At 43.3% G+C, this 57,671-nt stretch carries 56 protein-coding genes and 2 tRNA genes (2 of these 58 only partly in view); 33 read left to right on the top strand and 25 right to left on the bottom strand.

The features are described from left to right. The 3 genes in view from mobA to AC6R00_RS23325 are tightly spaced (at most 59 nt apart) and all read left to right on the top strand, a layout consistent with a single transcriptional unit that may run on beyond the window. Positions 1-32, top strand: partial view of a molybdenum cofactor guanylyltransferase MobA gene (gene mobA, locus AC6R00_RS23335; protein WP_500642141.1) — the 3' portion only. It extends 553 nt beyond the left edge of the window; 32 of the gene's 585 nt are visible here — the last part of the coding sequence; its start codon lies beyond the left edge, outside the window; the stop codon is at positions 30-32. Beyond that, positions 32-1,801, top strand: coding sequence for a bifunctional molybdopterin-guanine dinucleotide biosynthesis adaptor protein MobB/molybdopterin molybdotransferase MoeA (locus tag AC6R00_RS23330; protein WP_500642140.1), 1,770 nt, complete (start codon positions 32-34; stop codon positions 1,799-1,801). Before mobA ends, AC6R00_RS23330 begins: the two co-directional genes overlap by 1 nt. Before the next feature lie 59 nt (positions 1,802-1,860). Then, positions 1,861-2,127, top strand: a complete 267-nt coding sequence (locus tag AC6R00_RS23325) for a DUF2960 domain-containing protein (protein ID WP_171324412.1) — start codon at positions 1,861-1,863, stop codon at positions 2,125-2,127. A 62-nt stretch (positions 2,128-2,189) separates the two neighbouring features. On the opposite strand, the gene nagK is transcribed toward AC6R00_RS23325, so the two are convergent. Together nagK and AC6R00_RS23315 are read right to left on the bottom strand one after the other, a co-directional pair. Continuing rightward, positions 2,190-3,098: an N-acetylglucosamine kinase gene (gene nagK, locus AC6R00_RS23320; protein WP_171383020.1), complete on the bottom strand. Its 909-nt coding sequence runs from the start codon at positions 3,096-3,098 to the stop codon at positions 2,190-2,192. A gap of 144 nt (positions 3,099-3,242) precedes the next feature. Then, a complete protein-coding gene (locus tag AC6R00_RS23315) occupies positions 3,243-3,983 on the bottom strand; it encodes a tRNA-uridine aminocarboxypropyltransferase (protein ID WP_500642139.1) in 741 nt (246 codons plus the stop codon). 69 nt (positions 3,984-4,052) lie between these two features. Between AC6R00_RS23315 and AC6R00_RS23310 the strand changes: the two genes are divergently transcribed. Next, complete coding sequence (locus AC6R00_RS23310) at positions 4,053-4,841, top strand: sterol desaturase family protein (protein WP_500642138.1); 789 nt, start codon at positions 4,053-4,055, stop codon at positions 4,839-4,841. A 48-nt stretch (positions 4,842-4,889) separates the two neighbouring features. Here AC6R00_RS23310 and AC6R00_RS23305 read toward each other — a convergent pair whose 3' ends face one another. Then, positions 4,890-6,920 carry a methyl-accepting chemotaxis protein gene (locus AC6R00_RS23305; protein ID WP_500642137.1) on the bottom strand — a complete coding sequence of 677 codons (2,031 nt, stop codon included), beginning with the start codon at positions 6,918-6,920 and terminating at the stop codon, positions 4,890-4,892. Positions 6,921-7,005: 85 nt separating this feature from the next. Between AC6R00_RS23305 and AC6R00_RS23300 the strand changes: the two genes are divergently transcribed. Next, entirely contained in the window at positions 7,006-7,521 is a 516-nt protein-coding gene (locus AC6R00_RS23300; RefSeq protein WP_500642136.1) for an NlpC/P60 family protein, read from the top strand. A gap of 4 nt (positions 7,522-7,525) precedes the next feature. Here the strand turns inward: AC6R00_RS23300 and AC6R00_RS23295 are convergent, their stop codons facing one another. Then, positions 7,526-7,870 carry a DUF3802 family protein gene (locus AC6R00_RS23295; RefSeq protein WP_004744053.1) on the bottom strand — a complete coding sequence of 115 codons (345 nt, stop codon included), beginning with the start codon at positions 7,868-7,870 and terminating at the stop codon, positions 7,526-7,528. A gap of 341 nt (positions 7,871-8,211) precedes the next feature. Here AC6R00_RS23295 and AC6R00_RS23290 point away from each other — a divergent pair, with 341 nt between their 5' ends. Next, the gene (locus tag AC6R00_RS23290; RefSeq protein WP_500642135.1) at positions 8,212-9,078 is read left to right on the top strand and encodes a fructosamine kinase family protein; all 867 of its coding nucleotides are present in this window, start codon (positions 8,212-8,214) and stop codon (positions 9,076-9,078) included. A gap of 245 nt (positions 9,079-9,323) precedes the next feature. Then, the gene (locus tag AC6R00_RS23285) at positions 9,324-9,527 is read left to right on the top strand and encodes a CPXCG motif-containing cysteine-rich protein (RefSeq protein ID WP_004748960.1); all 204 of its coding nucleotides are present in this window, start codon (positions 9,324-9,326) and stop codon (positions 9,525-9,527) included. A 45-nt stretch (positions 9,528-9,572) separates the two neighbouring features. On the opposite strand, the gene AC6R00_RS23280 is transcribed toward AC6R00_RS23285, so the two are convergent. Continuing rightward, positions 9,573-10,181 carry a riboflavin synthase subunit alpha gene (locus AC6R00_RS23280; RefSeq protein WP_500642134.1) on the bottom strand — a complete coding sequence of 203 codons (609 nt, stop codon included), beginning with the start codon at positions 10,179-10,181 and terminating at the stop codon, positions 9,573-9,575. A 153-nt stretch (positions 10,182-10,334) separates the two neighbouring features. Between AC6R00_RS23280 and AC6R00_RS23275 the strand changes: the two genes are divergently transcribed. Further along, positions 10,335-11,705 (top strand): MATE family efflux transporter, encoded by a 1,371-nt coding sequence (locus AC6R00_RS23275; RefSeq protein ID WP_500642133.1) that lies wholly within the window; start codon positions 10,335-10,337, stop codon positions 11,703-11,705. Positions 11,706-11,768: 63 nt separating this feature from the next. On the opposite strand, the gene AC6R00_RS23270 is transcribed toward AC6R00_RS23275, so the two are convergent. After that, positions 11,769-12,620, bottom strand: a complete 852-nt coding sequence (locus AC6R00_RS23270; RefSeq protein ID WP_500642132.1) for a DNA ligase — start codon at positions 12,618-12,620, stop codon at positions 11,769-11,771. A gap of 304 nt (positions 12,621-12,924) precedes the next feature. Between AC6R00_RS23270 and AC6R00_RS23265 the strand changes: the two genes are divergently transcribed. From AC6R00_RS23265 to AC6R00_RS23165, 21 genes are all read left to right on the top strand, one after another. Then, positions 12,925-13,245: an STAS domain-containing protein gene (locus tag AC6R00_RS23265; RefSeq protein WP_004748956.1), complete on the top strand. Its 321-nt coding sequence runs from the start codon at positions 12,925-12,927 to the stop codon at positions 13,243-13,245. A gap of 33 nt (positions 13,246-13,278) precedes the next feature. Continuing rightward, on the top strand, positions 13,279-14,118 hold the full coding sequence (locus AC6R00_RS23260; protein WP_500642131.1) for an OmpA family protein: 840 nt from the start codon (positions 13,279-13,281) through the stop codon (positions 14,116-14,118). Beyond that, a complete protein-coding gene (locus AC6R00_RS23255) occupies positions 14,105-16,198 on the top strand; it encodes an SLBB domain-containing protein (RefSeq protein WP_500642130.1) in 2,094 nt (697 codons plus the stop codon). The genes AC6R00_RS23260 and AC6R00_RS23255 overlap by 14 nt, the downstream gene beginning before the upstream one ends. Further along, positions 16,198-16,893, top strand: a complete 696-nt coding sequence (locus AC6R00_RS23250) for a P-loop NTPase family protein (RefSeq protein ID WP_500642129.1) — start codon at positions 16,198-16,200, stop codon at positions 16,891-16,893. The genes AC6R00_RS23255 and AC6R00_RS23250 overlap by 1 nt, the downstream gene beginning before the upstream one ends. Positions 16,894-16,901: 8 nt before the next feature. Next, positions 16,902-17,702: a phosphate/phosphite/phosphonate ABC transporter substrate-binding protein gene (locus AC6R00_RS23245; protein WP_500642128.1), complete on the top strand. Its 801-nt coding sequence runs from the start codon at positions 16,902-16,904 to the stop codon at positions 17,700-17,702. 12 nt (positions 17,703-17,714) lie between these two features. Next, positions 17,715-20,027, top strand: a complete 2,313-nt coding sequence (locus AC6R00_RS23240) for an ATP-binding protein (protein WP_500642127.1) — start codon at positions 17,715-17,717, stop codon at positions 20,025-20,027. Between the two features lie 22 nt (positions 20,028-20,049). Beyond that, complete coding sequence (locus AC6R00_RS23235; protein ID WP_500642126.1) at positions 20,050-21,519, top strand: sigma-54-dependent transcriptional regulator; 1,470 nt, start codon at positions 20,050-20,052, stop codon at positions 21,517-21,519. Further along, positions 21,500-22,519: a glycosyltransferase family 4 protein gene (locus tag AC6R00_RS23230; RefSeq protein WP_500642125.1), complete on the top strand. Its 1,020-nt coding sequence runs from the start codon at positions 21,500-21,502 to the stop codon at positions 22,517-22,519. The genes AC6R00_RS23235 and AC6R00_RS23230 overlap by 20 nt, the downstream gene beginning before the upstream one ends. Positions 22,520-22,679: 160 nt before the next feature. Then, the gene (locus AC6R00_RS23225) at positions 22,680-23,885 is read left to right on the top strand and encodes a glycosyltransferase family 4 protein (RefSeq protein ID WP_500642124.1); all 1,206 of its coding nucleotides are present in this window, start codon (positions 22,680-22,682) and stop codon (positions 23,883-23,885) included. Next, complete coding sequence (locus AC6R00_RS23220; protein ID WP_500642123.1) at positions 23,878-25,056, top strand: glycosyltransferase family 4 protein; 1,179 nt, start codon at positions 23,878-23,880, stop codon at positions 25,054-25,056. Before AC6R00_RS23225 ends, AC6R00_RS23220 begins: the two co-directional genes overlap by 8 nt. A 42-nt stretch (positions 25,057-25,098) precedes the next feature. Next, entirely contained in the window at positions 25,099-26,526 is a 1,428-nt protein-coding gene (locus tag AC6R00_RS23215; protein ID WP_500642122.1) for a lipopolysaccharide biosynthesis protein, read from the top strand. A 47-nt stretch (positions 26,527-26,573) separates the two neighbouring features. Next, positions 26,574-27,920 carry an O-antigen ligase family protein gene (locus tag AC6R00_RS23210; protein ID WP_500642235.1) on the top strand — a complete coding sequence of 449 codons (1,347 nt, stop codon included), beginning with the start codon at positions 26,574-26,576 and terminating at the stop codon, positions 27,918-27,920. A 90-nt stretch (positions 27,921-28,010) separates the two neighbouring features. Continuing rightward, entirely contained in the window at positions 28,011-28,757 is a 747-nt protein-coding gene (locus AC6R00_RS23205) for an acyltransferase (RefSeq protein WP_500642121.1), read from the top strand. Then, positions 28,750-29,865 (top strand): glycosyltransferase, encoded by a 1,116-nt coding sequence (locus AC6R00_RS23200; protein WP_500642120.1) that lies wholly within the window; start codon positions 28,750-28,752, stop codon positions 29,863-29,865. The genes AC6R00_RS23205 and AC6R00_RS23200 overlap by 8 nt, the downstream gene beginning before the upstream one ends. Further along, complete coding sequence (locus AC6R00_RS23195) at positions 29,862-31,286, top strand: GumC family protein (protein ID WP_500642119.1); 1,425 nt, start codon at positions 29,862-29,864, stop codon at positions 31,284-31,286. Before AC6R00_RS23200 ends, AC6R00_RS23195 begins: the two co-directional genes overlap by 4 nt. A 159-nt stretch (positions 31,287-31,445) precedes the next feature. After that, positions 31,446-32,537 carry a glycosyltransferase gene (locus tag AC6R00_RS23190; protein WP_500642118.1) on the top strand — a complete coding sequence of 364 codons (1,092 nt, stop codon included), beginning with the start codon at positions 31,446-31,448 and terminating at the stop codon, positions 32,535-32,537. Next, a complete protein-coding gene (locus tag AC6R00_RS23185) occupies positions 32,534-33,721 on the top strand; it encodes a glycosyltransferase family 2 protein (protein ID WP_500642117.1) in 1,188 nt (395 codons plus the stop codon). Before AC6R00_RS23190 ends, AC6R00_RS23185 begins: the two co-directional genes overlap by 4 nt. A gap of 10 nt (positions 33,722-33,731) precedes the next feature. After that, positions 33,732-34,370, top strand: a complete 639-nt coding sequence (locus tag AC6R00_RS23180) for a sugar transferase (RefSeq protein WP_004745150.1) — start codon at positions 33,732-33,734, stop codon at positions 34,368-34,370. A gap of 167 nt (positions 34,371-34,537) precedes the next feature. Next, positions 34,538-34,614: transfer RNA gene (locus AC6R00_RS23175), tRNA-Val, on the top strand. A gap of 36 nt (positions 34,615-34,650) precedes the next feature. Further along, a tRNA-Val gene (locus tag AC6R00_RS23170) sits at positions 34,651-34,727 on the top strand. A 373-nt stretch (positions 34,728-35,100) separates the two neighbouring features. Then, positions 35,101-36,177, top strand: a complete 1,077-nt coding sequence (locus tag AC6R00_RS23165; protein ID WP_500642116.1) for a glycosyltransferase family 9 protein — start codon at positions 35,101-35,103, stop codon at positions 36,175-36,177. A gap of 58 nt (positions 36,178-36,235) precedes the next feature. On the opposite strand, the gene AC6R00_RS23160 is transcribed toward AC6R00_RS23165, so the two are convergent. The 3 genes from AC6R00_RS23160 to AC6R00_RS23150 are packed head-to-tail and all read right to left on the bottom strand — an operon-like array spanning position 36,236 to position 38,927. Beyond that, entirely contained in the window at positions 36,236-37,570 is a 1,335-nt protein-coding gene (locus AC6R00_RS23160) for a HAMP domain-containing sensor histidine kinase (RefSeq protein WP_500642115.1), read from the bottom strand. Further along, on the bottom strand, positions 37,567-38,253 hold the full coding sequence (locus AC6R00_RS23155; RefSeq protein ID WP_500642114.1) for a response regulator transcription factor: 687 nt from the start codon (positions 38,251-38,253) through the stop codon (positions 37,567-37,569). The genes AC6R00_RS23160 and AC6R00_RS23155 overlap by 4 nt, the downstream gene beginning before the upstream one ends. 38 nt (positions 38,254-38,291) lie before the next feature. Next, on the bottom strand, positions 38,292-38,927 hold the full coding sequence (locus AC6R00_RS23150) for a hypothetical protein (RefSeq protein WP_500642113.1): 636 nt from the start codon (positions 38,925-38,927) through the stop codon (positions 38,292-38,294). Positions 38,928-39,656: 729 nt separating this feature from the next. Between AC6R00_RS23150 and AC6R00_RS23145 the strand changes: the two genes are divergently transcribed. Both AC6R00_RS23145 and AC6R00_RS23140 read left to right on the top strand, forming a co-directional pair. Continuing rightward, positions 39,657-40,310 (top strand): winged helix-turn-helix domain-containing protein, encoded by a 654-nt coding sequence (locus AC6R00_RS23145; RefSeq protein WP_367939408.1) that lies wholly within the window; start codon positions 39,657-39,659, stop codon positions 40,308-40,310. After that, entirely contained in the window at positions 40,303-40,770 is a 468-nt protein-coding gene (locus AC6R00_RS23140; protein ID WP_500642112.1) for a hypothetical protein, read from the top strand. Before AC6R00_RS23145 ends, AC6R00_RS23140 begins: the two co-directional genes overlap by 8 nt. A 74-nt stretch (positions 40,771-40,844) precedes the next feature. On the opposite strand, the gene tnaA is transcribed toward AC6R00_RS23140, so the two are convergent. The 8 genes from tnaA to AC6R00_RS23100 form a co-directional block, all read right to left on the bottom strand. Then, entirely contained in the window at positions 40,845-42,254 is a 1,410-nt protein-coding gene (tnaA, locus tag AC6R00_RS23135; RefSeq protein WP_500642234.1) for a tryptophanase, read from the bottom strand. Positions 42,255-42,537: 283 nt separating this feature from the next. After that, on the bottom strand, positions 42,538-43,443 hold the full coding sequence (locus AC6R00_RS23130) for a VirK/YbjX family protein (RefSeq protein ID WP_239825761.1): 906 nt from the start codon (positions 43,441-43,443) through the stop codon (positions 42,538-42,540). A 151-nt stretch (positions 43,444-43,594) separates the two neighbouring features. Beyond that, positions 43,595-44,881, bottom strand: a complete 1,287-nt coding sequence (locus tag AC6R00_RS23125) for an ATP-binding protein (protein ID WP_500642111.1) — start codon at positions 44,879-44,881, stop codon at positions 43,595-43,597. A 30-nt stretch (positions 44,882-44,911) separates the two neighbouring features. After that, entirely contained in the window at positions 44,912-45,631 is a 720-nt protein-coding gene (locus tag AC6R00_RS23120) for a response regulator (RefSeq protein ID WP_004745169.1), read from the bottom strand. A 154-nt stretch (positions 45,632-45,785) separates the two neighbouring features. Beyond that, the gene (locus AC6R00_RS23115; protein WP_500642110.1) at positions 45,786-47,048 is read right to left on the bottom strand and encodes an aromatic amino acid transporter; all 1,263 of its coding nucleotides are present in this window, start codon (positions 47,046-47,048) and stop codon (positions 45,786-45,788) included. A 166-nt stretch (positions 47,049-47,214) separates the two neighbouring features. Beyond that, entirely contained in the window at positions 47,215-47,832 is a 618-nt protein-coding gene (locus AC6R00_RS23110) for an IbrB-like domain-containing protein (protein ID WP_500642109.1), read from the bottom strand. Beyond that, positions 47,822-49,069, bottom strand: a complete 1,248-nt coding sequence (locus tag AC6R00_RS23105) for a DUF3440 domain-containing protein (protein ID WP_500642108.1) — start codon at positions 49,067-49,069, stop codon at positions 47,822-47,824. Before AC6R00_RS23105 ends, AC6R00_RS23110 begins: the two co-directional genes overlap by 11 nt. Positions 49,070-49,452: 383 nt before the next feature. Then, positions 49,453-50,730 (bottom strand): hypothetical protein, encoded by a 1,278-nt coding sequence (locus tag AC6R00_RS23100; protein ID WP_500642107.1) that lies wholly within the window; start codon positions 50,728-50,730, stop codon positions 49,453-49,455. A gap of 273 nt (positions 50,731-51,003) precedes the next feature. On the opposite strand from AC6R00_RS23100, the gene AC6R00_RS23095 reads away from it, so the two are divergent. Continuing rightward, a complete protein-coding gene (locus tag AC6R00_RS23095) occupies positions 51,004-51,198 on the top strand; it encodes a DUF2986 domain-containing protein (protein WP_500642106.1) in 195 nt (64 codons plus the stop codon). Between the two features lie 79 nt (positions 51,199-51,277). Here AC6R00_RS23095 and AC6R00_RS23090 read toward each other — a convergent pair whose 3' ends face one another. The 4 genes from AC6R00_RS23090 to AC6R00_RS23075 all read right to left on the bottom strand — a co-directional run bounded on the left by AC6R00_RS23090 (position 51,278) and on the right by AC6R00_RS23075 (position 53,629). Next, a complete protein-coding gene (locus AC6R00_RS23090) occupies positions 51,278-51,460 on the bottom strand; it encodes a hypothetical protein (RefSeq protein ID WP_239853654.1) in 183 nt (60 codons plus the stop codon). Between the two features lie 293 nt (positions 51,461-51,753). Next, complete coding sequence (locus AC6R00_RS23085) at positions 51,754-52,653, bottom strand: hypothetical protein (RefSeq protein WP_500642105.1); 900 nt, start codon at positions 52,651-52,653, stop codon at positions 51,754-51,756. 93 nt (positions 52,654-52,746) lie between these two features. After that, the gene (locus AC6R00_RS23080; protein ID WP_500642104.1) at positions 52,747-53,223 is read right to left on the bottom strand and encodes a LabA-like NYN domain-containing protein; all 477 of its coding nucleotides are present in this window, start codon (positions 53,221-53,223) and stop codon (positions 52,747-52,749) included. A 34-nt stretch (positions 53,224-53,257) separates the two neighbouring features. Further along, positions 53,258-53,629 (bottom strand): DoxX family protein, encoded by a 372-nt coding sequence (locus AC6R00_RS23075; RefSeq protein WP_500642103.1) that lies wholly within the window; start codon positions 53,627-53,629, stop codon positions 53,258-53,260. A 112-nt stretch (positions 53,630-53,741) separates the two neighbouring features. Between AC6R00_RS23075 and AC6R00_RS23070 the strand changes: the two genes are divergently transcribed. Next, the gene (locus tag AC6R00_RS23070) at positions 53,742-54,626 is read left to right on the top strand and encodes a LysR substrate-binding domain-containing protein (RefSeq protein WP_500642102.1); all 885 of its coding nucleotides are present in this window, start codon (positions 53,742-53,744) and stop codon (positions 54,624-54,626) included. Positions 54,627-54,660: 34 nt separating this feature from the next. Here the strand turns inward: AC6R00_RS23070 and cobA are convergent, their stop codons facing one another. From cobA to nirB, 4 genes are all read right to left on the bottom strand, one after another. After that, positions 54,661-55,419 carry a uroporphyrinogen-III C-methyltransferase gene (cobA, locus tag AC6R00_RS23065; RefSeq protein ID WP_500642101.1) on the bottom strand — a complete coding sequence of 253 codons (759 nt, stop codon included), beginning with the start codon at positions 55,417-55,419 and terminating at the stop codon, positions 54,661-54,663. A 140-nt stretch (positions 55,420-55,559) separates the two neighbouring features. Beyond that, a complete protein-coding gene (locus AC6R00_RS23060; RefSeq protein WP_494504952.1) occupies positions 55,560-56,408 on the bottom strand; it encodes a formate/nitrite transporter family protein in 849 nt (282 codons plus the stop codon). A 126-nt stretch (positions 56,409-56,534) separates the two neighbouring features. Beyond that, a complete protein-coding gene (nirD, locus tag AC6R00_RS23055) occupies positions 56,535-56,858 on the bottom strand; it encodes a nitrite reductase small subunit NirD (RefSeq protein WP_005473845.1) in 324 nt (107 codons plus the stop codon). 14 nt (positions 56,859-56,872) lie between these two features. After that, positions 56,873-57,671: the 3' portion of a nitrite reductase large subunit NirB gene (gene nirB, locus AC6R00_RS23050; RefSeq protein WP_500642100.1), read on the bottom strand. It continues 1,760 nt past the right edge of the window; the window shows 799 of its 2,559 coding nt (coding positions 1,761-2,559); the start codon falls outside the window, past its right edge — the gene reads right to left on this strand; it ends in the stop codon at positions 56,873-56,875.

Raw genomic sequence — 57,671 nt, 5'->3', positions numbered from 1 at the left:
AAGAACTGACCCAATTCGGAACCATTAGCTGATGACTTTAAACCTTCCTATCCCTATTCTGGGTTTTGCCGCGTATTCAGGTACGGGGAAAACAACGTTGCTAGAAGCTCTTCTGCCAAAGTTAACTGAAGCCGGCCTTCGTATTGGTATGCTCAAACACGCACACCATAATTTTGACGTCGATAAAGAAGGTAAAGATAGTCACAGACTAAGAAAAGCTGGCGCATCGCAAATGTTGATCTCTTCGAGAAACCGTTTTGCGTTAATGACTGAAACGCCTGAGCAGGAATCTGAGTTTGCCTATCTGTTATCACGCTTCGACACAGATAAGCTTGATGTCATTTTAGTTGAAGGCTGTAAAAACATCGCTTTTCCCAAGATAGAACTTCATCGCGAAGCGGTAGGTAAACCTTGGCTATACAACAACGATGACAATATCATTGCCATTGCCGCAGATTCAGTCGTTGAAGACAGCGATCTACCGCAAATGAACATCAACGATTTGAATGCAATCGCACAATTTGTCACCGAATATGTACAAAGCCACACGGAGCCCAAGAAAAATGAAGCGGCTTGTTGTGACACCCTCTCCCCTGCTTTTCTATCCGTAGAGCAAGGACGTGACAAAATTCTTTCACTGGTTAACCCTGTTACAGAATCTGAAAAATGCCCTATCACACAAGCATCCGGCCGGGTGTTATTTGAAGATGTCATTTCTCCGGTCAACGTCCCACAATACACGAACTCAGCGATGGATGGCTTTGCTATTCGTGGTGAAGATGCCGATTTAGATAGCTTTGAAGTCGTCGCTGAAGTTTTTGCTGGTCATGCGTACGATCATCCGCTCGAAAAAGGTCAAGCGGTTAAGATAATGACAGGTGCTCCTACCCCTCAAGGTGGCGACACCGTTATTATGCGCGAACAAGCTCAACATAATGGTGACATTGTCACATTTTCTGCAAGCATCAAAGTCGGTCAGAATGTACGACAAGCCGGAGAAGACTTACCAATAGGCTCTTCCGTATTTACCACCGGTCAGCGAATCGCCTCACCAGAGATGGGAATGATCGCTTCACTGGGAATGGCTGATTGCAGCGTTTATCGCAAACTTAAGGTCGCCATTTTCTCTACTGGTGATGAAGTCCAAGCGCCAGGCAGCGAGCAAAAGCAAAACTCCATTTATGATTCGAACCGTTTCACCATCATGGGAATGCTAGAGACCTTAGGTTGTGAGATTCTCGACTTCGGTATTATCGAAGATGACGAAGCCTTGATGATAGAAGCATTAGAGAACGCAGCTTCACAAGCAGATGTCGTCATGACTTCTGGCGGGGTTTCAGTCGGTGACGCCGATTACATTAAACTTGCACTAAAAAAGCTTGGCCAAATCGATTTCTGGCGAATCAACATGAGACCAGGACGACCACTCGCCTTTGGTCAAATACAAAACAAGCCGTTTTTCGGTTTGCCGGGTAACCCTGTCGCGGTCATGGTGTCGTTCATCAATTTCGTTGAACCTGCTTTAAGAAAAATGCAGGGAGAGCAAGGCTGGCAACCTCTTAAAGTAAACGCGATAGCAACGGAAAATCTGCGCTCTCGTCAAGGCCGAACCGAGTTTAGTCGTGGCGTTTATGAACTCGATCATCACGGCCAGTTGACGGTTCGTACAACAGGCAAGCAAGGGTCAGGAATCCTACGCTCTATGAGTGAAGCAAACTGCTTGATTGAGGTTTCACCAGCGATAGATACAGTTAAAGTTGGTGAAAGCGTGACAATTATTCCGCTTCAAGGCAGAATCTAACCCATAGAGACGAGGTCAGCCATGCTGACCTCTTTAGTTTTATCGATTTGGAATTATTTATGGCTCGCACAATCCTGTATACCTACAAAGATGAAGAGAAAACGTTAACCTTCTCATACCAGCAACATCGCAACATTCATGAAGCGGTCGCTGAAGCTGAAGGCATCGATATCTCTGAATATTTGAAAATGGAGCAACAAATCGAAGCGATTTCTGATACCAAAGCAGTGCGCAATTACCGTGACAACCACTTTAAGAAGCTTGGCTTTGGGCGCATCACCCTGCAGCAAAAAGAAAACCTAGGGGTAGGCAAAAAGAACAAGTAATACCAATCGGGATAAATAAAAGGGCTGCAATCGCAGCCCTTTTCAATCCAATGTCAGTTACCTTACTTAATGTTAAGGAATGCTGCACCACGTACGCCACCTGAATCACCGTGCTTCGCTTTGATGATTTTAGGACACTTCGCTACAGAAAGAAGGTACTTAGGTACGCGCTTTGGCATTTCTTCGTAGATCAGTTCGAAGTTAGAAAGACCGCCACCTAGTGCAACAACATGAGGATCATTTGCTGTGAAGATGTTGGCAAAACAGATTGCAAGCAGCTCCATAAAGCGCTCTACATGCTCAGAAGCTTTCGCCTCTCCAGCTTCATAAGCTTTAATGATATCGATCGCTTTCTTTTCTTCACCAAAGTAGTGAGCGTAGATCAGTTCAAAACCACGGCCTGAAAGGTAACTATCTAAACAGCCTTTTTTACCACAACCACATCCTAATAGCGGTGCATTGTCACCAAGATGGAACCAAGCATCGATTGGCAATCGCATATGACCTAGCTCACCCGCAACGTGATTTCGGCCAGAGAATACCGCGCCATCATAAATCAAGCCACCGCCAAAGCCAGTACCAAGAATCAAACCCATCACTGACGGCTCATCTTTTAATTCTTCGTCCCAAGCTTCTGAAAGCGCAAAACAGTTCGCATCGTTTTCAATTTTAACGCTACGGCCAATCTTAGCTTCAAGATCCGCGCGCAAAGGCTTTCCTTTTGCCGCAGGCACATTGACTGTAAGAACTGTCGCGTCATCGGCATCTTCCATACCCGGAAGACCGAGACCTATCTTGCCTTCGCAACCAAATTCTTGATCGTATTTGTTTACCAGACTAGCAATGGTCTCAACCAAAAGTGCATAGTCATCCGTTGGCGTTGGTACTCGCTCAGTCGCAACTCGCTCTAGTTTTTCGTTAAATGCACCAAATTCAATCTTAGTGCCACCAACGTCAAAGCCGTAGTACATCTCTTCTCTCCCAGAAAAATAACTCAAAAATTGGTTTAATTGACTCATTATCCATATAGCTACGCCTACAAACTGTGATTTGGAACAGATTTAGCTCGGAGGCAAAGCCAACTGCGCAGCCCGTATACAACCAGATCGCAATAATTAGAGGGGTTTCTCGTTTCTCAGCTCGTCAATGAAACGATTCAAAGCTGGTTTTGCTTCATCTGGCCTGTTTCTCGTCTTACTGTTCATATAGCTTTCGCGAAATACGGCAAACCAACTCGACAAAGTTTGAGCCAGTTTTTCTTCACCAAACTGTTCAAACACTAAACTGGCTACTTCAGCGGTAGCAAGGTGCTGTTCGTTGTCTGAACGGCGCATCATGTATTGCGATACTGTATCCGGATTAATAGACATAACAGGTAACGCATCTAAATACGGTGATTTGTTGAAGATTCGCCTTGCCTCTCGCCAACTGCCATCTATAAAGATCAATAGAGGCGTTTTCTCCTCACAAAACCTTGATGCTTCTTGTTTGATCAATCGAGTAGGTTCATTAACATATTCATCGGGGAATACAACAATCGGTTGATACTTGGGGTTATTGAGTAGAGCAAGCATCTCTGACGAAGGCTCAGTGCGGCTCCATTGATAGGCATAACCGTCTTTGACCACATCTAGAATCAAGCGACCTGTATTGCTCGGCTTAAACACTTCGTTTTCTGACAGTAGCAACATCGCCGCAACGCCACTCTCTATATCGGGTTGATGGGCACACAAACAGTCCTTTTCCGCAACTTGGCAGTACTTGCATCGAACAACTTTACTCCCCCGCGCAACAAAAGGCTTGGTTGAACGGTCTAAACGTTGTTGATACAGGTGATGAAAGGCATGGATTCTCATAGCGTATCGTAGATAATGAACAGGGTGAGCCAGTTTACTCACCAAACCAGCAGTTGCAAGGAATACACAATGCAAAATCCTGAAATGATTCGCTTGAGCTTTTTTCTTTCCGTATTGGTTCTGTGCGGGTTATGGGAGTGGTTAACGCCACGCAAACAACTGACCCAAAATAAGCTCTACCGGTGGTTGAATAACCTAGGGTTAATCGCATTTAACTCAGTTTGCTTGAGCCTACTCATGCCTATTCTGGCGTTTGAATCGGCTATATACGCTGTAGACAACAGCTGGGGACTACTCAATCAATTCCAATTGCCTTTGTACTTTGAGATCATCATCTCAGTGGTTCTGCTAGATCTCGCTATTTACTTGCAGCACTTGGTGTTCCATCGCGTCCCAATTTTGTGGCGTTTACATCGAATGCATCATGCTGACCAAGATATTGATGTCACAACAGGCACGCGGTTCCACCCTATCGAAATCATCTTATCGATGTGGATTAAGATTGGAATCGTGTTAACGCTTGGCATCTCTCCTATTGCCGTTATCGTGTTTGAAATCATCCTTAATGCCAGCGCAATGTTCAATCACAGCAATGCCTATCTACCACTAAAGCTAGATAAGCTATTGAGGAGAGTGATCGTCACCCCTGACATGCACCGAGTTCATCATTCCGTCATTGAAAAAGAGACCCATTCCAACTTTGGTTTCTTCTTGTCAGTATGGGATCAAGGCTTCGGAACTTACCGTGAACAACCCATTCTAGGGCATGAATCAGTAAAGATCGGTATCCCACTGTTTCAATCCAAACAGGAGCAGAGACTTGATAAGATGCTGACTCAACCATTCAGACAAGAATAAAAAAGGAGCACTGCGCTCCTTTTTTTGTGTCATTTCAATTTGCTCTAATTAAACTGCGTATTTGTGTAACATCGATTGTTGTTGACCTGCTATTTCAGCCACTTGCTGGGAGTTTTCCACCATAGACTCAAGTTGCAGCTTGGTACTACCACCCTGCTCAGAAACGCGAGTAATAGACTCACTGACATGTGCAGTTGCTCGCTCTTGTTCCTCTGTTGCAACAGAGACTTGTTCAACGCGCGCTTTGATATGTTCAACTGCCGTTTCTATATCCGCAAACGTCGTTTTTACCAACACACTCGATTCCAAGGCATTCGCCATTTCTTGTCTTGATTCTTCAACCGCCACACGAGAACGCTCGGCCGCTCCAACCAGTTGGTTCATACGATCTCGAATATTGGTTGTTTGGTTCGATGTATCGCTGGCCAGTTTGCGCACCTCATCTGCCACTACAGCGAAACCTCTGCCCTGCTCCCCAGCACGCGCAGCCTCAATCGCCGCATTCAGTGCCAGTAAATTAGTGTTTTCTGCGATCCCAGAGATCAAGTCGACCATTTCGCGAATCTGTCTAACACGCTTGTCTAGCTCTACCATTGAGGACTCATTCACATTCAATGTCGTTTCCAAAGCCTGTAAACGGGCTTGGTTCTCTTCTATTGCTGTTACGCCTTGGCTCGATAGTGCAACTGCCGATTTTGATTCTTCATATGACTCGGCCGTAATGGTTGAAATTTCACGAATCGAAGCTTCAAGTTGGTTAACGGTAGTGACCATACTTGCTAAAGAGTCATTTTGTTCACTTAAGCTATTGTTTGATTCCTCTGCCGCTCCATGGCTAATTTCTGCGGTTTGATAAAGGGTTTCACAATTACGTGTCACTGTCGAAATTGATTCGTTGGTTGAAATCATTACTTGGTTCAGCTTTGAGGCAATCTCTTTCATTTCCAGTGGGCCGAGTAATTTCGCCTTACCCGTAAGATCGTGATTGGTCATCTTATTTAAGTTGCTTAGGATGTTGCTCAACCCTCGGTTAATCCAGTGCTTGAGAGAAAGCCACGCAATGAGAATGACGACAACCAACAGTACCCCACTAACCAACAGCACAACCGTTATTGTCTCCATGGTGCCAGTCACGACACTCTGGCTTTCATCAATAAGTGCTTCGGCAGTCGATGAGATTTGGTTTAACGTCGCGATGACTTGATTTGCTGTGATGACAACTTCTTCAACTTGCTTAGACTGTGTCGTAACTAATTGCAGCTTGGAAAGGATTTGGTCGACAATACCAGCCTTTCCAAAACCGGATAGCACCATATCGTAACCAGCCGTTAAGCTCGCAAAATCCACGACATCAGGGTGCCACTCTTTAAAGTCATCGTAGGCTAAGTTAACCCCAGCTAAGCGATTTTTCATTTCACGATATTCATCTTGAGCTTTTGACAAATCAGATTGCATCATCAGCTGAACAAACGAGCTTTCCATAGAACTCACATTAGCGATAAATCGGTTAGCCGCGTCGGCTGACTCGGGGTTGTCACCGACAAGGAAAGAGCTTATCCGATTCATTTCTGGGCCTACAGATCCAAGCCCATAACGAAAGCCATCCATTTCTGCGTCAATTTTCTCCTGTCTAGTCAGGATGTCTTGCTGCGTACTCATCACACTTGCGCTCAATGCGTTGAGTGATTGAATTGAATCCAAAAGCTGATCGGTCTGCTGAGTCGAAATGGTCTGACTCAAACTAGAGGATACATCAAGAATTTGGTTGGTAAGCTGCGCAATGTTTGACCCTAGTGAGGTGATTTGCTGTCGAATATCCTCAAGCGTTTGGGTGTCTTGGGTTTGCGTGACATAACTCAGCTGCTTTGCTTGTTCCAATATGTTTTGAGTTAACTGCGCATTGGTCATCGCGAGTGGTAATGCTTGTTCAGATAAACCAGAAAATTGTAAGTGAATTCGTTCTAAGCCCTTAATGCTCGTGACAGAAAGTAAAATCACCAGTAAGGTAATCGTTATAAACACCGCACTGATTGTATGTATCAGCGATAGTTTGAGTTTGCCTTTTTTCAGAGTGTCCATTTAGAAACAAGGTCCTAGTACTAGAGTTATCAGTGAGGCATATTATGTCTGTATTGTTACGCTTAGATTTCAACGAAGGTTATTAATGAAGCATCTAGTTTTTAGTGCGAGTCACTTCAAAACGGCTCTTTTATGCCTAGCCATTGCGGGTTGCAGTAGCCAACCCAAACCTGAATTTAGTACACAACACAGCGCTGCGCTGACGGCACAAGAAGAGATCACAAAAAGTTCATTACTGGATGTTTATAAAGTCTGGAAGGGTGTGCCTTACCGCTTGGGTGGCTCGACCTTAAGTGGCGTTGATTGTTCAGCGTTTGTCCAAACAACCTACAAAGATGCTCTAGGACTACAGTTGCCACGCACCACATTAGCGCAAGTTAAGTTAGGAAATGAAATTGATTATTCAGATGCGCATGTCGGTGACTTAGTCTTTTTTAGAACGGCACCGAAGGTCAGACATGTAGGTGTGTATATCGGCAACAAGCAGTTTATGCATGCATCGACATCGAAAGGGGTAATCATTTCAAGATTGGATAACCCGTATTGGGCTTCAAAATATTGGCATTTCAGACGAGTCACCTACTCGCCTGAAATGAACTGAATCACTAATCGTATTTAGCAACGGCTGAATCAAATAAATTCTTAACTAAGGCGATATACTCGTCCAAAAAGCCAATCTGTTCGTTGGTTGCAGGTTTTGCCCAAACACCAGCAAGGACTTCACCTAAATCTTCAACAACTGAGTCTGCTTCTTTTAGTAGTTGAAAGCGAACACTAGAATGCAATTCTGGGTTTTGCTCAAAGATCGCCATAATGTTGCTCGCGACCATATCAGTAACGACATCTTCCACGCTTTCCGTCCCGATATCGCCATCTTCCGATGCGAACACATCCAGATTAAAAGCCAAATGCTCAATTAAAGCCAAGTAACCATCGGTTTCAACAACCACAGCCCATCTCCGTTATAAATTATGTCGTTGACTAACATCTTTAATACTAAGTCATATCAATCGATATATACAACCAAAGTCGAATAGGTTGCTGACTTCCTGCACAAATTCAGTAAAACACCTTCGTTAAAACTAGCATAGGATCAATCTTAATGACGTTTAAAATGGCTTAACAAGTATAATTTCCACTAAAGTAATAAACTCTTAGTAGAGCGAGCTCACATTTTTACGCTGCTAGTTGTTAATACGTCTAAATGATTGAATTTTTTGCACTATGAATCAGTATTCATTCCAAGCTTCTTCTACACTATTAGCAAAGCAACGAAATTCTAGGATGATTTATGTGGCAGGCCATTTCTAAGCAGCTTTCCGAAACCTTGATGTTTTCTTATGACATTGTAGAAAAAGAGAAAGTCCAAGGTGGTGATATTAGTGATTGCTATATGGTTTCAGACGGTGAGCAACGCTACTTTGTAAAACTCAACAAGCGAGATTTTCTGCCTAAGTTTGATATAGAAGCGGAAAACATCCGTATATTGCGTGAAAGTAACACCGTTTTTGTCCCTGAGTTAATCCTTACAGGCAAGTCCAAAGAACACTCTTTTATCATTCTCAACTATTTACCGACTAAGCCTCTTGATGACAGTAAGAACAGTTATGCGTTTGGCCAGCAACTAGCCCGCTTACATCAATGGGGCGAGCAAAAAGAGTATGGTTTCGACCAAGACAACTATATCGGTGCTACTCTCCAACCTAACAAGTGGAACCGCAAGTGGTCTCGCTTCTTCTCAGAACAACGAATAGGTTGGCAACTTCAACTGCTGAGAGAAAAAGGCATCAATCTCGTCGATATCAACGAGTTTACCCAACTAGTCCATGATAGATTAGCCAACCACCAGCCTAAGCCTTCATTGCTCCACGGCGACTTGTGGCATGGCAATGCCGCCAATTCTGTATTCGGCCCTATTTGCTATGACCCAGCGTGTTATTGGGGCGATCGTGAATGTGATATTGCAATGACCGAATTATTCGAAGGCTTCCAGCCGGAGTTTTATCAAGGTTATGAAAGTGTTGCTCCTCTAGACTTTAGCTACAGCGAACGAAAAGACATTTATAACCTTTATCATGTACTCAATCATTACAATCAATTTGGTGGTCACTACTTAGATCAATCGGAGAAACTAATAAAACAAATACTTTCATATTAAATAAAAATACTTCAATATTTACAACCAGTTACCTCCTATCAATTCATTCGTTGTCAAATATTTTCACTATCAATAGTGAAGCTTAGGGCAACGAATTTTTGTTTTCCTTACCTAAGTCAAACTTTGTACTTAATTCAGGTCTAACAGAAACTTATCCGCTTAAGATTATAGTGTCTACAGGGGCTCTCCTTTCAAAAAGGAGGCAGTTAGGCACTGGTTTTCGATGGGTTGTAAGGAAAGAAGTTATGCGAAAATATACAGAGAAGATGGTTTCATGCCCTCACTGCGGACATTCAATTGGAATTACATTAGATGCTTCAAATGGTAGCCAAAATTTTTACGATGACTGTCCAGCATGTTGTCACGCAATTCACTTAAGTATGACGGTCGACGAGCAGATGGATAAAATAGAACTCCTCGTGGATGCCGATGACGAACAGATTTTCTAAAAAAGCGCCGTAAGGCGCTTTTTTTATATCGATATGATACGAGCACTATGCTCTAGTCGCTAATACTCGCTCTACAGTATCAACTATCGCTTGAGTTTGAGGATCAAACTCAACATTAATTTTATCCCCTACTTTTCTTTGACCAAACAGTGTTCTTTCAAGAGTTTCTGGAATGAGATGCACTGAAAAACGGTTCTCTTCCACCTCACCAATGGTTAAAGAGCATCCGTCCAAACCAATGTAGCCTTTGGCTAACACATATTTGATCATCTCATCTGGAACACTAAACCAAATAGTTCGGTTATTAGGCGTATCAATGACGTCAACGACCTCTCCCATGAGCGAGATATGCCCAGACATTGAATGTCCACCAATTTCATCGCCGAATTTGGCCGCACGCTCAATGTTCACCGATGCCCCGACTTCTAGCTCGCCAAGGTTAGTCAGTGCTAATGTTGCCTGCATTAGATCAAAGTCGATCAAATCGCCATCAATGTTGGTTACTGTAAGGCAACAACCATTGTGTGCAACCGAAGCGCCAATGGCTAATTCCTCACCCATTTCATTCGATAGCTTAACTGTGTGAGTCTGAAATTTATCTTTTTTCTCTATAGCAATGACTTCCGCCATTCCCTGAACAATTCCTGTGAACATCAATCATTTCCGCGAGTTTTTGATGGTGCTTAGTGTGACATTTCTTTATCATCACGCACAATCATTTTCTCTTTTGTTCGCGCGTTTTCAATCACAAAGGATTTTCATTCGAACAACTTGTCATTGTTTCTATTTAGATTTGGAGTTCCCCTTTTGCATCGCTATAAAACAGAAGCCAATACACTAATAAAGCTCGCGACCCCTGTTCTTATCGCTTCAGTAGCGCAAACAGGAATGGGCTTCGTCGATACGGTAATGGCCGGTGGCGTTAGTGCTACCGATATGGCTGCAGTGTCGATTGCTGCAAGCATTTGGCTGCCTTCTATCTTATTTGGTGTAGGGCTGCTAATGGCACTGGTGCCCGTTGTCGCTCAACTCAATGGTTCCGGCAAACAACATAAAGTACCATTTGAGATTCAACAAGGGATCGCAATGGCTCTGCTTATTTCAGTCCCTATTGGTGTCGTATTGCTACAGACCAAATCCATTTTAGGCTTGATGGATGTTGAGCCATTAATGGGTGAGAAAACCATCGGGTACATGCACGCGGTGATCTTTGCGGTACCTGCCTTTTTGCTGTTTCAAGCCTTGCGCAGCTTAACCGACGGTATGTCGCTAACAAAACCCGCTATGGTGATTGGGTTTATTGGTCTTCTGCTGAACATTCCTCTCAACTGGATCTTCGTTTACGGTAAGTTTGGCGCTCCAGCGTTAGGCGGCGTTGGCTGTGGTGTAGCAACCGCTATCGTTTACTGGGTAATGTTCGCAATGTTGCTGTTTTACGTTATAACATCTGAGCGCCTTGCCAAAGTAAACGTATTTGAACAGTTTCATAAACCAAACCTGAAAGCATTGATTCGTTTGTTTAGGCTTGGATTTCCAGTCGCAGCCGCGATGTTTTTCGAAGTAACCCTATTTGCGGTTGTGGCTCTGCTTGTTGCGCCACTAGGGCCATTAGTAGTTGCAGCGCATCAGGTTGCGATTAACTTTTCGTCGTTGGTGTTCATGCTACCAATGAGCGTTGGTGCGGCTACCAGCATTCGTGTTGGGCACCGACTTGGCGAATCTAATGTTGAGGGTGCAACAATCGCTTCAAGAGTCGGCCTGCTGGTTGCAGTCGCATTGGCGCTATTCACCGCCCTACTAACTGTGCTGTTTAGGGAGCAAGTCGCTCTACTATACACAGATAACAAAGCCGTCATTGAGTTAGCACTTCAGCTTCTTCTATTGGCAGCCGTTTACCAAGTAACTGATGCTGTGCAGGTTGTCGCCGCAGGCGCGCTGCGTGGATACAAAGACATGGCTGCGATATTCAACAGGACGTTCATTGCCTACTGGATTCTTGGCTTACCACTTGGCTATATCCTTGCGATGACAGATTGGATTGTTGAACCAATGGGCGCTCACGGATTCTGGATGGGCTTTATAATTGGTCTCTCCTCCGCAGCCATTATGCTCGGTATTCGTTTACGTTGGATGCACAGGCTAAGTGATGAAGTTCAGCTTGAGCTAGCGTCAAAATAAAACAAGCAAAGGCCCACGTAACATGGGCCTTTGATTTATCCAATATTTACTTTAATAGCATGGCTACTCTGGCCGCTCTCTCATATATCTCGCGAATCTAGGAAGACCGCCGCTAGTATAACCGTTATAGCGAAAAGTGATTTTTGATCCAATCTCAGGCGGATTCATTCTTTGTACATCACTGAAACCACTACCTATATAAAACTGCTGCCCTGATTCAAGCTGTACTAGTAACGCCCCCATCTTTCCCTTGTATTTTCCGTTGCCAACTTTATAACCGATGACAAGCGCTTCCGCATCCTGATGCTTTTTCAGTTTTAATAAATCACTGCTGCGACCTGCTTGATATCGACTACATATCTTTCGTAGCATTAACCCTTCACCTTTTGAGCTATCGACAGAATCCAGATAGCTAAATAGCTCTTGCTCATCCAAAATCGGCGTGTGTTCGATGTAACGAATATGATCGCTTTCAAGTGAATTGACTAAATGTACCAGATTGAAGTAGCGCTTCTTATAGTCTCCAGCGGAGTGCGGGACATCAAACAGCATAAACTTAATCTTTTTCCAACCAGCGTCATTGGGTGTCTTGTCGAGGACGGTTTGTTGAACTAAGTGAAAGTTTCCCCGCCCCGCCCACAATTCTCCCTCAAGTGGATAGTCCGGTAGCGTCTCTGTAAACCAGTGCGGGGCTGATATCGGATTACCATTTCGCGTAATCAGCCGGTTACCATTCCAGATTGCACGAATCCCGTCTAGCTTTTCACTTTTCCAGTAGTCTGAAACGTCTATGTTTGACTCATATGATGCGGCAAGCGTTACAGGTAAAAACTCCGCTGCAACGTCTCTTGCTTGTGCGGTTCCCAGCATCGCAGACATTACACTCACAGCGACAAGCGACAGTCTGATATTCATATCAATTATCCATAACTAACAATAAACAAATACTGACTGATATGCAGCGTGACGAGCAAGAATGGCAACTAACCCTTTCGAGCGACTTCTAACTGTGAGTTAAATAACGGAACACGTTATTACATTGGAAAATGACCAACTTACCACTTAGTTCAGCTTAATTTTATTGATTGTCATTTTGAGATTATGAATTTCTCATTTTGAGAAAAGCTCATGAATAAGTTCTATATCGTTGAATTTTATGACAATAAAATTTGGCACATTATCTGCTCTATCCATATCAACACACCGAGGAGATAAAATTATGGAACTTCGTAAAATTGAAACTAACGACACAATCGTAACTTGGGTTATCAACGGCAATCTCGATGCGGATGGCAGTCGACATGCTCAACCACACATCGACGAAATTCTTGCTGAAAATTCTTCTCGCGAGATAGAAATCGATTTCAGCCAAGTTCAATTTCTCGATTCGTCTGGCGTTGGCGCTATCGTTTACCTCTACAAACGTCTTGTCGAACGTCAACGCAATATGCGTATCGAAAACGTCTCTGGTCAACCATTAGAGATTATGAACTTGCTCAGAATTAACCAAGCTATACCGGTTAACTCTCAAACTCACTAATAAAAATAATAAACACTAACAAAGGACGTTGGCATGAACTTCTCTATCAAACACATAGCCCTAGCTGTATCTATAGCATCCGTTGTTGGATGTTCTAGCTACCCAGAAGAAGGGCGTGGCGGAATGGGTGAAAGCTACATTCAATCCAATTTCACCCCTGTTATGCCGGATGAGCCGCTTGGCCCTGAACACGGTCTGCGTTTCGACTGGCAACTGACAAAACTTCATTTAGACTCCCTGATTCGAGAAGGCGCTCGCTGGTGCTTTCCTGCTGCCGTGGTACAGGCACTTGAAAAACAAAATCGAATTGCCCGAGAACTGGAAGGTGGACTTCTGCTAGATGCAGCCAATGATATTGTTATTCAGCGTAAGCGACTGAATGAGCTTGAGCTGCAACTCGACTACGTGACCTCACAAGCCAAATGCGTCCCGCCAATGGACGAGAATGCATTTCAACAACGCTTAGCGATGATTGATAAGTTATACAACCTGCTCAATGTCGACAACCAGTTCGCATTTAATTCAACGGAAGTGAACCCAAAGTACATGGGACACTTGGCACGAGCAGCGAATATTTTGAATGAAAATAATAGTCTTAATCTCAAAGTCACTGGTCATGCAGATTCCGTTGGAGATGTTCAATACAACCAGAAACTGGCCATGGGTCGAGCCAAACAAGTGAAACGCTACCTGATTATCTTTGGGTTGAATCCTTCAAGAGTAGAGACACAATCCGTTGGTGACACACTTCCTCTTTATGACGGCGAGTCGGAAGGTGTACGCCTTACCAACCGCCGAGTAAGTATTGAAGTGGTTGATACACAAGAACAAGCTGAGCAGCGTTTGCAAGGAGGTTACAATGAAATGGACTAACTATATTGCCCTATTCCTACTAACCTCACTTATCTCCTTTGCTCAAGCAAGTGAAGAACGTGTGCAGATTGGCGACCTTATTCAAGTAAACCTTCCTGGGGAGTCATCATTAAACAAAGGTTTTCAAGTTGATAAACGTGGCCGAATTACACTACCTGAAGTCGGCGCCCTATATGTTGCTGGTTATAGCGAAATCCAATTAGAGCAAGCGGTGAAAGATGCGTTAGAAAAGGTGTACCGTGATTTGTCTTCTGCGTCTGTTTACATTGCAGAACAACAAATCCTTGTCTCTGTCCAAGGTTACGTTAACTCACCTGGCGAGTATACCTTGTCTAAGACCTCTGATATCCAAATGGCTATTCACGCCGCAGGTGGTCTTCGCGCGGGTGCCCAGTTGAACAACCTCTTCATAAAACGTGGTAAGGAAAAGATTAAGTTTAACTACAAAACCTTTTTAGATACGGGTGATGAAAGCTTACTGCCTGAACTCGAGTCACTCGATACCATCTTTATCCCTGCTTCACCGCTAGTAGGTAATATTGAGCAGGAGTTTGACGCTAACAAACTTGCTAATGCCGGTGACAGCGCGGATGGGCGAACTGCGATTAAAGTTTTTGGTGAAGTTAATGCGCCGGGTTCATTCAGTTTTAAAGCAAACACCGACCTCGTTGATGTCATTATGCGTGCAGGTGGCGTAACTCGCTATGCATCCGTTGAACAAATCCGAGTCATCTCTGACAACACACCTAAGCTATTCAACCTTAAAACCTACCTTGATAGTGGTGATGTATCGCTGTTGCCAACACTAACACCTGGCACAACGATTTTTGTTCCTAAGCAAGAAGAAGAGATCAAAGCGGGCGCTAATGTTGTTTACATCATGGGTGAAGTTGCAAGTCCCGGTGCTTATGAAGGAAAGAAGAACGCATCGTTTATGGATATTCTCGCCAATGCTGGTGGTCCCACACGTTATGCAGAATCTCGTCAAATTCGCGTTATCAAAGCCAATGGCAAAGTGATCAAGTTTGACTTGACTGCTTTCACCGAAGGCCTAACTCGTAGAAGTCCACCAGCAATCGGCCCAGGTGACGCGATTTTCGTTCCTGAAAAAACCGATATGAATGAGAAATCTTGGTTGAAAATAGCACCTAACCGCGCAGTTAGTGTTATCGGTGAGGTTGTTCGCCCAGGTCGCGTAGAATGGTCAGATGAAATGGATCTAATGGATTTGCTCTCTCATGTTGGAGGCCCTACGCTACGAGCTGACACCTCAAAAATCGAGGTCGTGACAGCGGGTAACAAGTTACATATCTTTAATCTGGACGAGTTCATATTAAACGGTGCACCTCACAGCGAACTGCCAAACATATCTGCTGGTGCTATCGTTCGCGTGCACGATCTTCCACAAGATCCATCGGATAATAAGTCTCAGTGGGTACGTCAGAGCTCAGATGCCTCTATCTATGTATTCGGTCAAGTGAATGCTCCGGGTCGATACCGCTTTACCAAAGATATGCACTTCCTCGATATATTGTCGGCGGCCGATGGCCCAACCAAAGACGCTGATATTCATAACATCCGTATTACCCATCGCGATAAAACCTATTCAAAAGTGAGCAAACTTAACCTGTCACTTTACTTTGAAACAGGAGATGAAAGCCTGCTGCCAAATGTGACTATGGGTGACACTATTTACATCCCTGAAAAAGACAAAATCTGGCTAGACCGCTCGAAGGAATCAACGGTGCGTGTACTAGGTGCAGTCAATAACCCAGGCCGATATGTCTTTGACGATAACATGACAGTGCTGGATCTACTCGCGGAAGCTGGCGGTCCGTCAGAGCGTGCCTATCTAGAGAAGATCTCGATTGTGAACATGTCTTGTTGTCAGGGACAAGCCAGAACATTTGACCTAATTGATTTCAGTAAAACAGCAAACATTTACAAGCTGCCAGTACTGCGTGCTGGTGACACCATCTACGTACCAGATCGTAACGAAAGCTTTCTTGAAAAAGCACGTGTTGGTTTAGAAGACATTTTGCGCCTAACGACCACCATCGTTCTAATAGGAGCTCTGTAATGATTATTCCTGCGACCCATACAGAAATAGAGCAAATCTATCTAGCGGCAGAGATGAGTGAAAGCCGCTCAATATGTATAACGGCATGTCAATCTGGTGACGGCGTCACTTCTGTAGTCGCAGCGCTTGCAGAAAGATATCTCCTTGCGGGTCACAGAACCTTAGTCGTCGATCTCAACACATTCCATCCAGCTTTCGAATGTATAGATATTTCGCCAAACGGTGATGACAACGTTGGCCTGCTTGTTGAGCACGCCTCAACGCACCAAATGTTTACCGGGTTAACTGTCCCGAATAACCAGTCGGCATTGTTGGCATATAAAGACCCTGCAAATTTGAAAAGCGCTGTAACTCAATGGCTGACGCAATATGACCGAGTGATTTGCGACACCTCTCCATTACTTCATGTCAACAGAGGTAACATTCCTGCGCAAGTTGTCGCGAGTGCTTGTGACCAGACAGCACTGGTTATCATGGGTGGGAAGACATCTTCAGGCCAGTTAGAGAAAGCCATGCAGTTTATCGACAACCCATCGATATCATTACTTGGCTCAGTACTAAACCTCAAAGAACAAGCGACGCTCGCACAAGAAATTGTTCGCGAAATGAACCGACTTAAGTTTATTCCTAAGTCGTGGCGCGAAAAGTGGGCAGGCAAAATCTTGACCAATGAATTTCTGGCTCAGTCAGCATAGGAGTTGCAATGAGAACGACGATATTTGCGTTATTTACCCTCTTGCTATCAACAGTTACCTTTGCCGACACTATCACGTTTGGTGTCGTTCCCCAGCAATCCGCAAGTCGACTCGCCAAACAATGGGGGCCACTGATTGACTCTCTTAAAATGCAAACGGGTTACGAGATCACTTTCGCCACAGCACCAAACATTCCGGAGTTTGAAAAACGTTTATCTAAAGGTGAGTATGACTTGGCTTACATGAACCCTTATCACTACACAGTGTTTAGTGAACTAAGCGGGTATAAAGCGATAGCGAAAGCTAAGAACAAGCAGATTAAAGGGATAATCGTGGTAAGGAAATCAAATGACTATCAATCTCTTGAAGATCTACGAGGCCAAACCCTTGCCTTTCCTTCACCTGCTGCTTTTGCGGCTACCGTGCTAACACAAAGTGATTTGAAAAATGCCAATGTAGAATTCGAACCTGACTATGTCTCTTCTCACGATTCTGTCTATCTCTCGGTAGCGAAAGGCTTCTATCCAGCAGGTGGTGGCGTGATGAGAACGTTCAACTCATTGCCAGACGTCGTCAAATCGCAGTTGGAACCCATCTGGACCACCAAACCTTACACGCCGCACGCTATTGCTCACCATCCAAGAATGACAAATGAGCAAGTAAGTGTCATTCAGAATGCGTTAGTTTCCCTGCAAAAGACCCCTCAAGGTGAGAAACAGCTCAAGTCTCTAAATATAAAGGGGTTTGAAGTTGCAATTGATTCAGATTGGGATGACGTCAGAGCACTAAATATCACAATTCTTGAGTAACTGGAGGCAGTTATGACATTGCGTTCGAAGACAATATTGGGTATCGCCGTTATTGAAATAACCGTACTCGTTATTCTAGTGTTGAGTGCCATGAGTTTTCTTTCTGATTCTAATGAGAAGCAGCTGCTACAACGTGCCAACTCAAGCGCTGTCATGTTTTCTCATGCAGCAAAAGATGCTGTGTTATCAACTGACATCGCAACATTAGAGGATCTTGTTCAAGAATTTATGACTTTAGAGGACGTCGCCTACGTACGTGTGCTTCGTGATGACAAAGAGATGGCGTGCGCAGGTGATAAACAACTCCTTCAGCGCGCAATGCTCAGTGACCAATCATTGCAAAGCGTCAAAGACGGGATTTTCGATTTGCGCACCCCAATTGAAAGCAATGGCACTGTCTATGGCTACGTAGATATTGGTTTTGAGACCCACCCCATCAAGGCAATGTTGGATGAAGCGCAAAAGGCAATCGTTAGTATTGCGACCATTGAAGTGGTATTAGTTGCTATTTTCTCCTTTATCCTAGGAACCTATCTGACACGCAACCTTTCGCGTTTGACTGCGGCCGCAAACAGAGTCGGTGAACATGGTCCCGGATTCCAACTGCACGAACATTCGAAGGATGAACTTGGTGAAGTGACCAAAGCATTCGATCAAATGTCAGCCAAACTGGAGAGAGACTATCAAGTCCTCACCGAAGCAAGAGAAGGTGCAGAGCAAGCCAATGATTCTAAAAGTCGCTTCTTGGCCTCAATGTCCCACGAGATTCGAACACCAATGAACGGTGTTCTCGGCATTTTAAATATTCTTGAAGAAACAAAGCTCACCGATGAACAGAAAAAACTGGTTAACACCGCGACCGAATCTGGACATTTCTTGTTGTCAGTCATTAATGACATTCTTGATTTTACAAGAATGGAATCTAATACCCTGATTTTAGAGGACAAACCGTTCGATTTCCGTCACTGCGTTGAAAGTGTCGTTGATTCATTCTCTCCTACTGCATCCAGCCAAAACTTAATACTTCATTGCTATATCGAAGGTACGGTACCAAGTAAGGTCAGTGGTGACAAAAATCGAGTTAAACAGATCCTGCTGAATTTGATTGGTAACGCGATTAAATTTACCCATGAAGGGAGCGTCACGATAAAAGTCCGCTGTGAAGATAACACGCAAAACAAAGCCAAAATCGTTTGTCAGATTCAAGACACTGGGATTGGAATTAGCAAAAGTGCTATCGAGTACTTGTTTGATGAATTTACGATGGTTGACCAAACCTACTCTCGAAGTAAAGAAGGTTCTGGTCTTGGTCTGGCAATTTGCCGACGCCTGTGTAATCTCATGGAAGGCGACGTTAGTGTAGAAAGTGAGCCGGGAATCGGAAGTACCTTCACTTTTGATATTACTCTAGCGATTGCCGATGACCTAATTACTTCACCGCCTTGCGAGCCCAAACGCCAAGAGTTGCTCCGTCCTGACGCCCGTATCCTAGTGGCTGAAGACAACAAAGCAAATCAGCTAGTCATTCGCGAAATGTTTAAACGTGTTGGGCTTTCAATCGATATTGCAGAAAATGGTAAACAGGCCGTCTCTATGGTGCAAGAGTATCAATATGACCTGATATTTATGGATATCTCGATGCCGGAAATGGATGGGATGGAAGCTTGCCAAGCCATTCGACATCTAGAAGATGAGCATACGTCAGGGTTACCTATTCTTGCACTGACAGCTCATTCACTCGCAGGTGATAAAGAGAAGTTTCTTGCTTCAGGTATGGACGATTACTTGTCGAAACCACTCCGATTATCACAACTAGTTGAAAAAATTAATCTATTCTTAAATAACGATAGACATGAGGATGAAGCTCAAATATTAGAGTTGTCGCAATTGAATGAGCAACATAATACATATAAAAAGATACAACAGAACTTGAGTAATCAACGTAAGGAAACGGCGAGTTTGGAACTAGTAGACGAACAAATTTTACAACAAATGATCGAAGATACGAGCGCAGACGTTATCCCTCTTCTTATCGATCATTACGTTGAAGAATCGGAGCAGCGCCTGACGAAAATTTATCAGGCCATGGATGAAAAAGACAAAGAGACGTTAGAATTTGAGGCTCATACATTGGGCAGCTCTGCATTAGCTCTGGGTAACCGAACATTGTCTAATCTCGCGAGAAAGATCGAACACATGTGTTTGGATGGTCAGCAGGAACAAGCATTCACCTTTAAGCAAGAACTGGAACACCTCGCCCAACAATCATTGCAAGCACTGGAAGAGCGCAAACAACAAGGGTTCAGCGAACCGACACAACTATAAAGGCTTAAGATAGGACATCGTAATGAAACCAAAAGTATTACTTATTGAAGACTCAACTTCGCTTGCGATTTTGTACAAGCAGTATGTAAAAGATGAGCCTTATGACTTGTTTCACGTTGAGACAGGTCGAGAAGCCATCGCCTTTATTGAAAGAAACGTTCCCCAACTGGTAATACTAGACCTCAAATTACCCGATATGGATGGAGAACAGATACTCGATTGGATCAATGACAATCAGGTTCCGACATCGGTTGTTATCGCGACCGCGCATGGCTCTGTCGATCTCGCGGTTAACCTTGTTCAAAAAGGGGCTAAAGACTTTCTCGAAAAACCAATCAACGCCGACCGTTTGAAAACATCCATTGCGCTGCATCTTCAACAAGTCAAGCTTGAACACCTTGTCGAAGATATTGAAAGCAAGTTCGACAGAAATCGCTTTCATGGTTTTATTGGCTCAAGCTTACCTATGCAAGGCGTCTATAAGATCATTGACTCAGTCGCGCCCACAACAGCCAGCGTGTTCATTGTTGGAGAAAGCGGTACCGGTAAAGAAGTCTGCGCCGAAGCTATTCACAAAGAAAGTAAACGCAAAGATAAGCCGTTTGTCGCCATCAACTGTGGCGCCATTCCAAAAGACCTAATGGAAAGTGAGATATTTGGTCATGTCAAAGGTGCATTTACTGGTGCGACTGCAGACAGAAAAGGCGCGGCATCAATGGCTAATGGCGGAACGCTGTTTCTCGATGAGCTTTGTGAGATGGAATTAGAGATGCAGAAGAAGCTTCTGAGATTCCTACAAACCGGTACCTTCACCCCGCTCGGCGCAAACAAAGAAATGAAGGTCGACGTCCGTATTATCTGTGCAACTAACCGAGATCCTTTGGTTGAAGTTGAAGAAGGACGATTTAGGGAAGATCTCTATTATCGTGTCCACGTCGTTCCACTTGATATGCCACCTCTTAGGGAGCGCGGCAATGACATCCTTACTTTAGCAACGCACTTCCTTAAACTTTATGCCAAAGAAGATGGGAAAAAGTTCAACGCTATTCATCGCGATGCGGAATCAACATTGAAGCGTTACACTTGGCCCGGTAACGTCCGCCAATTGCAAAACATTGTACGCAACATTGTGGTACTTAATGACGACAGTCATCTACGACTGGATCATTTACCGGATCAGGTAACAACGAGTCGCAAATTGAAATCTAGCGTTTCACCTAAACCCGCGCCCGCTGTAACGCCTCCTCCACCTCCATCCAGTGAGGAAGCGTTGCAAGGCCACACTATTCAACCAATCTCAGCCAATTCGCAAGCAGATAAACCTGTCACTATCCGACCAATGTGGCAAATCGAACGAGAAGCCATTCAGCAAGCCATTGACTATTGTGATGGTAACGTTCTCAACGCCGCTGTGTTATTGGAGTTAAGCCCTTCAACGGTTTATCGCAAAAAACAAGCTTGGGAAGCAGAAGATGAGCAACAACTCGTCTGATGAAGTTTGGCTGGTTATTGATAGCTTAACTTTTGGTGGTATTGAAACTCATGTGCTTGAGCTTGCTAAAGGGCTCAAGCAGTTTCAAGTTCCAGTGACGGTACTATTTCTTTGCACATACCCTCAAAGACAACTACTTGAAGAAAAGCTTAAAGCCAACCAAATTCCTACTAAGCATCTAGACGGTGATGGCAATAGCTATTTCAAAACACTGCTTCATCTCGTTCGGATGCATAGACCTGCCCTTTTACACGCACATGGATACAAGGCAAGTATTACAACTAAGCTGATTCATTTGTTAACGGGTGTAAGACAGATTTCAACCTACCATGCGGGCGAGACTCCTTCGGGCAAGGTATGGTTGTATGACTTTATTGACCGCTTCACTTCGTTTGTTTCAAATCACTCGATTGCTGTTAGTGACAAAATTGCTGAAAAACTTGTTTCTAGAACGGTTTGTTTTAATAACTTCATTGATACAAGGGAAACTCAGCATTCTAAGGGACAGCAGATCGCTTTTGTCGGTCGACTCAGCCACGAAAAGGGACCAGACAGATTTATCGAGCTAGCTAACGCGAATAACCAACTCAAGTTCGATATCTATGGTTCAGGTGTTCTCGAAGATGAACTCAAACAACTTGCGACTGATAATGTTCGCTTTCACGGTCATCAGAACAACATGAATGCCATTTGGCCCAATGTTGGTGTTTTGGTCATTTGCTCTCGATATGAAGGCTTGCCAATGACAGCGTTAGAGGCGATGGCACGCGGCATACCCGTCTTCTCTCTGAAGGTCGGGAACATGCCCAGCTTAATTAATCATCAAACAAACGGATATTTGGTCAATAACATCGCTGAGTTAGGCTTGGCTTTAACCACTTTCCTTACCCAGAATGAAAAACAAACAGCCCAATTAAAACAACAGGCAGTCGAAACCATAGAGCAGAGTTATTCTCAATCAGCGGTCATTCCCCAGATACTCGAGCTGTACTCAATCTGATTGTCAAATTGAGAAATAATCTTCCCCAAATTCAAGGAAGCTATAAAATCACAATAAAACAACAACTTAAAAACCACCTCTAATTGGCACTCCATTTGCGTTATCTAACTCAATAAACCTATTAATCCGTTTTTTGAGAAAGTTACGTAAGGGGGCGACCATGAAAAAGAAGATTCTATTTGTACATTATGGTGATGATTGGATTCGAGGCAGTGAGAAATGTCTACTTGATCTGATTAAGTACATGCGTAATCGCAGCTACGAAGCATTCGTCTGGACAAACAATCGTGAGCTTTCAAAACAACTAGAACTGTTTAATATTCCAAACGAACTCGACAGTTTCCCACTGTTGCTCGGTTGGAAAGCACCTAAGTTCAATGTATCAAGCTGGCTCGGCCTCATTGACTATGGAAAAGAATTAATTGAACGAGAGGAAATTGACCTCGTTCACGTCAACAGCGGCGCTCCATGCCAATGGATGTTAGCGGCTGCGCGTCTGAAAAAAGTCCCTTTGGTGACTCAACTGCACTGCCCTTATCCTGCAAGAGACAGACTTACTCTCGGGTTGCACCTATCCCCGCATATTATCTCTGTAAGCAACTATGTTGCACAATCTATTGTGCGAGACGGATACCCAACGGAGAAAGTCTCAGTGATTCACAATGGTATTGATACCGCTGCGCTTACCGCACAAGAAAAAGTTGATGTGCGCCAAGAGCTTAACATTCCAAGTCAAGATTTCATATTCGCTACGGTCGGGTCCCTGATCCACCGCAAAGGCGTCGATCGAATCATGACGGCAATGCGCCATGTCGTTCTAGAGTACCCAAACGTGAGCCTTGTTGTCATTGGGGATGGTTCGATGATGGATAAGCTGCAACATCAAGCTGAATATCTACACCTTGCTGAGCGCATTCATTTCGTGGGAGAGCAAACCAATGTCGTTGGATGGTTAAAAGGATGTGATGCTTTCATAAGTGGCGCTCGCAGTGAAGCCTTTGGCCTCGCTGTTGCAGAAGCAACTCTAGCTAAAATTCCTGTCATCGCGCCCTTCGAAGGTGGAATCCCTGAGTTTATCTCACATGGTAAAACAGGGGTACTTTATCCAAATCATGGAGTTGGTCCTATCGCAAAATCTATGCGTATTTTGGTCAACAATCCGCAGCTTTGCAGCAAACTAGGGCTAGCGGGCTACGAGCATATCACTAAGCATTATGATCTCTCCGTCAGTTGCCGAAAAATCATCAATGTTTATCGTGACTTACTTGAACAGCCGTTTGTCTCAGAGCGTTCGATCTTCAGCACTTTTTCACCAATTAAGACCTACGTAGCGAATCGCCTTTCACTAGGAGGTCAGCATGGCTAACAAGAACAAAACATTGATATTTGACCCCATCACGTTCAAAGGTGGTTCTAAGATCGCGACCAGTGACGCGCTTAATGTTTGCCGAATCGCCAGCAATGAATTTATTGTGTTGACCGTTGACCCAGAGTTCTGGAAAGCGACTGAGTTCTATGCCAAACACAATGTCACTTTACGTAAAGTTTCCGCGGTTTCTTGGCTGATGAAAAAGCATAACGGTGCCTTCTACTGGTTAAACCAACTCTACCTTTTGCTCATTATGCTCAAAACCTTGGTGATGGAACGCGGTATAGCCAAAATAGTGGGAGCTTCCGGTCCTGGAATCGACATGCCAATGTACTTGCTTAAAGCCTTCTTAAACATTGAAGTCACCCAATTTATCCACGGTAATGTGGGGCTATCACGCTCTATCGGCTACTGCCTGACAATAGCCGATGCAGTTTTCTATTTGCCATCTACTCGCAAAAGTCTAAAGGTTGCTCTTGAAGCCTATCTTCAACACGCAACCAAGATTGAAGATACCTCAGCCTTGGCGGAAAGCTATTTAAAATCCTCCAGCTATCAATCATTTGTCAATGGCATCCCTGCGCAGCGTTGGCCTACAGAATGTCAGAAGAGTGTGCCTATCTGCTTCTGGGCCGCTTCGCTGTTAAAATGGAAAGGTTTAGATACGCTTATACAAGCCTGCAAACTTGCCGCTCGCTGTAAACCTATTGCGCTTAATGTTTGCTTTATTCGTCCCGTCGACACCTGTCTACCAGTGTCTATGGCGCCAGTGTTACTAAAGCACACAGAATGGTACGAAGATCCTGACAATCTTGATGAAATCAGAAGCCAGTCCAACATCTTTGTCTCTACCAGCTGTAATGAGCCCTTCGGTCTTTCAATCCTTGAAGCATTAGCCGCCGGTATGTGCGTAGTGATCCCACAAGACGGCTCCTTTTGGGATCAGCAATTAACACACAATGAAAATTGCATCAAGTATCAACCAAACAACGCAGATTCATTGTGTGATGCACTGCTTTACGCAACGAACGATAGCCAAGCATTTGAACGTTGCTGCACAAAAGCACGAGTCGTCGCTGAACAATACAAAGCTGAATACCGCTATCAGAGATTTGCGCAGCATATAAACGGTGACATTGTCACATCAATGATTCGTGCTTGTGACTAGGGTCTTTTGACCGAAAAATGGATAACTGATTGGAGATTCGCTATGAACACAGAACATATTAAAAGCATTAGCCTATACGCCGTCAGCTTGTTCTTAATTAAAGGTGTATCCTTGTTCACATTGCCTTTGATGGCACACTACTTATTGCCATCTCAAATCGGCCACTTAGAGCTACTAGGCGTCACGACCGTGTTTTTCAGCCTCATCGTCGGTCTCGCCATGCATGAAAACCTTTATCGCTTTATCGGCACAGTCAGTAGTAAAGTCGTTAGAAAGAGAAAGGCATCTCAACTGTACAGCGCAACACTTCTTCTCTCTATGTCTCTTAGCGTTTTGTTGCTCATAGGTTACTACTTATTGCCTTTCAAAGCGGATTCGAACACTCATGAACAAGTCCTATTTATTGCGTTGGTCCTCTGCTATGAAGCTCCTTTAGCGATAAGTCTAGCGTGGTTGAGGCTGCACAATCAGGCAGGGTTGTTTTTTAAGATTTGTGTCAGCACTGTTATTGCCCAAGTGTCATTACTTATCATTGCGTTATTACATAAGCCTGATGTGACGTTGATATTCGCGCTTAACGTCATTTGCACATTCGTACAGTTTCTGTTTCTTCATATCTATATCAACTTCCCGCTTATGCTGCCTAACAAAGAGCGCATGAAACGATACATTCGATACTCGGCACCGTTAATGTTATCTGGGGTTGTTGCTTTCGGATTAAGTGGCGCAGAGAGATGGTTGATTGCAGGAGCAACAAACTTAGAAACTTTGGGTATGTATGCTATCGCAGCTAAGTTTGCGTTGGCTGTCGGTATCCTAATTCAACCTTTCCATATGTGGTGGATGCCAAAAAGATTTGAGGCAATGGACAACAAAGGCGCCGGTTACGTCGCCAATGTCACGACGCAAGGCATGGTATTGTTGTGCGTCATTTCGGTTACCGTCGCTTGGTTAAGCCAAATTTTTATTACAATCGCCCTACCCGAATCCTACCAACCCGCGGTCGCTTTGGTAGGTATGACCATTACTATGATGCTTTTCAAAGAGCTCGTTGAGCTGACGAACTTCGGTATTTTGTACAAGAAAAATACCACTCAACTGTTATATATCAACGTTACATCAACAGTTTTAGCCTTCATCGTTTGCTTCGCTTCCATAGAGTCAGGTATAGAGGCAATACTTTGGGGACTGATTGCTGGGCAGCTTTGCCGTTTCGCTCTCACCATTTGGTTTAGTCAACAAGCGCACTACCTCGCTTATCCGTCGAGCAACATTTTTGCCCTTCTGATGCTGACTGCACTATTTCTTTTAACCAGCCGTTACCACCAAAATATAGAAGTTTCGGCATTAATGTTGCTTCTTCAACCCTTAGGTGTCGTTGCTTTTGCAATTCGCTTTAAATTGATCTCGGGGGTTTCTTTGAAGAGCTTAACTCATACCGTCAATAACTACCTTGGTAAGTCACTATGAACAGTGTCAACCAAGCTAGTGCTAACAGAGCTGCGCCAATCTTGTTCATGACATTGCTTAGCTTTGGATTAGCAATGCTATGGTACGTGGTGCCTCACCCTGCGATTGTGTTGGTTTTATGTTTTGTTCCCTTAGGTGCTCTGTTTGTACTCAATCAAACATTTTGGCTTGTTAGCTTATTCGTTTTGTTTTCTTTCTTTCGCATTCATGAAGCTATTCCAGCTCTCTACTCGCTCAAGATCCCACTATTGCTCTCATTAGGCGCTCTTTCTGCGCTCATGTGGCATACATTAGTAAGCCGACAGTTACAAACGTTCTGGCACCCAAGTATGACGTGGTTAGCCCTGTTTTGGGGGCTAGTGGTTATTGGCGTTGTACTCTCATCAAATCCAGGTATCGCCATTACCTACTTTAAGAATATCTACTGGAAAATCATTGTCATGACACTGGCAATCGCCTGGTTAGTTAATACGGAAGACGCCGTTCGAAAAATAGCGACGCTAATTATTTTGGCTGGCGGGCTCATTGCCGTCGTTGCTTTATATAATTCGTCAGCAGGCATCGGATTGGTGGAAGGCACTCGAGTGACCATAGGTCGCCAACTTGGTTCTGTTCTTGGTGACCCAAATGATTTGTCGCTCGTGTTGATGTTCCCTCTCGCGTTCGCCATTAGCTTCGCAACGACTAAAGGAATTGGCTTTTCACGCATTCTAGGAATCGTAGGGCTTGTTCTCGCAATGGCTGCTGTCATCGCGACTCAAAGTCGTGGCGGGCTATTAGGCTCAGTCGCCGTATTTGGTATTTTCGGTCTGCGACTCATCCGCTCAAAATCACTACTCATTTTCATCGGAGTCATTGGTTTAGCGGTTTTATTTGCGGTCGCTGGTATTTCAGATCGACAATCCGGTGGCGCTGCAGAAGAAGGTATCGATGCATCCGCAATGGGTCGTCTGTATGCGTGGGAAGCAGCATTCAAGATGGCACTGGATAATCCCTTCAGTGGTGTTGGTCTTAATAACTTCTATTCAAATTACTACTACTACAGCTCTCATTGGGACGGGCTCAACCACGCTGTACACAGTACATGGTTTGGTGTTCTGGCAGAGATGGGCTTCCTTGGCCTGATCGTCTTCATCGGTATCATCATTTCATTGATTAAAACCAGTAGGCAAACACTTTCAATTCTGGCTAAGTTAAAGGACTCTGTATCTCCGTATCTGACCGCCACGGCGCTTGCCGTCTATGCTGGCGTAATAGGTACTGTTGTCTCTGGTACCTTCCTTACTCAAGGCTTTACCTGGCCAATTTACATACTTGCTGCGCTATGTATTGCCATCTCTCGAATTACTCAAAAACGTTCTCAATTTGAGAATCTTAACAAGACGAAAGAATAACTAGACTTATCTCATTGTTTTTACTTAATTTATATTTTGGCACGTTACGTGAAATAGTCTCTGCATAATTCAAATGTAAGGGACGCAATCATGTTGGCTCAGCAATTAAACCACTTCAAAGTTTGGCTACAACACAATGAGAATCCTGCGTATCGCAAATTGTTTCTCATTTTGAAAGCAATTCGCGCATGCGATATTCCTACTCCCAAACTATTTAATAAGTTCGTTGGTCTACTCTACTCTGCATTTAGCTCTGTATGGGGAAACCTTTTACGCGTTTCAGTACACACTCCCGCCTTTAAAGGGCGACTATCAAAATACGGCAGAGGACTTTACCTGTTTGGTGGTGTGCCTTTTGTCTCTGGTCCCTTAACTATCTCCTTAGGCGATGATTGTCGTATTTCAGGACAAACTACTTTTAGTGCTCGACCTCAATCTGACAATCCTCAGCTCATTGTTGGTAGCAATGTTGATATCGGCTGGCAAAGCACATTCGCAATCGGCCATAAAATCGTGATTGGTGACAATGTTCGCATTGCTGGTCGAGCTTTTCTCTTTGGTTACTCAGGTCACTCTTTAGATGCGGCTATGCGGGCAAAAGGTTTTGGAGATCTAGATTGCGATGTCGGCGATATAATTCTCGAAAACGATGTCTGGCTTGGCACCAACGTGACGGTTTGCCCAAATGTCACTATTGGTGAAGGCACTATCGTTGGCACCGGAAGTGTTGTTACCAAAGATCTCCCTCCCTATGTGGTAGCAGCAGGCAATCCAGCAAGAGTGATTCGTTCACTTGCTAACACTTCAACTAGTAATGAGGAGAACCGTCATGCGTGATCTTATTGTTTTCGGTGAAGACTTCGGCGGTTTGCCATCAAGTACTCAACACCTAGTAATTCGTTTGGCTAAGCAGCGTAAAGTGCTGTGGGTAAATTCGATTGGCCTGCGTCAGCCTAAACTTACGATGCACGATTTCAAGCGAGCAGCGAACAAGCTGTTAGGTAAAAGTAAGGGGGGCTTTAGTCGCCAAAACGCACAACCGTCAAATATCAGTGTCGTTAACCTAAAAACGATTCCAGCACCTCGTTCTTGGTTCGCACGTCAAATAGCGAAAACGATGATCTGCTCTCAGTTGAAACCCGTGATTAAAAAGCTTGGCTTAAATAAGCCCATCTTATGGAGTTCGCTTCCGACGACTGCTGATCTGTGTGGAACACTGGGTGAATCTGCCATTGTTTATTATTGTGGCGATGATTTTTCATCTCTTGCAGGTGTTGACCACGACGTAGTGGCAACACACGAAAGCAAACTTGTCGAACATGCAGATTTAATTCTCGCGGCGAGTGCAAAACTACTGACTAAATTTCCTCAGTCTAAAACACACTATCTTCCTCACGGGGTCGATACACATCTATTCAGCACTCCAGTGAGTCGTGCCATCGACTTACCTTCAGCAGAAAATAGAATCGCTGGTTTCTATGGCAGTTTGTCTAACTGGTTAGATTATGAACTTATTGAGCGGGTGTGTTTAGCTAACCCCACTTGGCAGTTTGTGTTTATCGGTCCATTGGAACTGCCGGCTAATCCTTTGCCAAAATTACCGAATGTTCACTACCTTGGCCCGAAACCTCACAGTGAACTGCCAAGTTACAGCCAACATTGGGATGTTAGCCTATTGCCATTTAGATCTAATGGGCAAATCGCCTCATGCAGCCCGTTAAAACTGCTTGAGTATTTAGCAGCAGGAAGTTCGGTTATTGCGACGCCCTTCCCTGCACTTTCTCCATACAGAGAGCAAGTCAACGTAGTAACTAACGCTAAGCAGTTTACTGACGCCTTAAATGGCCTAGATTTAGATTCAAGCATTGGTGAACAGCAATCTCTTGCATCGGAAAGCTGGGATGCTCGTACAGTTAAGCTTAATAGTATGTTGGAGTCATTATGAATGAACTAAAAATGAGGTTCATCGTCATACTCAACTCGGCATGGCGACAACGCTACGTAATCGTAGTACCTATTCTCATCCTTCCTTTTGTTGGCTACTTTATTGGAAAAGTCGCACCAACAAATTACGTATCTCATACTTCTATGCTGATACAGGAAACGGCGAAGATGAACCCTTTCCTAGAGGACATCGCCGTCTCAACGATGCTAAAAGAACGGCTCAATGCACTCAGCACCTTGCTTAAAAGTCGTCATGTATTAACGGCTGTCGCGAAAGAGCATGGTTTGATAGATGATACGATGGCTCCTGCAGAGCGAGATTACATCATAAGTAAACTTTCAAGCAGCCTTACTGTGACTCAACCAGGCAAGGATTTTCTGAAGATTTCGTTAACGGCCCCTAATCCTTCAGGGATGAAAGAGCTGTTGGAGTCGATAAGCGAGCACTTTATAGAGCAGCTGCTTGCTCCTGAACGCTCTTCGATTGAGGATTCATCCGAATTCCTCGCGATTCATATAGAAAAGCGCAGAGAAGAGCTGGATATTGCTGAGAATGAGTTGGCGGACTTCAAAAATCGCTACGCTTCCGTCACGCCAGAAATGCAAAGTCAAGCACTAGGTAGGCTCGCGTCTTTGAAACAAAGCTACGCGGAGAAAAAAGCCGAGCTTGCGGGTGTAGAACGAAGCTTAGGCTCGCTCGATCAACAACTGTCTAAAACAAATCCAGTAGTCGGTAAAATTGAAGATCAGATCATCGAAATTCGCAGCGAGCTGACGCTTCTTAAAGCGAAATACACGGAAAGCCACAGTGCCGTTCAAGGTAAAGAACGTGAGTTACGACGCTTAGAGAATGAGCGTTCTATCTTGCTACAAATGGAACAACCGAACATCAGTAGTGATCAGCTATGGGACATCGCTAGTAGCAACAAGCTCAAAGATCTTGGTGAAGTGCAGCCCTTACTGGTAACCCAACTCCAAAGTTTGCAATTAGTCCGTGGCCGCTATGAATCATTGACTGAAGAGACTAAAAGTCTCAAAGAAATGATCGCCCGATTAGAACAGGAAGCCAATAGCTTTGGTGACAACGCGAAAACAATGCACCGCCTAGTGAGAAATGCGGAAATTAAACGTCAGCTCTACGATGAATTGATTCAACGTTACGAGATGGCGCAGTTAACCGGATCGTTAGGTGTATTCGAGCAAAACAAACGAGTCAAAATCATCGACCTTCCTTATACTCCGAGTCGACCTGCTAACCTTCCTGCGATTATTTTTGTCATCGCTGGGTTAGTTGCTGGCATCGGATTGGGTGCAGGTGTTGCAATCCTTATAGAGCTGTTTGACTCTTCGATTAGACGTAAGGAAGAGATTGAGGTGATCACAAATGCGCCTGTGATTACTCATATACCTCGGATCCGTTGACCCTAAGATTAAGCCTTATCAATCATAAAGATTTTCAAATTGATTATCAGGTTGAGAACTTACCCCAAAAACACGTAAGACACTGAAATTTAATAACTTAAAATCTGGCACACTATGTGCTCTTACTAACTTAAAGGAATTAATCGTTTAGGAGTTAGTATGAGCACACCTTGCAAAACAATCATCCATGTGGTCCAACACCTCTCTCCTGGTGGTCTAGAGGCGCTAGCTCTCAATATGCTTACATTTTCTAACCCACAACAGAAAGTGCTCATCATTAGCCTAGAAGGGACTAAACAGGAATCCATCTCAAAGTGGTCGAAACTTGAAGCCGTAAAGAACCAACTTATCTTCTTGAACAAACCATCGGGATACAGTGTTAAAACTTTGGTTCAGCTGTTCAGATTATTCCGCACACTCAAACCTAGCGTTGTCCATACTCATCATATTGGCCCCATCCTTTATGGTTCGATAGCCGCAAGACTGGCAGGCGTTAAGGCGAGAATCCACACTGAACACGATGCATGGCATTTGACTAACGAGAAACATCGCTCTCTACAAAGCTTTGCTTTAAAAATTGCGAAACCAAGTATTGTTGCCGATGCGGCTTTAGTCAGAGAGCAAATTCACCGTCACTTCGACTATAAAGACGTCACGGTGATCAAAAACGGCATCGATTGTGAGCAGTTCACAACTGGCTCTAAACATCTGGCTCGCCAAGTTGTTGGACTTCCTGTTCGCAGGACGATTATTGGTAGCGCTGGACGCCTTGAAAAAGTCAAAGGTCACGATGTGCTGATTGATGCAATGACCTTACTACCGAATCACATTGAACTGGTAATTGCAGGCGAAGGTAGCCAAAGGAAAAAGCTCGAAGCACAAGTGAAAGAACTTGGCATTAACCATAGAGTCACCTTTTTAGGTCTTGTCGATGACATGGTTCGATTCTATCAAGCATTGGATCTGTTCTGCCTTCCCTCACGTAGTGAAGGCTTCCCACTTTCAACATTAGAGGCTCAATCATGTGACATTGTCACTTTAGCAAGTAACGTGGGAGCTACAGGTGAGACACTCTGCCCAATTACAGGGAGCCTATTTGAGAGTGAAAACCCGCAAGCACTCGCTGCTAGTCTCATCACAGCTCTTGAGCAACACCACACTGACTCTCCGCGTGACTTTGTACTTCATAACAATGACATCAGAGACATGATGAGAGCCTACGAAATGTTGGCAGAGGAGAAAAGCGCATGATCGATTTACTACTCTCAATATTATTTGTGGTTAGCTGCCTTTTGGTTATCTATCACCATGTTGGTTACCCAGCACTACTTTCTTGGTACTCGAAGCAGCATCCTTTTAAAACGATAAATCACCGTAGTCGTGGATTCAAGAGTATTAAAGGAGACAGAGCTTGCGCGACAATCACGATTTTGGTTCCCGCATTCAATGAGGAGCAATGGATCGCAGACAAAATTCGTAATCTGTCTTCGCTCGATTATCCAAAAAACAAATACAAGGTCATTATTGCCTGCGATGGCTGCACCGACAACACAGTCTCAATAGCCGAGCAAACCATCCAAGAAGCGATCTGCTCAGACACTCACTTCGAGATCAGAGCGTTCGATACCAATCGTGGCAAAGTCGCTGTCGTCAACGAACAGATGAAGACCATAACAAGCGACATTACTGCTTTGAGCGATGTGTCTGCTCTCATTTCAATTGATGCACTATGGGTAGCTAACAAACACTTTCATAGTAAAAAAGTAGGCGTGGTCAATGGCTATTACCAGTTGTTCAATCCGGGTAACGAAGGCGAAGCATGTTATTGGCAATATCAAAGCAAAATCAAAATGCGTGAAGCAACACTTGGCTCAACATTAGGTGCACATGGAGCATTTTACCTGTTCAGAACTCATCTATTTGAATCAATGAGCACGGACACTATCAATGATGACTTTATGATTCCTATGTCGATCGTTCGTCAAGGTTACATAGCAGAATATGAACCTCAGATGGTGGCTCTAGAAATGGAGGCGACAAATGATAAAGACGACTTTAGCAGAAGACTACGTATTTCCGCAGGAAACATGCAACAAGCAATCAAACTTTGTGAAATGTTTTTACCAAAGTACAGAGGCGTTGCCTTCGCATTCTTTTCAGGAAAAGGATTAAGACTCATCACCCCTTACCTACTGATATTCTGCTTAATCAGCTCAATTGTCATGATGGACAACCCGCTCTTTATGGCAGCATTGATCGCCCAAATCGCGCTCTATTCATTAGCAGTACTTAGTCATCAATTGCCATACATTTTTAGTCATAAAGCCTGCAAACTGCTGCTTTATATCGTTGCAGGTCACTGTGCAAATTTCATAGGTGGTATGCGTTACCTATTCGGTCTTGAATCAGGAAAATGGTCTCGCGTAGGCCAATAAGGAGATTATTATGAGCAACGTATCAACACACATTTCAATTTGGTTAGCAAAACGTCTATTTGACCTATTTGGCGCGCTATTTGGTTTGCTACTGCTTTCTCCAGTCATGCCTTTTATTGCACTGGCGATAAAACTTAGCTCTCCTGGTCCTGTTTTTTACAAGCAATTGAGAGTCGGTAAATCAACACCGGAAAAAATGGTATTTTTTGAAATCATTAAATTTCGCACCATGTATCAAGACGCCGAACAACGTACGGGCGCAGTGTGGGCGACAGAAAACGATCCAAGAATTACCCCAGTCGGACGCTTCCTGCGTAAAACACGCCTAGACGAGATCCCACAATTATTTAATGTGGTTATGGGTGAAATGTCATTAATTGGCCCACGCCCAGAACGCCCAAGCTTTTACAGCAAACTAGAGAACGCGATCCCTTACTTTGCTGACAGAACTTACGGTGTCATGCCCGGTATCACAGGCTTAGCGCAAGTTAACCAAGGTTACGATACTTGTATTGATGATGTTCGTAGAAAAGTTGGCTATGACCATAGTTACGCACTTTCATTGTGCTCAATGAAGTCATGGTTAAGCATGGATATGAGCATTATCACCAAAACCATCGTGGTTATGTTTGATGGTCGAGGACAATAGCTGTTTACAGGCCGAGATATGTACGTGATTTAATGCACATTTTTTAACTGGCAATGCGTAAAACAACAACAATTCGATTAGTTATAAAGCAAACGAGTAAAAATCGAAGAAAATGCGCTTGCACGATTGAATAACTCTCGGTAACATCCCTCTCGTTCTTAAGGAATGGGTCCGTAGCTCAGTTGGTTAGAGTACTACCTTGACATGGTAGGGGTCGGCGATTCGAGTTCGCCCGGACCCACCACTCCTTAAAGCATTCAGTTGCAAAGAACATAAATTTGGGTCCGTAGCTCAGTTGGTTAGAGTACTACCTTGACATGGTAGGGGTCGGCGATTCGAGTTCGCCCGGACCCACCAAATTTATAGAAAAGCCCACTTTTTAGTGGGCTTTTCTTTTATCTGATGCTTCCACGCCTTCCGATATTCATACAAGTTAACGGCAACGGCTGATACGCTACACCGAACATTTCTTTATATAAGCCATACTGCTGATTTAGACTTGAACGCGACCTCGACAGTTTCTCGTATTTGAATGGGCTTTGCAGATCAGACCGTAATCTGATGATTTAGTTCTCTTATTTAGGAAACAGATCCACTGTAAGTTGCAATCTCGCGGCAATATACAGCTCTAGCTCGCAAAAATACACTCCTCACCTCACCAACAAGCTAAAAACTTTGCACACTATTTCATATTGTCAGTGAAGCACTAAAAGGTTTATCGGAAAGCTCTATGAATCACCTGTGGTTTGAGCGCGGCGCTTATGCATCTTTAACTGCGCGTAACTATATTGCAAATGAGTTTGCTCCTGAGAAAGTAAAAAAAATTGCGATTTTTCGTCATGCAGCACTTGGCGACCAAGTGATTGTTCGTCCGATGTTAGTGGAAGCGAGGAAGTTTTTTCCTAACGCAAAAATTACTCTAGTAGGCGTATCAAACTACCAGTATGGTGCGCCTTCTGATTTAGCTGATGAAACAATCTTTATGACTGGACGTCATAAGAAAAAAGAACTGACATTGAAAGAGCGAATTGCTGAGTTCAAGCAACTTGATGAGCAGGACATTATCTTCGATGTTGCTGGTACAAATCGCTCATACTGGATGACTCTATTTAGCAAGGCAAAGTTAAAATTCGGATTCCCATACAAATCTTACCTTTGTGGCACTCTTTATAATATTGCAGTATTCCGATCTGACTACCAACCAGAGTTGGAAGTGATGCTAGACATGTTAAAAATGCTTGGACACAACCCTCAACGACCTCTTGATTTTGCATACCCTAATCACTTGAAACTATTCAAAGAAGAAAAAGGCAGCAGACCAAAAATTCTTTATTTCAATGGCGCTTCAACTAAGACTAAAATTCTCTCCGAACAACAAATGAAATCACTCATAGAAGAGGCTGTAAATTTGTTGCCAGATTATCAACACGTCTATCTGGAGGGGAAAAATGACTTTGAGAAAGGTGACTTCCTTAAGCACTTAATCGGCAACGACAACTTTGAGATTCAGCAGTGTTTACCTTTAGAAGAGTTAGTAGAGTACTCTGCGAAAGCGAGATTGGTGGTCGCACCAGACACTGGGATCAGAAATGTGGCTATTGCAACCCATACACCAACTGTCGGTATTTTTTATTCTACGGTGCCATTTCGTTATACTCCACTTGAGGGAGACCATCGAATAGTGATGAATGCAAATGGCGACATCCCGAGTAACAGCCAAATTCTTTCAGAAGTACAGCGAGCACTGTCAAAACAGAAAAGCGACTATAAATTCAAACATGAACCTATTCTCACTTATGTTAGCTAACTGCACTATCAAACTAGTTCGTCTATTTTAAGGTTCTGCCGTATCCTTTTCGCACTATTTAAACCTTTGGAAACTTCAGTGTGACTGAAAGACCTACCTTATCATATAGATACCCATCCTTTAGTTCTAAGGTGCCTCCCATTCTCTTGGTGGCGGCAGCGACTAGACTTAACCCTAGCCCATTGCCTTCTGTATTTCTGCTACTGTCGCTGCGGTAGAATTTTTGGCATAGGTGGGTTAATTCTTTTTCTCCTACTCCGCCACTTTGATCCGCTACAGTTAGTTCTACACTGTCTGCTTTTTCTGCTGAAGATATTCGAATCGTGGTGCCCACTTGATTGAACTTACAGGCGTTATCGATCAAATTGGACACTACCTGCATCATTAATTCTTGGCTGGCTTTAATTTGGTGTTTCGGATCAATGTTCAACTCTAGGTTTAACTGATTGTCTTCTAATACGGGCTCGTACAGCTCCGCCGCGCACTCGACTAACTGTTGAAGATTGACAGCACTTTGAGTTATCTGTTCTCCATTGAACTCAAGCCGGCTTATTCGCAGCAGCTGATTAAAAGTATTGAGAAGATTTGCGACCATTTGCTCTACTTCTTCAAGTTCTGAGTGATTCTCAGAAAGCTGCTGTATTCGATGATAAATCGACGTAAGCGGAGTTCTCAAGTCATGTGCAATGTTGTTTGCTTGCTGCTTAGTCATCTCTGTCGACTGAGCAAGGCGATCTAACATCATATTCAGTTCTGAAATGGTCTCTGACAGTGGCCCTTCTAGGTTTTCATTGGGGATTCTAAGATGTAAATCGTTATCTTTAGTTATGCTGTTGCTCGCGGCGTTAATATCAGTCAGTCGAGTTTTAATGCTGTTTATCATGAAGTAAGCGATGACAAACCCAACGATCATCAAAGCTCCAACTGCGTAAATAATCCCATTAATCAGTTGGGTTTGGTGAGTAAAGAAGGCATCTTCTACTCGAACTTCTAGCGTCCGCCACCCATCCCCTTCGGGAAGGTAAGTTTCAACGCTGACGTAATCAGACTCTTCATTCTCCTGAATATAAAATTCAATCCCAAATTCCATTTCTCCCATGGATTCATAGGCATCTAGCTTTTTCAATTCTTGGTCTGTGATGTGCTCTTTGAAAACATAACTAAAGATGGCATCGTGATCGGCTCGCAGAACCTTCTTGGTTTCCTCTGGGCCCAACTCTTCCCATAGCTCGTACACGTAGTTAGCTTCAGAAGCCACAATGGGCAAGACACTATTATCAATGAACCAGGCATAGATACTGGTACGCATCACAATCAGCAACACAATCGCTGCCACGACTAGCATGGCATATAAGTTTAGAAAACGGCGGAAAGGATCATTTAGCCAATTCACGAGCGATCCTCCATGACGTAGCCAGCCCCTCTCACGGTGTGCAATAGCGGCTTGTAACCATCAAGATCAATCTTCTTTCGTAATCGACTAATATGGACATCAATGACATTGGTTTGCGGATCAAAATGATGATTCCAAACTTTCTCCAGCAGCATAGTTCGTGTCACAATGCGGCCTTTATTTTCCATTAAATAGAGTAAAATTTGATATTCACGAGTGTTGAGTACTATGTCTACTTCTCCCCGCTTTGCCTTTCGGGTATATGTATCTAAGGAGAGAGAATCTAGCTTTAACTCGGTATTAATTGCTTGAAATTGCGATTCACTTGGTCTTCGTGCCAACACTTCTATTCTCGCCAGCAACTCGGTATAAGCGTAAGGTTTAACTAAGTAGTCGTCTCCCCCACTTCTTAATCCTTTGACACGCTCCTCTACACTATCCAATGCGCTGAGCACCAATACAGGAGTTTGGTTCCCACCCGCTCTTAGCGCCTGAATCATTTGAAGACCATCCATTTCAGGCATCATACGGTCGCAAATAATAACGTCGTAGTTATTTTGCAATGCACAAATCAAACCCAACTTTCCGTTCTCGGCTCGATCAGTCTGGTGCCCGGATTGCTCTAAGCTATGACTCAGAAAACGCGATTGTTCTACGTTGTCTTCTACTAATAAAATTTTCATAACTCAAACTCCGAGCGACCAGCCTAGCTGCATGACATTTAAGATTGTTGTTGTGGACCAACTTGTAGCAATTCTAAGTCATTGGCAGCGTTAATAGAATGCGCATTGTCGTAGAAGTTTTCTTCATACATACCAAATTCAAACTCGATATTACCCTCATCATTGAAAAACATCTCTTGCATATCGACCTTTTCAGTATCAATCACTTTTAATGTTTTAGCGTCAATAACGAGCAAGGTTGATAGAGGCTCATCGTAACTCTCTTTAAGCTCTACCATGTAGATGGTTCCCAATTCTGGCACTAAATCCGAATGCGCTGAGACAATGAGCCCTTGGTGCGTCTTACCAACTTGCGCAAGGACCTCTTGAAGTGAAAAGTTAACTTTTTGAATCGTTTGGGTAACGTCTTTACCGCTTGTTGCATCAAAGAAAATGGTGTCTTGTTCTGCTTGTTGCTTTGCAGTGGCAACGTAGAGAAACCGACCATCTTCTTGTTCAATCAATTCAATAGAATCATAGCTAGCAGGCTTGAGCGTTTTAATCTGACTAAGCGCTTTTTCTGCGCTCATAGTAGGCAGAAGATTAGCTTTGTTTGAATCCTCCATGGAGTTCGCCATAGCGCTAAAGCCAATCATGCTGCCAATCAAGATGCTAAGTGTAGTAAGTTTTTTCATAATCTTATTCCTGCTGTTGGTTAAGTTCGGAATTAGATTAATCAAAGGAGCTAACGCCTTTCTAAACTCAAGATTAAATATTTGTCATCTAACTGGAGGGGCTTATCAAACATCATTTCAGCTTCCCCCTCACGGATAAATAACGTTAATTAAATACCCTGCTTAACTGTTTCATTTCAGAATTACCTCGTACATACAAAGAGACGCAGGAGAAACAAGGATGGCTAACACGCTTATATGCCGCTCTTTTCAATCATTCATGGATATTTGTGAAAATGACCTGGTAGAAGGAGCAAATGTTCACTGTACATTTCATCTATCCGAGCCGGAAATGATGCAAGATTTATTAACAAAGAAAGGAGGCTACCTACTTACCGCAACTCCATTCCTTCAACGCAAGGAATCAATCTCAACAATTTGCCTGTGAGGTGAGTTTCTTAGGCGACTCTCACTCTCTGTTCCGGCTTCATTCCTCCCAATTTTGGAGCCGGCTTTTTTACTCTTTTTTCATCAACTCCTCTACTTACTTTCCCCCTGACAAGCCAATACAAACCCTTACAAAGCGATCGCTCTAAACACGCTATCATCGTGCTTCAAATCACATAATCACACCTAAAAATCACTAAATTACTCATTATTTACTGAACAATTAACATATTAATAACTAAAAATAGTCCAACAAATTAACAAGTCAGCTCCAACTATTTACACTTACAAAGGAGGCGCTCTATGGCTACAAACGGGACGGAATGCTTCGATTTAAGAATCGGCAACTGTTTACTAAAAAGAAATGAATCTGGTGCTCAGATTCTATTGGACAATGAAAAATCGTTTTCTATCACTATTCCTGAAAGTAGTGTACTGAGACGATTAGTTGAGGAAGATGGTGAAGTGGTCAGCAGAGATGACTTAATCGTCGATGCTTGGGGACGCCCTGATATAATAGGTCCAAACTCTTTACCCGTTGCGATTACAAACCTTAGGAAAATCCTCGATCTTAATAACATTAAAATTACTAATGTTCCTAGAAAGGGCTATAGAATCGACCTTTCCGAAATTCAATGGGCTCAACCACAAGAACCTTCCTTACAAGAGACTGCGCTGCCTCCCCCAGACAATAAAGATACAAGCTTTCCACCCCTTTACGAAACTTGGTGGGAAAGGGCTAAGCTAGCCATTGCTATTGGTGCCTTGTTGTTTTGCCTCTACGCCGCCTTTTACATCGTATTCTCTTGGGTGCGTGTCGACTGCCAAAAATCAGGTAAAGCTACCCTATGTTCAATACAAGGGGACAGTGTCGACCCATCAATCGTCAATGGTAAAGAAGGGAGATTCTTTTATTCAAGTCAGAGTGGTTTAATGGAGGTCAAAGGTAATGGTTAAACGCATTATTTTAATAGCGGTGATCGTCTTAGGATTGTTTGCATCTATTACGACTTACGCTTTCTTAAACGGCTCATCTTGCCAATATTCGATGACACTACATGTGCCTGATGATGACAGAGATGTTTTTTTAACGTGTTATCGAGGAAAGGTAGTTGCACTACAAACCAAACAAGATGACAACGGTAACTACCTTTCTAAGTACAAAGTAGAGGCAAGACAACTTCGATTAGGTGAGCAAACCATCTATTTTGTCTACTCGCGCAAGATTTTAGTAGATGACAACAAGCAAGATGAAAATGATCATTTCAACCAGATCTCATCAGGCTATAAGTTCTTGTTCTATCGCTTAATCCGTGATGGCGACAATATCTATGTCTTCCAGTCGTTCCCTAGGTACTATGTCCATAAAGGAACAATATCGGGTACATTAGATATTTGGGAAAAGTTTTTTAGCTAACAACAGAACCATTAGCTACTAAAAATACAAAAGCGCCATCCATCGATGGCGCTTTGTCATTTTAATACCCGAAACTAATCTAGGATTCGAAACTCAGCATTAAAGTGTCTCAAAGCGGGTGGCTCATAGGTAAAGGTCAGTCCCTTAATCTTGTGAGCATTTTCCTTAATTTCGGTAAAGGCTTGAATCACATAATCAAGATGAGCTTGAGTGTATGTCGCTCGGGGAACCGCTAATCGCAAAAGTTCTGCTGGACACGGTAACTGCTGTCCTGTTTTTGGATCGCGCCCTAGCAATAAAGAGCCAATTTCGGCCCCTCGGATCCCCGCCACACGGTACAATTCACATGCCATTGCATGACCGGGAAACTGGTCGGCTGGAATATGAGGCAATAAGTCTCCCGCGTTGATAAATGCTGCATGGCCACCAGCCTGCTGACATTTGATACCGACTCTTTCAAGTCCATCGACTAAGTACTGAATCTGATCGATACGTGAAGATAACCACTCTTCTCGCATAGCGTCGTAGAGACCTACGGCTAAACGCTCCATAGCGCCTCCCTCTAACCCGCCATAGGTTGGAAAACCCTCTTGCAACACACATAAGGTGCGGCACTCTTGGAACACATCGGAAAGCGTATAGTCTTTAAATGCTAATAACCCGCCAATAGGCACCATCGCATCTTTTTTCGCTGACATGGACAGAATATCTGCATACTTGAAGCTCTCTTTGGTGATTTCTTCAATAGACCAGCATTCGTAACCTGGCTCTCGTTGCTTGATAAAGTACGCGTTCTCTGCAAATCGTGCGCAATCCATTACAACTGGAATATCGTATGAACTGGCTATCTCATACACTTCTTTGAGGTTTGCTAGTGAAACTGGTTGTCCGCCTGCAGAGTTACATGTAATTGTGCTAACAACATAAGGCACGTTTTTGGGGCCAATTTCCTCGATGGCAAAGATCAATTTTTCTATATCAAAATTGCCTTTGAATGCAGACTTGACCGATGTATCGAAAGCCTCTTCGGTAGGCACATTAACCACTCGGCAGCCATTACGCTGTGTATGCCCCTGAGTTGTATCAAAAAAATAGTTTGAAACTGCGGCCATTTGTTCACGACATAGACCTTTTTCACGTTCTCGCTTAGCAATCAACGCAGGAACATAGAGCTGTTCAGCTCCGCGTCCTTGGTGAGTTGGAATAGTATGTTCGTAGTCGAAGATGTCTTTGACCGCATCTTTTAAAACGTAGTAGCTTCGGCTACCACTGTATGATTCATCCCCTTTCAGCATGGCTGCTTGCATACCTTGGGTAACAGAACCCGTACCGCTGTCAGTCAGCAAGTCAATAAACACCTCGCTACTAGGAATTAAGAACGGATTGTATCCATACTTTTCCAAAGCGGCTTCTCGTTCTCCACGCGTCGTATGTTTAACTGGCTCGACAACTCGAATTCGATATGGCTCAGGCAAATAGCCCATACGAGTTTCGGCTTTTTGGGTACAGTGCGAAGCACAGGAATTTGGATTAGTAGTCATAGTATTTCACCTTCAATTTTATCTATGATTTGTAAAACGGACTAAGTTGCATATACGTGTCCGCTACGACAAAACATAGAGTCGGGTGAAAGATCCAATGAGTAAGTTATGGATAAATAATCGTCAAAATCCCCTTCCTTAAGACAGTGACTGAAACCAATCTCAGTAAAAAGCCTGACATGAGTCAGGCTTTATCTTTGTTCATATGTCACTTCGCTAAGCGTCTTTAAAGCTCACTCAAACGCGTTTTAACCACACCTTGTGTTTCCTCAATCCAAGCATAGCGTTTGGTGTATAAACGACGTTTCGTTTTCTTAAGTGTACTCGGATCTTTGCGCGGCGGCTGAAGTGGGATCTTGTACATAAACTTCGAGACTTGTTCACCACCATACTCGGTCCACAATTCAGCATAATTGTAGGTCACACTTGAACGCTTCGAACCTGTGTATCTCAATGCTTGATAGATATGCCCTTTGTTTGTAATACCGAAAACATTGTCTACTTGCCACTCGCGAGCGAGCATCAGCAAAACTTCAAGCATTAACGCTTTTGGACGTAAACCATGAATACCGCGAGTCAGTGACTTAATGATCTCTCCTCGATCACTAATGTGGTCCCCAGGCCCTTGTAGCGCACCAATGTGGATTTCTCTGCGTGGCGTGGTCGATAGATTAAACGCCAACGTAAACAGATCGCGGTTTTTCTCATCTGTCAGCTTTAGTGCCAATGAGCCCTCTCTTTCAGGCCCCGCACACAACAGCAGCTTACAATCCATAATTTCAGCAAGAAGCCAACCTTCATTGGAATAAAAGTCTAAGAATCCTCGGCCATACATTTCATGGAGGGTTTTAAAATGCTCATAGATTTTCTTCGCGCGCTGTTCTGGGCGCCAATTCAAGCAAACATAAGGTTTAAGAGGCTTTTCGAGCAAACGCGGGTTAACGTCCGTGATGGTTTTTAGATCGGGCTGAGCGAAGAGTTCTTGCATCTGCTTTAAGACGCCTGGTTTAAGCAACGACCATAAGCAAAAGCGCGCGTTATAGCGTAGCTTTTTAAGCCCATGAATATCCGGATATACGGCTTCAGCGACTTTAGGAAGCGACAAAACAAAATTAAGGTAGTTGGCTGACATATAGAACTCTCTATTTTCTGTATGGGACTTTGCTCTTAAAGTCGTTGCCTTTTAATTGGTTAGGCAAGCGATAGTGCACAGTGTACAAAATCAGAAAAATGAGATGTAGATCTACTTTGTCGCGACTTTGTCACGCCTTTGTCAGCCTCGATTACAATTTAGGGAATGTCAGGATGAATTGAGCGCCACCTAAGGTGCTTTGACCGACTTCAACAGTGCCTTGGTGCCGTTTAGCGATTAGGTCAACAATCGCAAGCCCTAAGCCAAATCCACTGTTTTCTTTGTTTCTTGACGCGTCAGCACTGTAAAATGGCTGGAAAATTGATGACCAATGCTCAGATGGAATGCCGTTACCATCATCTTCTACCATGAGCACTAGGTGTCCATCAGACTCTTTTACGCTTAGCTGCACTTGATTTTTCGCATACTTAACGGCATTCGAAAGCAAATTCACTACTCCGCGCTTTAACAATGAACGATCCGCGCACAGTTCTACATTGCTTTCGATATCAAGTGCAATATTAATATCACGGCTGTTTGGTAAGCGCTGAACGACTTCAGGTAGAAAATGATTCAAATTAAGCTGCTCGAGGCTCAGCTCGGTTTCAGGACGTTCCATCTTAGCGAAATACAGTAGCTCATCGACCATTCGCTCCATTTCTTCGGTATCTTCGATGATGCTCGCTATTTTGTCATGCTGCTCTTTAGACAAGTTCTGGTCTTGCAACATTTCAGCTTGCCATTGAATTCTGAAAATTGGCGTTCGCAGATCATGGGCAACCGCATTGGTTAGGAAACGGTTACTTGCAATAAGGTTAGAAATCTTATCTGCCATGTAGTTAAAGCTGGTATTCAACCTACCAACAGTATCTCTTCCTTTAGTCGGTGCTCTAACGTTAAAGTCGCCCTGAGCAAACTTAACCGTCGCATTTTCCAGTAACCGCACTCTACGGCTTAAGAACAGAATCAAACACAGTGAGTAGACAAAGAAGCCCCCGAGAATGAAGCCCCAAACAATATCATCATCAAATTCAATTGCTTGGCGTAGCTCAGTTTGAAAGTCTGGCGAGATGTAGTAAATCTCGTTGGGCTCTAACAACTTAAACCAGAAATGTCTTTCTTCATCAAAATAGATATTGAGATTCGATTGGTCTTGGGCGAAAAAGTTGGCGACGTCTTTTGGTACATCAGACAAGTTAACAACGAACAGGGTTTTGGCCGTTTTTTCTACGACGCGTTCCATAGTATCAATAGCCGCTTCTTTACCTTGGTTTTGGTAAATAGTCAGCACCATATCCCTGAACGCTTCGCCTTCTCTTTCCTGCAGTACATAGTCATAATCTGGATTGAGTTCATAGATAATGTACTCATACGCAAAAATACTTAATGTAAATAAGATCAATAAACCGATAAACGATTCCAAGTAAATTCTGCGCATATACCCTCTTAAGATTAAGTTCGTCGACTATTACCAAGTATCTGGGACAAACAAATACCCTTTTCCTCTGACAGTAATGATGCGTTTTGGCGTTGCAGATGTGTCACCGAGTTTCTTACGCAAACTCACAATCTTGTTGTCGACGGTTCTATCTAGACCATCATACTCAATGCCTCTCAACGTCTTGGTCAGTTGATCCCGAGACAACACTTCGTCAGGAGAACAGGCCAAAGCCCATAGTAAATCAAATTCACTATCAGACATTGAAACCACCTCGCCTGCCAGTTCGCAAACTTTACGTGCATCATTAAGCTTCAACTGACCAAACTCTAGCACTTTCGAATTAGCTGCTTGCGGTATCGATTGAGTACTCGCCTCAACTCTTCTTAACAACATTCTCATCCGAGCGAGCAAAACTCGCGGTTTAATCGGCTTTGTTACAAAGTCATCTGCGCCAATTTCTAGTGCTGCGACATGATCAAAATCGTCATCACTGGCTGTCAGCATAAGCACTTTACCTGAGTAGCTTGGACGAATCTGTCTACAAATTGTCAGCCCATCAACACCGGGGAGCATAAGATCGAGGAGAACAATATCAGGCTGATTTTCAACAATGGCATCAATGGCACTTTCACCTTCTTCAAAAGTCGTAACACTGAACTCTTGAGAGACAAAATATTCACACAGCATTTGTCGAAGCTTAGGGTCATCTTCAACGATAAAGAGCGTCTGATTAGCGGAATTTGGCATATAAACTAAAGCATTGCATGACTAACATGAGAGTAATTCTAGCGTATTCGCCATCCCATTTCTGCAACAGAAACTGAATCAAAATCGCGACGAAGACAAAAAGGTCGAAGTAATACCGGTTTTATGATCACTTCGACTTCACCTTAGAGTCCCATTAGCCTAAAAACTTGGGCAATGAATCCGTTAAGGTCATGATGTGAATGGTGATGACACTGACACCAAACACTCCAACGACAATAAGCGACCACTTTCCTCCAATGGCTCTGTAGTCGTTGTGGCTAGAAAGCAAATTGTCTGCCTTATTCAGATTGCTTTGCCTAGATTTTCGGACTAACAATGCTGGGATGATGCATGCCCAAATCGCCGCCGCTGATGCCGCAAAACCAATTGCGACGAGAAAGCCAAAGGGCAGTAACAATGAAAATATGAGTGGTGGTAAAAAGGTCACTGACCAAGTTTTTAATCGACCTCTCTTGTTATCTTTAAAATTGAAAACGTCCGCTAAAAAATCGAATACCCCAAGCCCGACACCAACGAAACTCGATAGAATCGCAGCTGCAGAGAAAGCACTAATGACATTAGAAACAAAGTCTGTCTGTATTACACCACTTAAGCTGCTGAGTAAAACATTGATATCGCCGTCCTTTTCAATTATTTCGCCAAAGTGCATTCTTGGTAGATTGCCATAGATACTTACCAGCCAAACTGCATAAATAAAAAAGGCAATTGTCGTACCTCCAACAATTGCCCTTTGCGCTTTCCGTTCATCCATGTAGTAATCCCGCATGGTCGAAACGGTATGGTGATAACCAAACGAGGCTAATGCCACAGGAACCAAAGCAAACATAAACTTACTTTGCTCCAGATTGACATCTCTCCACATTTCACTCAGGTCGATGTTAAACACTAGCCCAGTAATACCAAACACGAAGCTAGCAACCATAAACAGCATTAAAACGATTGAAAACTTGTCAACAACCCGAGTTGAATGCCAGACAAAAAAAGAAAATACAGCGACAAACAAAATAGAAGCAAGCTTAGGGTTTAATCCCATGTACTGATTTATTATTAGGCCCGATGAAGTTATATAGGCATAAAGCAAAATGCCCCCAACAAAATAGATCATTATGTTGTTGAAGCAGCTGACTGGTTTACCTAATAGATCCGTTGTTATCGAATCAAAAGATGATTTATAGGGATAGTTTTTTAACACTTCTAATAGAAAGCATCCACTTAGTGTCATTATTAGCATGGTCATCGCCAATATAAGCAAGGTCCAAGCTATCCATGCACCTGCACCTGCGCTTGGTAAACCAAGCATTCCTGCTCCAACACATACGCATGCAATGATGCACGACCCACCAAGAGTCGAAGGCGATTTTGTCGTTAGAGAATGATTCTGTTTCACATTATCCATATGTAATAGACCTTTATATTTATAGGGTTCACCAATCGCTCTTTTTGCTAAAAATAATCTTTTAACGTATAAAAAAAGCGCCAGAGCCGTAACCCTAGCGCCAATTATTACAATAATTTAATAATTAGTTTTAAATTAACATTCTACGAATTATAAAATATTATGTTTACTCCCAAGCCTCTGAAAAGTCTTGATCTTTAAATGCAGCTGCTAAGCCTGTCACTTGCTGCATTCGTAATACCTCATCGCGATCCATTCCAAGTTCACGGCATATTTTCTCGTTACTCCACTCTAATTCTCTTAATTGCATAACAAGGTTCGCGGTTAACTCGACCTGATGTGTTCCACGAGCTACATTGTGTCGTACTGAAGTTGACATACTCTTTTCTTCAGATTTATTCATCACAATCGCAGGGACGTATCCTGATATAGGTTGTAGCTCTGAATTTGATTTGATCAAATCGAATCGATGGAATCCATCAATTAACACGTATTGGTCACAACCCGAGATTTGATTTACGATAACCGGCATTGTTAGGCCATCTTGTTGAATAGAATGTTTAAGTAACCGATTTTCTGGTGAGGCCATCTTGTTTGGATTGTAGTGGTTTGCCGATATCATCTCTAATTTCAGCATCTGTACATTGCAAACTGGGGGCAGATTTGGGTTCAATTTACACAATAAGTGGGTAACTTGATTATATAAAGCGACAGAAGCATCCAGATGCCCAACGTCTTTTAACCCGTCTGAACTAAGCAGTGACATAACAAACTTACTTTCCATAAAAGCCTCCATGTCCGATGTAATCGTTGTACAAAGAATGGTATTGCTGAGCAACCGCTTTGTTGTAGCCAAATGAAAGCCCTCTGCACCAATAGTCATTCTTTATCAGAACTTTGCATATCCTCCTCCAACTCGGGACTTGTTTTTTTGCCTCTAACTTAGAATCGGCGAAATCAGGAATACGTCGAATCCCTTTATGGCGTCCGTTGCGGCGCCACCATTGAAGGAATTTATAGATCCGCTCTCGGTAATGCTTCTCTACATGAGGAGGCATAGTACTGAGTAAATGTTTACTATATTGACGATAGGTAAACCCGGGAGGCAGTTTAAAACGATAGTAACCAACGATACGTCCCTGCTCTTTTGAATACCTTGCGCCGAAGTTACACCCTTCAACGCGGTCAACCAACTTTTGCCAAGTGTCCGGCTCTAGAATTTGATAGAGCCATAGCCCTTTGCGCTGTTCATCACCAAACGGTTGGCAAAGGCGCTGCTGAGAGATTGAGACACCGGCTTTGTGCATCAAATCGTACACTTTATTGTAATCCCATTGCCTTCGGCCATTCGCAATCCATATATCTCGCGTTTTCCAGTCGTATATAGGATAAGCCATGTAGACGTCTTGCTGCATTTTCGTCGTCCACGGTAAATGATGGAATTTGTCTTTATATTTATTTTTAATTGTGTTGTAGCGATTCAAGGATTCGTCAGCTCTTAAGCCAATTAGCACTGCAATCTTTGTTTGTTTTTTTTGTTGATACCAGTGCGCAAAATCAAACACAAAATCCTCAAACTCCATTCCAGGGTAGAAAAAAGGGAACTCGTTTGGGTCGTTAAATACCCCAAACACATTAGGCAGTTTACGCACCCAATTCACCTTTTTCCGTTCGTCCCAACACACCCACTTGGGCTCGAACTGAGAGACCGAATTGCGCAAACCAATAGGTAGGCAGATCCAGTATGGGCGAATCTTATTGGTCGCAACCATACGCTCTATAAACCCTTCGGTCTCCTTATATTGAGCTTCAAAATCAACAATTAATGTATCAACTGGCAGTCGGTCTCTGCGCTGAGCTTCTTCAATGGCAAGATTAAGTAATACTCCAGAGTCCTTTCCGCCAGAAAAGGAGACATAGAGGTGTTCGAAATGGTCATAGATATATGCCATTCGCTCTTGCGCTGCGAACATGACATCTATACCAAGCAGAGACTTTTTTCGACTTCGTTGCCGAACCATATTCCTTTCCTCATTTAGTTAATGAAACTAGGTTTATGCTTTCGAAAATAGGCAATCTAAATTTAATTAGCTGTAGTATTCAGGATTGAATCAACGATAAGCCTTTTAAAGGCTAAAAGACTTAATATTATGTTTTTATTCATTAATTATTATTTAATATAGGGCAAGTTCAATTAGAGATAAGTAATGATTATTTACTACCCCTTTTCATGAGCTGGCGCTTATATTAACCATGTGAAGTGGATTCTTTTGGCTCACTCCGACGTCTCGAACATTGGCTAGGTTTTCACTTCACAACTTCACTTTCCTACATACTAGCTACTTCTAGCTATACTTCACTTCGCTGTGTTTTGGGGTGGCAAATACCACCCCACTTTTTTAGTTTAGGGGACAGATGCGCAAGTTGGATACGTTTCTTTTTCAGGTAGTAGACTCATATTAGGCCCTCCTGACATTGATACACTTACATAATGAAGCCCCCCATTTTCATCTCCCCTCATATGTGGCATACCTGATGAATAGTAGCCATAGATAGGCCAGTCGTAAGTTGCTCCTATGGACATCGTTGAAAGCTCAGTTAACTCATCTAGTGTTGGTTTACGCCAGTTATCTCTACCATTAAATCTGATAGCCGATAAGTCCGCACAGTAGCGTTCATGTTGACCATACTGACCTTCATCAACTGTCCCACCAGCATCCTTGATACTCTGGTCGTAGCCATCGTTTCTCATCTGAGCGAACTGGTTGGTACCACTACCTCCGTCGGTGGTAAAGCCTGAATGCGTATATCCAGAGTTATACATTTTATCGTCAAATGAATACCACATGTACGACATGACCTGCGATCTTGGTGGCTCAGTAAACCATTTACCATCAGCATCACCAGAGTTACCGACGATAATATGCAAACACTGTTCTGTACGGTGCGCTTTGTCGGCATTACCTTCAACACCACAAGTTTCTAATTTTCTTGGCGTTTCAAGATTAACTACTGAAGATAGCAAACCATTGTACTCAGCTTGCACACTAAACTTGCCTTTCGCACCAGCGACCAGTTTCCCGTCAGAATCTAATGTGTAACATGGATCGCCATTACACTCTTCAGAAATCGTATTCCAAGTGACTTCTGTCGTGACATCTTGCAAATTGAGCTCGTCATCAATGGTATAGACCTCTAGTTGAAACAAGCGACCGGATAGCTCTTGATTCTGCCGTTGTATGTGCGGTGCAGAATTGGCAGGTGGAGGAGATCGTGTAAACTTTACATGCAGTTTTGAAGTGTCCGTAGGCGTGTTGTCTCCGTTAGAATCATCGCTACCAGATTCTCCGTCACTAGAACTTCCACCGGAACCAGAATTACCACTGTCACCATTATCTGGACTTTCAGAGTCTCCCTGGTCACCGCCTCCTTCTGTTTCATCAGAGGGCACGTTCTCTTCTGTTGCAGGACTATCTCCTGTGTCTTGGTTTGTATTATCTTGATTATCTGTCGTTCCTGCAGACGTATCTTGTGTACCTCCGGTATTTGCCTGAGTAAGCTCTCCACTATCACTACAACCGGAAAGACCTATCATCAAGCTTAAACCGCACGCCAACAGTATTGATCGACGAACTTGTATAACTTTGTTTTTATTGTCTGTTTGAGGGTTAATAATGCTCATATTTAATTCCCACCTGTTTTAATTCCCACCTGTGACTTTACATATGTGTGCTTGTTCAGAAATCTGTCCAAGTGAGGCGAGAATATTTAAGAGGCGTACTACAAACGACTAATTGGTTTTAATTTATTAATTTAAAACCATATAATTCATGAACTTAGAAAATAAATTATTATTAATAAATGTGTAGGAGCGAGGGGCAGCTGCAGAGTGCAAGTATTAAGATTATTTGATAGGATGCGCTTCCTAAGAGTTCCAACTGTTACTGAGCAACCCATGAACCGTAAGAAAAAGATCAACCAGATTCTGAAAGCCAAACAAAAGAAGATGAATTCTAAGTTGCACAAGAGCAACAAGCCTCGCTACATCTCTAAAGCAGAGCGAGCGAAAATGGAGGAAGAAGAGCAGAGCCAGCAAGAGGTTGAAGCTACTGAAGTAGCAGAAGAGCAACCTGAGATCAATGATAAGTAACTAGCTGAACTCCGTAAATTGACGCAAAAAGCGCCAGTAGAGTTGAACTCAACTGGCGCTTTTTATATTCGGTGGTTATTTAATCGTAACTACCTTCAAACGAAACCAACTTAATTTCTAACTTTGCACCAAAGTAACTCAAATCTAACTTGGGATCTTGGTTTTCTGAGACCTGCTTACCCAGAGTCTCTAGTAACTCTGCCATGAAATCTTTAACTGGCTGGTCTGCGTCTGCCAGATGTTGCTGTATTCTATTATCCATTATCTTCCTAGCCATAGCACTGTGCCACCCTCTTTTACTCAGCCGTATCTATTTATTGACTGATACTTAGAGTGAGTCTTTATATAATTATTTGCTTGATGCTTGTTTAAAGGCTTTTGCCAAGTAGCAATTCAATTCCAAGCCTTAAACAGCAGTGAGCAGGTGTTAAAATATGATGCTTCGTAACGTATTGACGCAACAAAACTATATTCATTAAGCCTAACAAAGGATATTAATAGGAAAATTAAAGATCAATAGAGTGTGTAAATTGATTTTAAATTATTCAGTCAACGTTATAATGTCACGTTTTTCGAGTATATTTTTGATAATGGAGACAGTATTTCTACCGCTCGGATTTTCCGTTCTCCATCTAGGTTTCTTAGAGCCTCAATCATCAAAGTATCGCGCACATGCTGCACTTGTCGCAGTTGATGGAACTCGGGAAACTGTCTCATTTCGCTCGTGAAGTTGACATGTGAACTCAGGTTAAAACCAAGTTTTACTCTAAAGCCAATCGCAATCGAGTAATCTCTTACTTTATAAACATCCTCCAACTGTAGATACTGTTTCTCTGACAGCCCCAGCACACGAGACATTATTTGCAACGAAATATTATGCTCTTGCCTAAAACGCTTAACGGTAATTGCAATTGATCGATAGTAATCAATGGCAAAAGCATTCAAATCTAACACTCTGGGAGCAAAGAGATCATCGTAGTGTATATTTGGGTCGACTAAAGCCGTTGTTTGACACCTTAGGAGCGAAAAATCTTCTCTTTTTTGGGGTTCCATTAGCGATGTAATGAGATCTAAGTAAAGTTCAAACTGCTTTTCTGGCAACCGACCTATACAAAATAGAGCTTCAATACCTTTGTCATCCATGCCACGGTACGATTCTCGAATTTTGACGGCATGGTAAAAACTAGTCATCGGAACCATCATTATCCATGACAGCGCCGCTACAACATGAATTGGTCTGATTGAACGGTAGCTCTGTTGCATATAACGTTTTAGCGTTGAAGCATTGAGCCCCTCTATACGTTGCTGTAGTTCACTAAAAGGCATACCCTGAGCACGTCGAGCACTAGACATAGACAATGCCATTTCTGCGTCAATATCACTTAGAAGCTCATCCAGAAGCTGGATTTTATCTTCTGATACCTCAATATCGACATCTTCAACTGTATTAAACATCTAAGACTAGGCTCCATACGAAAAAAGCGGAACTACCTTATCATATGCAACTAAGAAATTGTGCGGCTGATTTACTCATGCGCCGTCTACTGCTTATTTTAGCAGCAGTGACTCTTCTACTGGGATGTACCTATCGCACACATCGATTAAGGATTGCGCAGTCAGACGAGGGACACCGTAGACATCTACTTTCGTCCCGAAGCGTTTTTGAATTCGGTCGACTAGCAGTTTAAAATCTCCATCACCGGAGAGGAGTATGACACGATCAACCTTTGAGGCAGCTTCATAGACGTCTAAGGCAACCCCTACGTCCCAGTCTCCTTTTGAGCTGCCATCATGTCGCTGAATATAAGGCTTAAGCTTAACGTTAAAGCCGATACCACGCAGGATATGGTGAAATTGACGCTGCTTAGGATCATGAGAGGCAATCGCGTAAGCATTGGCCTCTACGACTTGCTGGCCTTCTGTCGCGACGTACCAAAACTGGTTGTAATCAAAATTCGCTCGGTACTTATCTCTAGTGGTGTAATAGATGTTCTGAACATCGACAAAAATCGCGATTTTTTCCATGATTGATTACCTTAGTTTCGACGCCGAGACTGTATCAGAACCACGATAGGATTTCAGCTTTCCTCCCAATGATTAACGCAGAGGATAGCAGTAACGTTAAAATTGCGGGAATGGCATCCTTAAATGTATCAAATCTAGCATGGAAAAAGATGGCCCCGATAGATGTTAGAGCAATACCTATTGCTCCTAAAATGCTTAAAACGGAGCTCATTAGATAAATCGAGGTAATCAGAGCTATTGCAGAAGAGAACTCTACTATCCCTACAGCGAACATTGCGTTCCTATTTAGTCCATATTTTTGAAAAAACCTTAGTTGGGTTTCATAAATAAACTTGTGCCAACCAAACAGTTTGATTGAGCTTGCGAAAGTAAAAAACACAGCGAGTAGCAAAGAAATAACTGTCATATCATTGAACCTTGTTTGAATAAGATTTCTGTGACCACCAGTATATTCATTCCCAATACAACTAATAAATACTAGAATCAGCATGGTATGTATTCAAAATAAGAATAGATAAATGAACAAATTTGACTGCCTAAACGTGTTTTGCCAAGTTGCACGAGATGAGAGCTTCACCATTGCTGCCATGAACCTAAACACAACACAAAGCTCTGTAAGCAAGAAGGTCGCGTGGCTAGAACATAGCTTAAAGTTAACGCTATTTCATCGAACATCACGGAACGTCAAGCTCACAGAGCAAGGTAAGCAATACTTTGACTATTCATCCCGCTTGCTTGAAGAGATGTCGGTCACTGAATCACGGCTTAGAAACGAGTTAACGGCAGTAAGTGGTAGGTTGTTGCTTTCGTCACCTTCAGCATTTGCAACAATGCAATTAGCTGAACCAATAGCAAAATTTATGGAGTCTCACCCAGCCGTTACTGTAAATGTATCCGTAAATGATAGATTTGTAGATCTTTATCAAACAGAAACAGATATTGCGATTCGAGCAAAGCACCTTGAGGATTCAAATCTAAAAGCACGTAAACTGTTAGACCATCAGGCGGGTATTTTCGCGACACCTGACTATGTTTCGATATACGGTTCACCGAAGCTACCTGAAGATTTGCAACTTCATCGATGCCTTACTTATTCATTAATTTCCCCCTCCAACCATTGGTTCTTAGAAGGAGAAAAATATGAAGTGAATGAGGTATTCTCCAGTGACTCACCAGATATGCTATTGAAAATGGCACTTCTTGGTAATGGTATCACCTATTTACCAAAATGGATGGTGCAAGACTACGTCAATTCAGGTCAGCTTATAGAGCTTTTTAGTCAACTTCCGAAGGCTATTTTGCCTATGTACGCGGTTTACAAATCAACAGAGCATACCCCCTATCGAATTCGTGCATTCATCGACTTTCTAGCCGACTATTTTCAACAAAGAGAAGCCAAGTAAGTGAGTCATATTCAAGTAAACCTGATTTCGATGATTAACTAAACCACTTCAACTTATCGTGCAAAGACGTCACGCTACCAACAACAATTAACGCAGGGCTCACTGCCTCTTTCGCCATGTTTGGCAACTCTTTCAGCGCCCCTGTAAACACCCTTTGTTCACGTCGGGTTCCATTTTCGATAATGGCGCACGACATATTCGAATCTAGCCCAGTTTCCAACAATTTTTCGGTGATGTAACCGCTTTGCTTTAAGCCCATGTAGAACACGAGTGTGTTATTAGACTGAGCTAAAGAGTGCCATTCAATTTCACGGCCATCTTTCTGCACATGACCCGTAATGAATTGAACACTTTGCGCGTGATCGCGATGCGTTAATGGGATCCCCGCATAAGCCGTCGCACCCGCAGCGGCGGTGATACCCGGAACAACTTCAAAGCGAATGCCATGTTCGGCAAGCTCTTCTAGCTCTTCTCCGCCACGACCAAAAATGAACGAATCTCCGCCTTTTAGACGGACAACCTTTTTGCCTTGCTGCGCTTTCTCAACCAGAATCTGATTAATTTGCTCTTGAGGAACACAGTGGAAATCTAACTTTTTCCCCACGTAAATCATTTCGGCATCGCTATTGGCTAACGCCAGAATCTCTGGAGAGACCAAGCGGTCATAGACCACAACTTCTGCTTGTCGAATCACTCGATAGCCTTTGACTGTTAGTAGGTCTGGATCGCCTGGCCCAGCACCAACTAATGAAACAAAACCAAGGTTTGATGGAGAGATTGGAGTCATGCTCATAGCTATGCCTATCAACGTAAATTTGGATATAAAGAGTAGTACTCAACGGCTACGTAAAGTGAATGACTACTTTTTATATTCAAATCAAGACTGTATTTGATGGTTAGGAGCCCCACGTGACAACGTGGGGCTGTAAATCATTATTTCGCTAGTGCTGGTTTCGCATTAACTTCTTCTTCATCGCTTAGAGAAGGCGCTGTTTTTGCGTGAGTCAGGTATAGCGGAATACATGTCATGATCAAACCACCAACGATGTTACCAAGGATGGTTGGGATAAGGTTGAAGTTCAACCAAGTCGCAATCCCAAAATCAGCGCCTAGAATCATGCCTAGTGGGAATAGGAACATGTTTACTACTGTGTGCTCAAAGACCAGTGCAAAGAAGATGAAGATTGGGAACCACATCATTGCTACGCGACCAGCAACCGTACGTGCCGTCATGTTACCAATCACACCTAGACAAACCATTAGGTTACAGAAGATACCGCGCACGAAACAGGTAATCCATCCGTCCATACCCATGTTTTCGAAGCCTAGGCTACGTGCAGTAGAAACCGCGATGAACTTCTTCGCAACTGCGTTAAGTTCTAGAGAAAAGTTACCTGTTAGTGAGATTGCTACTAGGTAAGCAACAATCAAAGAACCGATAAGGTTACCTAGGCCAACAAGACCCCAACAACGGAAAATGCGGTTCCAAGTAATGCCAGGACGACCTTCAAATTTTGCCAGTGGCGCTAGACCAAATACACCGGTTACCAAGTCATAGCCCATCACAGATAGAATAACGAAGCCAACTGGGAAGACTAACGCACCGACAACACCGACACCCGTTTGTACGATTGTTGTAATTGCAACAACCACTGCAAGCGATAAGATGATACCAGCCATTGTGCCACGAAGAAGCAGATCACGAGCGCTTGTTTTCGTCTTTGCTTCGCCAACGTTAATCATAGTTTGCACGAACTCAGCAGGTTTAAAGTCTGTAGACATGAATGTGTCCTTATCCAAAATTGAAAGTTAAAAGTTAAAATCGAATAGTGAAAGACTCGCTGTTCCTCTGTTCCCCAACTGAGAAACAACGAACCTTTAAGCTATTAGATCTCGCTTAACACTTGATTAAGCCGCTATCTCCACTTTGCCCTTTGCAACACGTGCTTTGTACGACTTCACGCTCATGCGCTCATCTTCCATACATGCACCTGTTGCTAGGTTAAAGCGTTGCTTCTTAAGTGGGCTTGCTACCCATAATTGCTCATCGTGCTCAACAATCAGGCCACGTGACAGTACATTTGACTGAAAAAATGGGTCCATATTGTTGATTGCAAAGACTTCTTCAGTTGCTCGTGGGCGGAAGATAGCCACTTGCTCACCCTCAAATAGTGCGACTACGCCAGTGCCTGGGATGATGTCTTCGATGTTGCAAACTTTTGTAAATGCCATGATTTCTTCTCCCCTTAAACCACTTCTACGTGAAGGATGTCGCCTTTCGCTTCAGGATGTTTTTCAGTGAATGTTGCCGGGCGATGTTGCTCACGGCCATCTGTCACGAACATAACGTTGTCGTCACGCTCATCAGAGTTCACGAAGTGTGCAAAACGCTTAAGCTGAGTTTCATCGTTAATTGTGTCAGTCCACTCACAGTGATACTCTTCAACCAATTTCGCTACGTCTGTTTCAAGTTGGTCATTAATGCCTAACTTGTCTTCAATGATCACTTCACGTAGGTAATCAATACCGCCTTCTAGGTTTTCAAACCATACTGATGTGCGCTGTAGTGGCGCAGCCGTACGGATGTAGAACATCATGAAACGGTCGATGTATTTGATCAGTGTTTCTTGGTCTAGGTCGCCAGCCAGTAATGTTGCATGGCGAGGCTTCATACCACCGTTACCACACACGTACATGTTCCAACCCGCGTCTGTTGCGATAATGCCCAAGTCTTTACCTTGCGCTTCTGCACACTCACGAGTACAACCAGACACACCAAACTTCATCTTATGAGGAGTACGAATGCCTTTGTAACGGTTCTCGATCATCACGCCAAGGCCAACTGAATCTTGAACGCCGTAACGACACCAAGTAGAGCCGACACACGTCTTAGCCATACGCAGTGCTTTCGCATAAGCCTGACCCGTTTCATAACCCGCTTCGATTAACTTCTTCCAGATTGCAGGAAGGTCATCTTTCTGTGCCCCAAATAGACCGATACGTTGTGCACCTGTAATCTTGGTGTACAGGTTGTATTCCGCAGCA

The organism is Vibrio sp. R10-SF1-ISO8 (genome assembly GCF_059833805.1).
Note: the sequence above shows the minus strand (reverse complement) of the source record. Positions and strands in the feature narration are given on the sequence as shown.

What these genes read in the sequence shown, in the direction of transcription:
- AC6R00_RS23330 (WP_500642140.1), top strand. Translation starts at nt 32, where the DNA reads ATGACTTTAAACCTTCCTATCCCTATTCTGGGTTTTGCCGCGTATTCA.
- AC6R00_RS23325 (WP_171324412.1), top strand. Translation starts at nt 1,861, where the DNA reads ATGGCTCGCACAATCCTGTATACCTACAAAGATGAAGAGAAAACGTTA.
- nagK (WP_171383020.1), bottom strand. Translation starts at nt 3,098, where the DNA reads ATGTACTACGGCTTTGACGTTGGTGGCACTAAGATTGAATTTGGTGCA.
- AC6R00_RS23315 (WP_500642139.1), bottom strand. Translation starts at nt 3,983, where the DNA reads ATGAGAATCCATGCCTTTCATCACCTGTATCAACAACGTTTAGACCGT.
- AC6R00_RS23310 (WP_500642138.1), top strand. Translation starts at nt 4,053, where the DNA reads ATGCAAAATCCTGAAATGATTCGCTTGAGCTTTTTTCTTTCCGTATTG.
- AC6R00_RS23305 (WP_500642137.1), bottom strand. Translation starts at nt 6,920, where the DNA reads ATGGACACTCTGAAAAAAGGCAAACTCAAACTATCGCTGATACATACA.
- AC6R00_RS23300 (WP_500642136.1), top strand. Translation starts at nt 7,006, where the DNA reads ATGAAGCATCTAGTTTTTAGTGCGAGTCACTTCAAAACGGCTCTTTTA.
- AC6R00_RS23290 (WP_500642135.1), top strand. Translation starts at nt 8,212, where the DNA reads ATGTGGCAGGCCATTTCTAAGCAGCTTTCCGAAACCTTGATGTTTTCT.
- AC6R00_RS23285 (WP_004748960.1), top strand. Translation starts at nt 9,324, where the DNA reads ATGCGAAAATATACAGAGAAGATGGTTTCATGCCCTCACTGCGGACAT.
- AC6R00_RS23280 (WP_500642134.1), bottom strand. Translation starts at nt 10,181, where the DNA reads ATGTTCACAGGAATTGTTCAGGGAATGGCGGAAGTCATTGCTATAGAG.
- AC6R00_RS23270 (WP_500642132.1), bottom strand. Translation starts at nt 12,620, where the DNA reads ATGAATATCAGACTGTCGCTTGTCGCTGTGAGTGTAATGTCTGCGATG.
- AC6R00_RS23265 (WP_004748956.1), top strand. Translation starts at nt 12,925, where the DNA reads ATGGAACTTCGTAAAATTGAAACTAACGACACAATCGTAACTTGGGTT.
- AC6R00_RS23260 (WP_500642131.1), top strand. Translation starts at nt 13,279, where the DNA reads ATGAACTTCTCTATCAAACACATAGCCCTAGCTGTATCTATAGCATCC.
- AC6R00_RS23255 (WP_500642130.1), top strand. Translation starts at nt 14,105, where the DNA reads ATGAAATGGACTAACTATATTGCCCTATTCCTACTAACCTCACTTATC.
- AC6R00_RS23250 (WP_500642129.1), top strand. Translation starts at nt 16,198, where the DNA reads ATGATTATTCCTGCGACCCATACAGAAATAGAGCAAATCTATCTAGCG.
- AC6R00_RS23245 (WP_500642128.1), top strand. Translation starts at nt 16,902, where the DNA reads ATGAGAACGACGATATTTGCGTTATTTACCCTCTTGCTATCAACAGTT.
- AC6R00_RS23240 (WP_500642127.1), top strand. Translation starts at nt 17,715, where the DNA reads ATGACATTGCGTTCGAAGACAATATTGGGTATCGCCGTTATTGAAATA.
- AC6R00_RS23235 (WP_500642126.1), top strand. Translation starts at nt 20,050, where the DNA reads ATGAAACCAAAAGTATTACTTATTGAAGACTCAACTTCGCTTGCGATT.
- AC6R00_RS23230 (WP_500642125.1), top strand. Translation starts at nt 21,500, where the DNA reads ATGAGCAACAACTCGTCTGATGAAGTTTGGCTGGTTATTGATAGCTTA.
- AC6R00_RS23225 (WP_500642124.1), top strand. Translation starts at nt 22,680, where the DNA reads ATGAAAAAGAAGATTCTATTTGTACATTATGGTGATGATTGGATTCGA.
- AC6R00_RS23220 (WP_500642123.1), top strand. Translation starts at nt 23,878, where the DNA reads ATGGCTAACAAGAACAAAACATTGATATTTGACCCCATCACGTTCAAA.
- AC6R00_RS23215 (WP_500642122.1), top strand. Translation starts at nt 25,099, where the DNA reads ATGAACACAGAACATATTAAAAGCATTAGCCTATACGCCGTCAGCTTG.
- AC6R00_RS23210 (WP_500642235.1), top strand. Translation starts at nt 26,574, where the DNA reads ATGACATTGCTTAGCTTTGGATTAGCAATGCTATGGTACGTGGTGCCT.
- AC6R00_RS23205 (WP_500642121.1), top strand. Translation starts at nt 28,011, where the DNA reads ATGTTGGCTCAGCAATTAAACCACTTCAAAGTTTGGCTACAACACAAT.
- AC6R00_RS23200 (WP_500642120.1), top strand. Translation starts at nt 28,750, where the DNA reads ATGCGTGATCTTATTGTTTTCGGTGAAGACTTCGGCGGTTTGCCATCA.
- AC6R00_RS23195 (WP_500642119.1), top strand. Translation starts at nt 29,862, where the DNA reads ATGAATGAACTAAAAATGAGGTTCATCGTCATACTCAACTCGGCATGG.
- AC6R00_RS23190 (WP_500642118.1), top strand. Translation starts at nt 31,446, where the DNA reads ATGAGCACACCTTGCAAAACAATCATCCATGTGGTCCAACACCTCTCT.
- AC6R00_RS23185 (WP_500642117.1), top strand. Translation starts at nt 32,534, where the DNA reads ATGATCGATTTACTACTCTCAATATTATTTGTGGTTAGCTGCCTTTTG.
- AC6R00_RS23180 (WP_004745150.1), top strand. Translation starts at nt 33,732, where the DNA reads ATGAGCAACGTATCAACACACATTTCAATTTGGTTAGCAAAACGTCTA.
- AC6R00_RS23165 (WP_500642116.1), top strand. Translation starts at nt 35,101, where the DNA reads ATGAATCACCTGTGGTTTGAGCGCGGCGCTTATGCATCTTTAACTGCG.
- AC6R00_RS23155 (WP_500642114.1), bottom strand. Translation starts at nt 38,253, where the DNA reads ATGAAAATTTTATTAGTAGAAGACAACGTAGAACAATCGCGTTTTCTG.
- AC6R00_RS23150 (WP_500642113.1), bottom strand. Translation starts at nt 38,927, where the DNA reads ATGAAAAAACTTACTACACTTAGCATCTTGATTGGCAGCATGATTGGC.
- AC6R00_RS23145 (WP_367939408.1), top strand. Translation starts at nt 39,657, where the DNA reads ATGGCTACAAACGGGACGGAATGCTTCGATTTAAGAATCGGCAACTGT.
- AC6R00_RS23140 (WP_500642112.1), top strand. Translation starts at nt 40,303, where the DNA reads ATGGTTAAACGCATTATTTTAATAGCGGTGATCGTCTTAGGATTGTTT.
- tnaA (WP_500642234.1), bottom strand. Translation starts at nt 42,254, where the DNA reads ATGGGCTATTTGCCTGAGCCATATCGAATTCGAGTTGTCGAGCCAGTT.
- AC6R00_RS23130 (WP_239825761.1), bottom strand. Translation starts at nt 43,443, where the DNA reads ATGTCAGCCAACTACCTTAATTTTGTTTTGTCGCTTCCTAAAGTCGCT.
- AC6R00_RS23125 (WP_500642111.1), bottom strand. Translation starts at nt 44,881, where the DNA reads ATGCGCAGAATTTACTTGGAATCGTTTATCGGTTTATTGATCTTATTT.
- AC6R00_RS23120 (WP_004745169.1), bottom strand. Translation starts at nt 45,631, where the DNA reads ATGCCAAATTCCGCTAATCAGACGCTCTTTATCGTTGAAGATGACCCT.
- AC6R00_RS23115 (WP_500642110.1), bottom strand. Translation starts at nt 47,048, where the DNA reads ATGGATAATGTGAAACAGAATCATTCTCTAACGACAAAATCGCCTTCG.
- AC6R00_RS23110 (WP_500642109.1), bottom strand. Translation starts at nt 47,832, where the DNA reads ATGGAAAGTAAGTTTGTTATGTCACTGCTTAGTTCAGACGGGTTAAAA.
- AC6R00_RS23105 (WP_500642108.1), bottom strand. Translation starts at nt 49,069, where the DNA reads ATGGTTCGGCAACGAAGTCGAAAAAAGTCTCTGCTTGGTATAGATGTC.
- AC6R00_RS23100 (WP_500642107.1), bottom strand. Translation starts at nt 50,730, where the DNA reads ATGAGCATTATTAACCCTCAAACAGACAATAAAAACAAAGTTATACAA.
- AC6R00_RS23095 (WP_500642106.1), top strand. Translation starts at nt 51,004, where the DNA reads ATGAACCGTAAGAAAAAGATCAACCAGATTCTGAAAGCCAAACAAAAG.
- AC6R00_RS23090 (WP_239853654.1), bottom strand. Translation starts at nt 51,460, where the DNA reads ATGGATAATAGAATACAGCAACATCTGGCAGACGCAGACCAGCCAGTT.
- AC6R00_RS23085 (WP_500642105.1), bottom strand. Translation starts at nt 52,653, where the DNA reads ATGTTTAATACAGTTGAAGATGTCGATATTGAGGTATCAGAAGATAAA.
- AC6R00_RS23080 (WP_500642104.1), bottom strand. Translation starts at nt 53,223, where the DNA reads ATGGAAAAAATCGCGATTTTTGTCGATGTTCAGAACATCTATTACACC.
- AC6R00_RS23075 (WP_500642103.1), bottom strand. Translation starts at nt 53,629, where the DNA reads ATGACAGTTATTTCTTTGCTACTCGCTGTGTTTTTTACTTTCGCAAGC.
- AC6R00_RS23070 (WP_500642102.1), top strand. Translation starts at nt 53,742, where the DNA reads ATGAACAAATTTGACTGCCTAAACGTGTTTTGCCAAGTTGCACGAGAT.
- cobA (WP_500642101.1), bottom strand. Translation starts at nt 55,419, where the DNA reads ATGAGCATGACTCCAATCTCTCCATCAAACCTTGGTTTTGTTTCATTA.
- AC6R00_RS23060 (WP_494504952.1), bottom strand. Translation starts at nt 56,408, where the DNA reads ATGTCTACAGACTTTAAACCTGCTGAGTTCGTGCAAACTATGATTAAC.
- nirD (WP_005473845.1), bottom strand. Translation starts at nt 56,858, where the DNA reads ATGGCATTTACAAAAGTTTGCAACATCGAAGACATCATCCCAGGCACT.